A 56,813-nucleotide genomic window follows, 5' to 3' on the forward strand; every position below is an offset into this window, starting at 1 on the left:
TGGTGGAGCTATCGCTCGCCGGACTGGAAGGCCAATGATCGCGGCCGCCGGCTGGATCATATGTGGGCCTCGCCCGAACTGGCGAAGCAGGCCGTGGCCCATTCGGTGCGCGAAGATGCGCGCGACTGGGAAAAGCCGAGCGACCATGTGCCGCTGATCACGGAGTTTGCGCTCTGACGCAGCCCTCGCCTTCGCGCCGGGCCGCGCAGGCAGTAGATGCCTTGCGCCACGGCTGGCCGCTGGCGATGGAGGGTGGCCCCGTGCTGCTGCCCGTGGAAACTGCGATTGCGCCGGGGGCATCGTCCCGCCTGATGCTGATTTCCGCTGCCCGCGCCGCCACGCTGAAGCTGGCGAACCAGCGTGAGGCGGCAGAGCCGCATGCCCCGGTGCTGATGCGCGGGGCCGAGCCTTTCGACCTTGCCGCCGCCCTGCCGATCGCGGACCCGTCGCTGGACCTTTCGGCACCGCTGAAGGGCCCCTTCCTGGCCGAGCATCTCGGCTGGCGGGAGGCCGCCGCAGCCGCGCTCGAACTGGCGCGGATCGCGGGCATTCTTCCCGCCTTTCTGGTGGGCCCGGAAAATGCCGGGGAAGCCCAGCCGGTTGCCCCTGCCGATGTGGCCGCGCTGGCCGATGCGCAGCGCCTTTCTATCGCCACGCGCGCCCGTCTGCCGGTTTCGGCCAGCGAGGATGCGGAAATCGTCGCCTTCCGCAGCGCCGACGATCTGCGCGAGCATGTCGCGCTGGTGATCGGCCAGCAGAATGCGGACCGCCCGCCGCTGGTGCGGCTCCATTCGGAATGCCTGACCGGGGATATTCTCGGCAGCCTCAAATGCGATTGCGGGCCGCAGCTGGATGCCGCGCTTCACGCCATGGCGCATGAGGCGCAGGCAGGCGGCTGGGGCGTGCTGCTCTATCTCAGGCAGGAAGGGCGCGGGATCGGACTGGTCAACAAGCTGCGTGCCTATCGCCTGCAGGATCAGGGCTTCGATACGCTGGAGGCGAACCGGCGGCTGGGCTTCCCGGAAGAAGCGCGCGACTTCGCCACGGCGGCGCGCATGCTCGATCTGCTGGGCGTGCCCAATGTGCGGCTGATGACGAACAATCCGGAAAAGGTGGCCGCGCTTTCAGCAGCCGGGGTCCGCGTAATCGAACGCGTGCCCCACCAGTTGCCCGCCAATCCGCACAATCAGCGTTATCTCGATACCAAGCGCGACGGGGCGGGGCATTTGCTGGTTTAGGCCCCCATTTGGTCATCCCGACTTGTTCCGGGGTCCAGCTTCAAAGCCAGCTGCGATAGTGAAAAGAAAGCGGGATCCCGGAACAAGTCCGGGATGACTGACCGTGATGGCGAATCACTGCCGCTCGAAGCGCGTCAGCCCCTGCCCGAGCTTGTTCTGGCCGATATTGAGGCGATGCCCGGTCCAGTCTGCCACGAACACGGTCGGCTGGGCGCGCGGGGCGAGGCGGGCATCGTTGCCTGAAATCTGCAGCCCGTCTGCCGTATGCCGCAAATCTTCCGCGCCCACGGCGATCAGGGCGGAGCGGTTCTCCTTGTCCGTCCCCTGCACGAACCAATTATTGGTGATCTGCCCGGTGGCGCCGGCCGGCAGGTCGATCATGTAGTTCGTCCCGCGCCCGCCCGTATCGTCGAAGCTGCAGGAGGCGATCTGCACCTGGGCCGCGCGCGATTTCACGTAATGGCCACCGCGCCCTTGCTCGAAGCGGCTGCGGGTGACGCGCAACTGGCCGTAATCGCCGATATAGATCGAATGGGCGCATCCGCCCGCGCCTTCACAGGTGCCGAGGCGCGTGAAGGTGGATTTGTCGATCACGATCCGCCCGTTCTGCGCTTCGCCGGTCAGGATGCCCTGCTGGCTGTCGCGGAACCAGCTCTGCGCGATGGTGAGGTTGCCCTGTTCCAGCCTGATGCCCGCGCCATTGCCATCGGGCACGCGCAGGTTCTGGAAGACGAGGCCGGTGACGGTGGCATTCTTGCCGCGCAGCACCAAGGCGGCCTTGCCTTCGCAGGTCACGCCATCGAGCACGGACTTGCCCGGCTCTGCGGCAAGATAGGAAATGCTCCCCGCCGTCTGCACCGCGCAATCGGCATGGAGGCCGGGAGCGATGGAGATCGATCCCTTGCCCCCGCCGATGGCATCGACCGCCTGTTGCAGGTTGCCATAGCTCTTGCCCGTTTCCACCACCGTATAAGGCGCGCTGCGGGTCTGGGCGAAAAGGGCCGTGCCCGATGCGGCGGCAAGCGCGGCGGCGCCGATGGCGAGCGGGATGCGAATGCGGTTCTCCATGGCGCTGGCCCTAGCAGAACGCGGTTAAAGAGCCGCTAACCGCGTTTCAGCGTTGCCCCTTGGGCCGTTGGCGCGCACCTTGGCCGCCGCCCTTCGGCGCATCGTCGTCCTCCTTGCCGGAACGCCATTTCCACCCGCCCCGCGTTCGCTTGCGTGCGATCATCAGCAGCACCACCGTGGCGCCGAGGACCACGGCAGTGGATGTGATGATGGCCACCGAATCCCCGGTGCTGGTGGCGAGCAAGGCGCCCAATACCACCAGCGTATAGGCGGCCATCAGCACCCAGCCCTGCCAGGCGATGGGCATGCCCGCGCCGTAGCCATATTTCCTCGGCGCAAACCAGTCGCCGGGTTCAAGGAACTTGTGCAGCATCCGATTACTCCCTCTCTTGCGTCACATCCTTGGGCGGACGGCCCCGGCGCGGCTGTTCGCCTGTCGCAACCTTCACCCCGCGCCGGGCCAGCGCCTCGCGCAGCAGCATTTCTACCTCGGCATTGACCGAACGCAGATCCTGCGCGGCCATGCGCTCGATCGCGGCATGAAGCGCCGGATCGAGCCGCAGGGGGAATGCTTTCTTCGCTGGGCCGGCCATGGTTCAGTTACTGATAAAGCGTGCCCGTATTGACGACCGGCTGAGCCTCCCGGTCGCCGCAGAGAACGACCATCAGGTTGGAGACCATGGCGGCCTTGCGCTCGTCATCCAGGTCGACGATGCCGTCCTCGGCCAGCTTCACCAGTGCATCCTCCACCATGCCCACCGCGCCCATCACCAGCTTGGTGCGCGCGGCGATCACAGCCTCGGCCTGCTGGCGGCGCAGCATCGCCCCGGCGATTTCGGGCGCATAGGCCAGATGAGTGAGGCCAGCCTCGTCCACGATGATGCCCGCCACTTTCAGCCGATCATTGAGTTCGGCCTGCAATTCGGAACTGATCACGTCCGCGCTGCCGCGCAGGGTCGTCTTGTCGTCATCGCTCATATCGTCATAGGGGTGGCGTGCACCCACGGTGCGCAGCCCCGCCTCGATCTGGATGTTCACGAATTCGCGATAATCGTCCACGTCGAAACTGGCCTGCGCCGTATCCTGCACGCGCCACACCACGTTGCACGCAACTTCGATGGGATTGCCGCGCAGATCGTTGATCTTCACCCGTTCCGAATGGACGTTATGCGCGCGCACATTGATCTTGCGGCGCCCCTGCCAGAACCATACCCAGCGCAGGCCCTGCGTCCGGTCCGTGCCGCGATAGGCGCCGAACTGCGTGATGACATAGGCCTGGTTGGGCTGCACCATGTAGAAACCGGCCAGGACCAGCACGAAGAACAGGATGCAAAGCGCCAGCGGCAGGACCAGAACCGGGTCCGCACCGCCCTTCAGTGCCGCGATGCACCATCCGCCGATGGCGGTAAGCCCCAGCATGATCAGCAACATGGTGTAGCCGTTGAAGGTGCTGGCCGGCATTTCCCGGCTGACCGTCATGCCCCGATTGGAATCCGACATCTGCGAATCTCCCCTGAATGATATAATTGTGATATCATATTTTCGCGCCGGATTCGCGTCAAACGGATTCGCCGGGGGGAAAATTGCGGTTTGCATCGCAGCGCACCATGGCTAGGCTTGCGGCAGGGGAGCGCGCCTTGCCGCCCCCGGCCATTTCCCGATTGGAAGAGAGTACTCATGAAGAAGCTTGTACAGATCGCCCTGGCATCGGCCGTCGCCCTGACCCTGTCCGCGTGCGGCAGCTCTGACGATGCCTCCACCGATGCCATGGCCGACGATGTCGAAGTGCCCGCAGATGAAGCGATGACCGGGGCTGAAAATGCCGGGGCGCTGCCCACCGCCGATGCACAGGCCACTGAAGATGCCGCTCCGGCCGACGATGCCACCACTGCCGCCGAAGCTGCCGGCAATGCCGCCGCTGACGCTGTGGCCGATGTGGAGGCCGAAGCTGCCGCCGCCGAAAGCACCGGCGCGAAGACCAACTGAAGTACGAATTGAAGCAGGGCCTCCCCGGTGGAGGCCCGGCCAGTTTGAAAGGCGGGCGCGGCCTAAGGGTTTGCGTCCGCTTTTTCTTTACCTGAAATGCACTATGATCCGGCCATGCGCCATTCCGCCCCCTTTGCCACCCTGTTGCGCGCCGCTCTGGCGGTATCCCCGGCCCTGCTGCTGGCAGCCTGCGGCCCGAACGACACCGATCCGGGCCCCGGCGGGGTTACGGTGGCGGAGGCTCGTGCGCTGGATGAGGCGGCCGAGATGATCGAGCAGCGCCGCCTGCCCGATGCCGCGCTGGAAGAAGGGGCGCAGGCGCCTGCCGCCACGCAAACCCCCGCGCATCAGGAAGCTCCCTCGCCGGGCGGGAGCGGGGCAGACTAGATCATGGCTGACACGAATGAATGGATCGGCCGCGAAGAGCGCCAGACCGACCGGCTGAGCGTGCCGCTGGCGCATCGCTGGCTGGCGACGCTGAACCTCACCCCGCGTGAGGACGGACCTATGCCGCAGGGCATTCACTGGTGCCTGTGCGTGCCCGAAACCCCCACGGCGCGGCTGGGCCCAGATGGTCATCCCGCCTCCGATGGGTCGCCCGGCAGCTTCCAGCGCCCCGTTCAGGCCGCGCGGCGCATGTGGGCGGGCAGCGACATCACTTTCCATGCCCCGATCCCGGTCAGCGCCTGGATCGAGCGCATCAGCCGGATCGAGGCGATCGAGGAAAAGCACGGCGGCAGCGGCAAGCTGACCTTCGTTACGGTTAACCACGAAACCCGTGCCGATAGCGTCCTGGCCGTGAGCGAGCAGCAGACGCTGGTCTATCGCGACGCGCCTCCGCCGGGCATGCCGCCGGCCCCCCCGCCGCTGGGCGATACGCGCTTCGATGCAGGCGAATGGGACGCGGTGGAGCGCATGGTGCCCACCATGCCGCTGCTGTTCCGCTATTCCGCGCTGACCTTCAACACGCACCGCATCCATTACGATGCCGATTACGTGCGCAATGTGGAAAATTATCGCGGTCCGGTGGTGCATGGCCCGCTCACCGCCACGCTGCTGCTGCGGCTGGCCGCGCGCAAATGCGGCGAGAACCGTTTGGCGCGCTTCGCCTTTCGCGGCACCAGCCCGGCGATTGTCGATGAGGGGCTGGTACTGGCCCTGCGCGGCCCGCGCGATGCACTGGAACTGGGCGCTTTCGCCGCGGACGGGCGACAGGTGATGAAGGCCGAGGCTGCCTGTCAGGGGTGAAGCTTGTTTATGGAGTATGAGCTTTTCTGACAAAACAAGGGGGCGCTGGCGACCCTTACCCTCGATAGGGCGGCAGCGGCTTGATCACGCTGAAATATTCCTCGGCCGGGGCATATTCCAGCGGTTTCAGCACGAAATCGGGCTGTTCCACCGCAATATCGGGCAGCCGGTCCAGCAGATTGCGGATCAGGGTCAGGCGCCCGCGCTTCTGATCGTTGAAATCCACCAGCGTCCAGGGCGCATAATCGGTGTGACTGGCCGCCAGCATCTCTTCGCGGGCAGCGGTGTAGGCGATGTATTTTTCCCGCGCGACGAGGTCGATCGGTGAGAGTTTCCAGCGCTTGAGCGGATCGTCATAGCGTTCCGCCAGCCGTTCTTCCTGTTCGGCCTGATCCGTGGTCAGCCAATATTTGAACAGCACGATGCCATCATCCACCAGCTGCTTCTCGAAGATGGGAACCTGTCGGAGAAAGGCGTTCACCTGCTGTTGGCTGGCAAAGCCCATGACCCTCTCCACGCCCGCGCGATTATACCAGCTGCGATCGAACAGCACGATTTCCCCCGCGCTGGGCAGATGTTCGACATAGCGCTGGAAGTACCACTGGCCCGCTTCCTGCTCGCTTGGCTTGGGCAGGGCCACGATGCGGTACTGGCGCGGGTTGAGCGGGGCACTGATCGCGTGGATCACGCCGCTCTTGCCCGAAGTGTCGCGCCCTTCGAACAGCACCAGCACCCTTGCGCCGGTGGTCTTGGCCCATTGCGCCATGGTCAGGAGTTCAAGCTGCATCGGCGCGAGCAGCTTTTCGTATTCCTTGCCCTTCAACTTTCCCATGGCCGCAGACTGCCCCGAAACAGGTGCGCTGTCAGCAGCAATTTAGGTGCGGCACCGGAAGGCTGGCGCAGCCTCGCTCAGTGCCCCCCATCAGCCCCCTCAGCGCAGGGCCAGCCAGGCGACCGCCACCGCGCCCAGCACGATGCGATACCAGCCGAAGGGCGAGAAGCCGCGGCGGCTGACATAGGCGATGAAGGCCCGGATCACGATCAGCGCGACCACGAAGCTGACGATGAAGCCAATCGCGATCTCGTCCCACCCGACGGTGGCTACGCCCTGCGCGATCTCTTCATGGCCGCCCAGCAATTCCAGCGTGGAAGCGCCCACCATGGTCGGCACGGCGAGGAAGAAGGAAAGTTCCGCAGCGGTCTTGCGGCCGATGCCCATGGCCAATGCGCCCATGATCGTCGCGCCGGAACGGCTTACGCCCGGCACCATCGCAAGACATTGCGCCAGCCCTACGCCCAGCGCCTGCTTGAGCGGCAGTTCCGCCACGCCCTGTTCGGGGCCGGGATGGGCGTTCTTCTCGATCATCAGAATCGCGATGCCGCCCAGGATCAGGGCCCATGCCACCACCGAAGGGCTGCCCAGCAGCACGTCGATATAGTCCTTCAGCAGCAGGCCGAGGATCGCGGAAGGCAGGAAGGCGGCCAGGATGTTGCGCACGAACAGCAGGCTGCCCCGCTCCAGCCGGAACATGCCGATTCCCGCGCTCCAGAAGGTGCGCCAATACTGGACCACTACCGCCAGGATCGCACCGAGCTGGATCACGACATTGAACATCGCCCATTGGTGCGCGTCATAGCCGAACAGCTCGGTGGCGAGGATGAGGTGCCCGGTGGATGACACGGGCACGAATTCGGTGAGGCCCTCGACAATGCCGAGGAGGATCGCGGTAAGGGTCAGGTCCATATATTCGCGGTGATGGCGGCTGGACCGGGCAAGTCAAGTGCGGTGAGCCCAGCCACCCGATTCTCCGCGTGTTTTCATGGCCATCGCGGGCGGCTGCATTCTTGCGGCAGCCCGCGATGGCGAAAAGGCGCTTACCAGATGTGGACGCGTTCTTCCGGCGGCAGATACAGCTTGTCGCCCGGCTTCACGTCGAACGCCTTGTACCAGGCATCCACATTGCGCAGCGGGCCGTTCACCCGGAACTTCTCGGGCGAATGCGGATCGGTCAGCATCTGCTGGCGCAGCCGTTCGGGCCGGCTGGTGGAACGCCATGCCTGTGCCCAGCCAAGGAAGAAGCGCTGGTCGCCGGTCAACCCGTCGATCACCTTGTCCTCCTTGCCGCCCAGCGACATCTTGTAGGCGCGATAGGCCAGGCTGAGGCCAGAAAGGTCGCCGATATTCTCGCCCAGGGTCAGGCGGCCATTGACGCAGGTCTTGCCCTCGTCGAGCGGACAGAAGGCATCGTACTGCGCCGCCAGCTTGTCGCCCTTCGTGTCGAAGGCCTTGCGGTCGGCTTCGGTCCACCAGTCTTCCAGGCGGCCCTTGGCATCGTATTTCGACCCCTGATCGTCAAAGCCATGGCCCATTTCATGGCCGATCACGCCGCCGATTGCGCCGTAATTGACGGCCATATCCGTACCCGCCCCGAAGAAGGGCTGCTGCAGGATCGCGGCCGGGAAGACGATCTCGTTGAAAGAGGGGTTGTAATAGGCGTTCACCGTTTGCGGCAGCATGAACCATTCGCCGCGATCCGGCGGATTGCCGAGGCGCGAAAGGTCCTTCTTCCACTGCCAGCCGGTGGAGGCGATTTCGTTGCCCAGCGGGTCGCCGGGGCTGATCGCCAGACCTTCGTAGGTCTCGAACTTGTCGGGATAGCCGATCTTGGGGAAGAAACTGTCCAGCTTGGCTTCGGCCTGCACCTTGGTTTCGGCGCTCATCCAGCTGTTTTCTTCCAGGCTCTGGCCCAGCGCCTTGCGCAGGTTGGCCACCAGTTCCTGCATCGCCGTCTTGCTGGCGGCGGGGAAATACCGCTCGGCATAGGCCTTGCCCAGCACTTCGCCCAGTTGCGCCTCGGTGGCCTCGATCGCGCGTTTCCAGCGCGGGCGCTGTTCCTGCGCGCCGTTCAGCACCTTGCCGTAGAAATCGAAATTAGCCTGATCGATCTCGCTGGGCAGCACATCGGCATGGCTGGCGAGGAAGCGCACCGCCATGAAGGCCTTGAGCGTGGGCAGCGGGGTCTGCGTCAGCAGCTTCATCATGGCGGGCAGGCCGCCGCCGATCTCGGCCAGCTGATCCTGCGTCAGGCCCAGCTTCTGCGCCGTTTCCTGCGAGGGCGGGATCTGCGGCGCGAGGAAATATTCAGCCTTGCCCAGCCCCGAGGCATCGAGCAGCGTGGCCAGCGGATATTCCGGCACCAGCGCTTCCAGCTCCGCACGGCTCAGCTTGTGATAGGTGATGTCGCTGTTGCGCAGCGCCGTGCGCGCCCATTCGATCTCCGCCACCTTATGTTCGAAGGCATAGACCGCCTCGGCTGCGGGCTTCGGATCGGCATAGCCGGCCTTGCCCAGCATCCATGCGAGGTAATCCTTGTACTTGGCCTGGATCTCGCGGTTCTTCTCGCTGTCCACCAGATACATGTCGCGATCCGGCAGGCCCATGCCGTTGAACCCCATGGAGGGGATATAGGCATCCGGGTCCTTGTCATCGATCGCGATGCCCGCGCCCACCAGACCCGGATAGCCGGGCAGGGCGAAGAGCTGGTTCAGCTCGGTCAGGTCCTTCGCCTGGAAGATACGCGTGAGATAGGGATAGGCGGGCGCAAGGCCCTTGGCGTCGATCGCGGCGGTATCGAGATAGGCATTATAGGCATCGACGATGCGCTGCTCGCCCGATCCGGGCTTCTGCTTCTTCGCAACCAGCTCGTCGATCAGGGCCTTCACATCGGTCTTCGACTTTTCGTCGAGATAGTTGAACGCGCCATAGCGGGTATATTCTGGCGGGATGGGGTTTTCGTTCACCCACTTGCCGTTGACGTAAGCGAAGAAATCGTCGCCCGGCTTCACTGTCTTGTCGAGCGTGGTGGGATCGAAGCCCCATGTGCCGAAGGTCATTTCCGGCGCGGCGCTGCCTTCTGTAGCGGCGGAGGCTTCAACGCCGTGCTCCAGCGTTTCCAGCATGGGGCCGGAAGCGGCGGAGGCGGCAAGAGCGGGGGCGGAAACTGCAAGCGCCGCGGCAGAGGCGCCTGCAAGGATCAGGGAACGGATCATCTAAAACCCTTTGGCAGATCGGAGCCGGCCAAGGGGGCGGCAGACTCCGCTGGGGAACATGGCAATGCCATAACGGCATCGGGCAGCAAGGTGCCGCCGTTAATCGGTTGCACTTGTTACTTGGTCGAAAAACCCGGCCCGATGCAAGCCCCTGAAAGTGCTATTTCGCCCCTGCTACCGCCACATCGTCAAACTGGAGCGAGGCGAGGCGCGCATAGAGCCCGCCCGCCGAGGTCAATTGGGCATGGGTGCCCTGTTCCACGATGCGGCCGCCATCCATCACCACGATCCGGTCCGCCGCGCGCACTGTGGCAAGGCGATGGGCGATAACCAGCGTGGTGCGGTGCTCCATCAGCCGCTCAAGCGCCTGCTGCACCAGCCGTTCGCTTTCCGCGTCGAGCGCGCTGGTCGCTTCATCCAGCAGCAGGATCGGGGCATCGCGCAGCAGCGCGCGGGCAATCGCCACGCGCTGACGCTGGCCGCCCGAAAGGCGTGCCCCGCCTTCGCCCAGATAGGTATCCAGGCCCTGCGGCAGGGATTTCAGGAATTCTTCCGCATTGGCCGCGCGGGCCGCTTCCCAGATCGCATCCTCGCTCGCATCCCACGCGCCATAGCGCAGATTGTCGCGCGCGCTGGCGGCAAACAGGGTGCCTTCCTGCGGCACCAGCGCCATGCGGCGGCGGATTTCCGCCGGGTCAACGCTGGTCAGCGGCACGCCGTCCAGCCGGATCGTGCCCGCCTGCGGATCGTAGAACCGCTCCGCCAGCTGGAACAGGCTGGATTTGCCCGCGCCGGATGGGCCGACGATGGCCACTGTCTCCCCCGGCTCGATCGTCAGGTCGAAATCCTGCACCGCCGCCACTTCGGGCCTTGTGGGATAACGGAAGGTCACGCTCTGGAAGGCCAGGCTGCCGCGCGGCGGAACCGGCAGTTCCAGCGGGCGGGCGGGCGGGGCGATGGCGGGCTTTTCCTTGAGCAGTTCGTTGAGGCGGCTGGCCGCGCCGGCACCGCGCAGCAGATCGCCATAGACTTCGGTCAGCGAACCGAAAGCGCCCGCCACCAGTGCGCCGGTCAGCACGAAGGCCGCGATGGTACCGCCGCTGAGGATACCTTCGGCCACCTGGATCGCACCGCGCCACATCAGGGTGGTGATCGATCCGAAGATGAACAGGATGACGATGGCGGTCATGATCGAACGCAGCAGGATGCGGCGGCGCGCGGTGTCGAAGGTCCGCTCCACAATCGCGGCGAAGCGCCCGGCCTCGCGCCCTTCCTGATTGAAGCCCTGCACGATCTTCATCGCGCCCAGCACTTCGGTGGTCATCGCGCCGACGTCAGCAACGCGGTCCTGGCTCTCGCGCGAGATCTTGCGCAGCCGCCGCCCGAACCACACGATGGGCAGCACCACCACCGGCACCGCCACCACCAGCATCAGGGTGAGCTGCGGCGCGAGGTAGAACAGGTAGCCCACCCCGCCGAGCACAGTGATGAGGTTGCGCAGGGCGACCGAGACAGTGGTGCCCACCACCTGTTCGATCTGGGCAGTATCCGCCGTCATGCGCGAGGAGATTTCCTTCGGGCTGTTCTCCTCGAAGAAGCCCGGCGAAAGGCGCAGCAAATTGGCCTGAACGGCCTTGCGGATATCCGCGATCACCCGTTCGCCCAGCCAGCTGACGAAATAGAAGCGGCAGCCCGTACCGACGGCCAGCACCAGGACGATCATGAACAGATAGCGGAACCAGCGCGCGATATCTTCCGGATTGCCGCCTTCGGCAAAGCCCCGGTCGATGATCAGGCGGAAGCCCGCCGGGATCGCCAGAGTAGCCGCAGCCGTAACCGTCAGCGCAAGCAGCGACAGCGCGACCTGCGTGGGATAGCGCATGGCTGCCTGCCAGATCATGCCCAGCGGGCCGAGCGATTTTGCGGGTTCTACATCGGGCCGGTTCCGGGGTGCGCGTGCCATGCGGGGCGCCTAGCCGAAAGCGGCGGCGGAATGAAGCGGAATGACGCGGAAAAGGGCAGGAGGCCGCTCGCTTCGGCGCGGTCGGGTCTTGCTGCATTGCACAATGAAACGAAAAGGACCACATAGGCCGAAAGGGCCGCTTCAGGCCCGTCGGAGTCGGCCCAAAGGGGATCGTCGCTTGCTTTATCACACTTACGAAATTCAGCGCGCCATGCTGTCAGGCGCCAGCAGCTGGGCTTCCGTCTGGGCCGAATTTCTCTCCAACCCCGCAAATCCGCTCGGCTATGCCGGTGCCGCGCCGGTGATGGCCAGCGCGCTGGAAGTGTTCGCCCATGCCTATGCCCCGCGCGGCAAGCCGGAATGGCATCTCGCCCCCGTTCAGGCGGATGGGCAGGAATGGCCCGTGAATGAAAGCGTGGTGCTCCACAAACCCTTTGGCAACCTCAAGCATTTCCGCCGTGACGGCCTGCCTGAAGATGCGCCGCGCCTGCTGATAGTCGCCCCGATGAGCGGCCATTACGCCACGCTACTGCGCGGCACGGTGGCGCGGATGGTGGAAAATCAGGACGTCTATGTCACGGACTGGGCCGATGCGAAGATGGTGCCGATGCACAAGGGCCATTTCGACCTCGACGATTATATCGACTATCTGATCGAATTCCTGACCTATCTTGGCCCCGATACCCATGTGATGGCGGTGTGCCAGCCTTCGGTGCCGGCCTATGCCGCAACGGCGATCATGGGCGCACAGGACCATCCCTGCCGTCCGGCCAGCCTGACCATGATGGGCGGCCCGATCGACACGCGCGCATCGCCCACCAGCGTGAATGACGTGGCGACCGAGCGGCCGCTCAGCTGGTTCCGCAACCATGTGATCGCCACCGTGCCCGTTTCCTATCCCGGCGCGGGGCGGCAGGTCTATCCCGGCTTCCTGCAGCTTTCCGGCTTCATCGCAATGAATCTGGGCAGCCACCTGATGAGCCATTACCAATATTTCAATCATCTGATCGAAGGCGATGGCGATGGGGCGGCTTCGCACAAGGCCTTCTATGACGAATATCTCTCCGTCTGCGACCTGACGGCGGAATTCTATCTCCAGACGGTGGAGCATGTGTTCAAGGAACATTCGCTGCCCAGGGGCAAGTTCGTCCATCGCGGCAAGCTGATCGATCTGGGCGCGATCCGCGACACGGCGCTGCTGGCGATCGAGGGTGAGCGTGACGATATTTCCGGCATCGGCCAGACCAAGGCCGCGCTGGATCTGGCGCATAATCTGCCCGAGGCGAAGAAGCTCTATCACCTTGCGCCGGATGTCGGCCATTACGGCATCTTCAACGGCAGCAAGTGGCGTACCCGCATCGCCCCGGTGGTGGAGGAATGGATGCGCGCCAATCCGGGCGCGAGGGGATCGAAGCTGCACGCGGTGGCGTGACCCTCTTCCGCGTCACCCCGGCCTTGTGCCGGGGTGACAGCGCTTATCCGATTTTCCTACATCACCCCTGCTCGCTAGAGTGCCGGTGGCTCCTTCCCATCGTCGGCATTTCCGTTCGCAAAACCGGCGTGACGAAAGCCCCCGCGCGAAAAGTCACATTCTTCGAGCCGGGATTTCAGAATAAATCTTTGAAAATAAATTCAAATATCCGGAATAGGCCACAGGGTTTCGGGGGCCGTTTCGCGTAAACTTCGGCCCCCGTCATAACCTGCGTCAGAATACCTCGAACAGCCCGGCCGCGCCCATGCCGCCGCCGACGCACATCGTCACCACGACATATTTCGCGCCCCGGCGCTTGCCTTCGATCAGGGCGTGGCCGGTGCAGCGCGCGCCCGTCATGCCATAGGGATGGCCGATGGAAATCGCGCCGCCATTGACGTTGAGCAGCTCGTTCGGAATGCCCAGCCGGTCGCGGCAATAGAGGACCTGCACGGCAAAGGCCTCGTTGAGTTCCCACAGCCCGATATCGTCCATCTTTAGGCCGTGGCGTTCCAGCAGCCTGGGCACGGCGAAGACGGGGCCGATGCCCATTTCGTCAGGCTCCGTGCCGGCCACTGCCATACCGACATAGCGGCCCAGCGGCTGGAGCCCGCGCTTTTCGGCAAGCGAGCTTTCCATCACCACCACGGCGCTGGAGCCGTCCGAAAGCTGGCTGGCATTGCCTGCGGTGATCACCCCGCCGGGCACCACCGGATTGAGCGAGGCAAGGCCTTCCAGCGTCGTTTCGGGCCGGTTGCCTTCATCCTTGGCAATAGTCACTTCATGCTTGGTGATCTCGCCCGTTTCCTTGTTCGCCACGGCCATGGTGGCAGTGACGGGCACGATCTCGGCATCGAACTTGCCCGCGGCCTGCGCGGCGGCGGTGCGCTGCTGGGATTGCAGGGCATAGGCATCCTGTGCCTCGCGGCTGATGCCATAGCGCTTGGCCACCACTTCCGCAGTTTGCAGCATCGGCATGTATGTGGCGTTGTGCATGGCGATCAGTTCCATGTCGAAGGCCACGCGCAGTTCCTTGGTCTGCACCGTGCTGATCGATTCCTGCCCGCCGGCAGCCACGATATCCATGCCGTCATACATCACCTGCCTGGCGGCAGTGGCAATGGCCATCATGCCCGAGGCGCATTGCCGGTCCACGCTCATGCCCGCAACGGTGACGGGCAGGCCCGCGCGCAGGGCGACGAGGCGGGCGATATTGGGCGTCTGGCTGCCCTGCGGCAGGGCGCTGCCCCACACCACATCCTCGACCTCCGCGCCGTCCACCCCGGCCCGCTCGACCGCGGCCTTCAGCGAATGGCTGCCAAGGGTGGGCCCCTGCGTAGCGTTGAAGGCGCCCTTATAGGCACGGCCGATGGCGGTGCGGGCGGTGGAAACGATGACTGCATCACGCATTTGGATTTCCTCTCATCATCTCGGGAATGTCACCCTGAACTCGTTTCAGGGCCCATTCCTCCTCCCGCGCAATCGGCTCGTCAGGGCACGATGGATGCTGAAACAAGTTCAGCATGACGGGAGAACTCAGGTTCTGGATTACTCAGAAAAACAGCAGGCTGATCCATTCGGCGACATAGCCGGGCTTGGTTTCGCCTTCGATTTCCAGCGTAATCTCTACCGTCTGCTCCCACTGGCCCGGGCGCTTTTCCGCCATGCCGACCAGCTTGAAATGGGCGCGCACTTTCTTGCCTGAGCGGACTGGCTGGAGAAAGCGCACGCGGTTGCCGCCATAATTGAGCGCCATCTTCAGCCCTTCGGGCTTCTGGATGTCGCTCTTCTCGGTCAGCACGGGGATCAGCGAAAGGGTGAGGAAGCCGTGGGCAATCGTGCCGCCAAAGGGCGTCATCGCCGCCATTTGCGGGTTCACATGGATGAACTGGTGATCGCCGGTGGCATCGGCGAATTTGTCGATCATTTCCTGATCGACCAGCAGCCATTCGGAAGTGCCGATAGTCTCGCCGACCTTGGCTGCGAAATCCTGGGGGGTCATATCCTGCGCCTCTCCGTTAGTGCCGGAATTACGGGATTCATGGCCCATTGCGCGGCTTAGTGCAACGCGCCAGCCTCTGCCGCTACGGCATCCGCGCTCCCCGGCGGCGGGGCAGCGCGCCGGGCCCGCCCGATGCGCTTCTTTGCCGGCGAATCAACCCGGTTGAGGTAGGACCAGAGCGCGCATTGCAGCCCGATCAGCATCAGGATGAAGGGCTGGAAGGCAATCCCGACGAACAGCGAGCCCACCAGATAGACGATCTGCGCCTGTTGCAGTGCCGTTGCCAGCGGCGCCTTCCAGGCATCTTCCTGCCGGGGATCGAGCCTGGCCCGCCGGATATAGCGCCGCCGCAGCAATTCCATCTGCCACAGGCCCAGCGCATGCAGCCAGATCCACAGGATGAAACCGGGCCAGCCCTGTTCGCCAAGCATCTCGAAATAGCTGGAGTGATAGGCACGCGCCTTGTCGGTCACGTCCTGCGTCTCGGTCTGGGTGATACCGCTGCCCATGTCGAGCGTCACCCGCGTCTTGTAGGTAAAGCTGTTGGAACGATAGGCATCGAACCCGCCGCCGAAGGGATGGTCCTTCACGTAATCGAGCGTCCACATCCACACCGCCACGCGGGTGGAGGCGGATTCGTCACCCTCATGCTTCTCGATAGTGCTCATCCGCTCGGTGAAGCTTTGCGGCAGGAAGGGGACCGCCATCAGCAAGGCCACGCCGCCCAGCGCCATGTAGAGGAACCGGCGCTTCACGCTGCGCAGCATCAGCACCGCCAGCACGCCGATACACAGCAAGCCGGTGCGCGCCTCTGTCCCCACGGGGATCAGCAGGGCGGCGAAGATCAGCCCGGCGGCAACCAGCTTCACCCGCAAGTCGGTGGGATAGACCGTGCCATATTTCGCGAGCCACAGGACCAGCGGGATGATCGCGATGGCCACGCAGGAAATGATCGAGCTTTCATATAGCCCGGTATTGTCGTTGACGAAGAAATAGAGCTCGCCATAGCCGCCGCCGCCCAGCAATGTCTTGATCCCGCCCGAGATGATGATCGCCCCGACGGAAAGGACCATCACCAGCGCCGCCGCCTCGATCCTCAGTTTCGTGCGCAGGGTCAGTGGCAGGAAGATCGCGAAGACCATCGCTTTCCACACCCAGCCCCATTTCTCCAGCGCCTCCTTGGGGAAATCCGCCGTCAGCGTGGTGACACCGCAATAGATCAGCAGAACCAGGATCAGCCCCTGGCGGAACGTGAAGCGGCTGCCCTCCTTGCTGTCGGCCAGCAGCCAGCCCGCAAAGGCAGCGACGAAGGCGATCAGCGAGAAGGGCAGCAGCTGCATGAAGGTCCAGCCGATCTTCTGCGGCGCGACGATATCGATATAGAGATAGGCCAGCACCCAGATGAACGGCTTGCGCAGGCCGAGCGCAAGCAGCCCCATCACGAACAGGAACAGGAAAGCGTCAAGCATCGGAAGCGTCAGCCTCCGGCGCTGGGGGCTTGTTCCGGCGCCATGACCTGCGGCGCGGCGCGGCAGGATCGGCGGCATCGTCATCGAGATCGGGGCGCGACAGCAATCGCCACGCGGCGAGCGCAATCAATCCATGCGTCAGGCCAATCGCGAAATAGTCGATCACCGGGCCGGTCCTCAAACAGTACGAAGCCGGGCCCTAGCAGCACCCGGTTGACGCGGTGTTAAGCTTGTGATGGCAGGGAAACGCGCGATGACCCGGATCCTCCATGTCCTTGACCACTCCTTGCCGATGCATAGCGGTTATACTTTCCGCACGCGCGCTATTCTGAAGGCCCAGCAGGCGGCGGGGATGGAAGTGCGCGGGATTACCGGGCTGAGGCATGTCGCCCCCGGCCCCGCAGTGGAGATCATCGACGGACTGACCTTCCATCGCAGCCCGGGCGAGGCGCGGGGCCCCGCCGTGTTTCGCGAATGGCGCGAGATCGCGGCTCTGGCCAAGTCGATAGAGGCACTGTGCGCCGAATGGCGGCCTGACATCCTCCACGCCCATTCGCCCGCCTTGTGCGGCCTTGCGGCACTGCGGGCGAGCAGGAAGCTCGGCATTCCGCTGGTCTATGAGATTCGCGCCTTCTGGGAAGATGCCGCCGTGGGCAATGGCACCGGCCAGGAAGGCTCCTTCAAATATCGCCTGACGCGCAGCCTGGAAAACCGGGTCGTTGCGGGGGCAGGCCGGGTGGTCACGATCTGCGAGGGGCTGCGGGCAGACCTGATCGCGCGCGGCACCGATCCCGACAAGATTTCCATTATGCCCAACGGAGTGGACCTCTCCCTGTTCGGCAAGCCACTGCCCCGTGACGAGGCGCTGGCGGCGGAACTCGGCATTGCCGATGGCCCGGTCATCGGCTTCATCGGCAGCTTTTATGATTATGAAGGGCTGGACGATCTGGTCGCCGCCATGCCTGCCCTCATCGCCCGGCATCCGGGCGCGCGCCTGCTGCTGGTCGGCGGTGGCCCGGTGGAAGCAGCACTGAAGGCGCAGGTCGAAGCGAGCCCGGCGCGCGAGGCGATTCTCTTCGCTGGCCGCGTGCCGCATGGGGAAGTGGAGCGATATTATTCGCTGTGCGATGTGATGGCCTATCCCCGCAAGCACAGCCGGCTGACCGATCTTGTAACTCCGCTCAAGCCGCTTGAGGCCATGGCCCAGGGCAAGATCGTGGCTGCATCGGATGTCGGCGGACATCGGGAACTGATGACGGACGGGCAAACCGGCATCCTGTTTCCGCCTGACGATCCGGCTGGCTGCGCCGATGCCCTGGCGGCATTATTGTCCCGGCGGGAAGACTGGCCGGCGATAAGGGAAGCGGGCCGGGCGCATGTGGAGCGCGATCACGACTGGGCTCGCAACGTGCTTCGTTATCGGCCCGTTTACCAAGCCTTATTAGATCCCCTTGCAATGAACCCCGTTATCGCCGCAGGCTAAGCGCCTCAACGGCGTAGGGGACTAAGGCGACACTGGCCTGAAAACAGGGGTTTTGACACAAGTGGCAGCGAATCACCCGAAGGCATCTATCAGTTCACATCGCCTGTTTCCGGCGATCGTTGCCCTGTGGTTCGCCACTCTCTTTGGGCTGGGCTTTCTGGTTCTGCCTGGTCATGCCCTCGAACGAATCATCGGGGCCAGTGGCATTTCGGCGATCATTCCGGTTGCCGCACCGCCGCTTGGTTTGACTGCGCGCCTGCTGGTTTCACTCGGCGCGGGGATTGCCGGGGGGCTCGCCGGCTATGCCGCGGCACGGGCAATCGCGCCGCGCGGCAAGCGGGACGAGCAGGCACGCGCCCGCCGCGAATCCCGGCGTGAACGCGCCGAACCCCAGACGCAAAGCCTGCCGGAAGCCCGTCGCCGTCGCCCGCTTTCCGCCATGGCGGATCTCGGCCCGCCCATGGACGCGCCTGTTTCGCAAGAGGAGCCTGTCTCGCGGGAGCCTGAAGAGGACTTCGCTGCGCAGTTGGGGCCGGCGGAAGCTGAGATCGAGCCGGCAATAGAGCTGGATGCCATCGAGATTGTCGTGGAGGAGCTTCCGCAAGCCGATGCCGCTTCGCACAAGCTCCCGGCCAGCGAAGCAGAGCCGGAAGCAGTGCAACCGAAAGCGCGGACGACTGACGAATTGAACCTGCCCTCCGATCCCGACGCGGATCTTTCGCGCATGGGCGTGGTCCAGCTGGCCGAACGGCTGGGAATTGCGATGCAGCGCCGCGCTACCCGTCCACAGAGCCCGCCGCCTGCGGCCCTCGCCGAGCTGGCGACTTATCTCACCGGGGCAAGGCCTGCCGCGTCGCCGCCTTCCGCCCGGCCAACTCCTTCTGCGGAGCCCGTGGCTTCCGCATCGCAAGATCCTGTGGCGCAGCAAGTGGTCTCCGCTCCCATAGCCCTCGCTCCGGTGGCTTCCGTGGCTGCCAGCCCGGTCGAACCGCTTGCCGCGGCGGAACGCATCCTCGGTCGTGCATCCACTGCCTCCGAACCTGAACCCGCATCCGTTCCTGCCCGGCCGCGGAGCATGACACTGGAGCTCGAGTCGTTCGGCGAAGAAGAATATGATGACGAGGATGATGTCATCGCCTCGCTCTCGCTGCCTCTCGCAGGCCTGACGCCGCAAACGGCTCCGCTGGAAGACGAGGCGGAGGAAATCGAGGAGGAGGCCGGGGAAGACGATTCCTACAGTTCCCTGCTCGCCATGCGCATCCCGCAGCGCGTTGCCGTTGTCGAAAGCGGCGACATGGCGCAGGAACCGGTCGCTGTCCCTTCGCCGGAAGCGGGAAAGCCGGCGCAAGTCTCTGAAATGCCTGTCCCGACGGGCCCGGCCCCCACGGGTGATGTGCGCCCCTTCAGTCAGCCGATCATGACACCGTCCGGCCGCCCCTGGGCCGACCGTGCGGAAACCGAGCGAGTGCTGCGTAACGCCTTGGCGGCGATCCAGCGCAAGACCGGCGCTGCCTGATCGCTGGATGGTCCTCGGCCTCGTAAGGGGCCCTTAACTACTGATTCCGGGCCGCTTTGCCGGATTGTGCCTGCGCTGCACATCGGCCACGCAAGGTAAAATTCGTCCCCTTGCCCCCCTGCCCTAGTTGCAAAAACAGTTTCCTGTCGCCATGGCGAAAACTCGCGACATTTTTGCTGCCCGGCGCGGCAGGGTGAGTCGTGCTTCATTGCCGGAAGCGCTGCCCTGAAGCGGCGTCCTGACGGCGCTAGACAGGAATGGGAATTTGATGGGTTATCCGCCGCCTCAAGGTTTCTACGATCCAGTGAACGAACATGACGCATGTGGTGTGGGCTTTATTGCCCATATTAAAGGCGCGAAATCGCACACTATCGTGAAACAGGCGCTCGAGATTCTGGAGAATCTCGACCATCGCGGGGCAGTGGGTGCAGACCCGCTGTTGGGCGACGGTGCGGGCCTGCTGATTCAGATTCCCGATCCGATCTTCCGCAAGTGGGCCACCGAAGAAGGCAAGACCTTGCCCGCCGCCGGCGATTATGCCGTGGCCATGTGCTTCCTTCCGCAGAGCGAGAAGGCGCGGGACTTCGTGGTCCAGCAGTTCGAGAAGTTCATCGCCAAGGAAGGCCAGGAACTGGTCGGCTGGCGCGATGTGCCCACCGATACGGCTGGTCTCGGCGTGGCCGTGCTCGAATCCATGCCGATGATCCGCCAGTGCATCATCGCGCGTGGTGCCAACACGGTCGATCAGGATGCGTTCGAGCGCAAGCTGATCACCATCCGCAAGCAGTTGCAGAACCCGCTGGCCGAACTGGCCGAAAAGCACGAGATGCCCGAGATCGCTCAGCTCTATATGCCGAGCTTCTCGAGCCGCACCATCGTCTATAAGGGCCTGCTGCTGGCGAACCAGGTGGGCAGCTTCTACAAGGATTTGCAGGATACCGATTGCGTTTCCGCGCTCGGCCTCGTCCACCAGCGTTTCTCAACCAACACCTTCCCCAGCTGGAAGCTGGCGCAGCCCTTCCGCCTGATCGCCCATAATGGCGAGATCAACACGGTTCGCGGCAATGTGAACTGGATGAACGCGCGCCGCCGCACCATGGAATCGGACCTGCTCGGCCCCGATCTCGACAAGCTGTGGCCGATCATCCCGCACGGCCAGTCCGACACGGCCTGCCTCGACAATGCGCTCGAGCTGTTGCTGGCGGGTGGCTATTCGCTGGCCCATGCCATGATGATGCTGGTGCCGGAAGCCTGGGCGAAGAACCCGGAAATGGATCCGGCCCGCCGCGCCTTCTACGAGTATCACGCCGCCCTGATGGAACCCTGGGACGGTCCCGCAGCCGTGGCCTTCACCGATGGCCGCCAGATCGCCGGCACGCTGGACCGCAACGGCCTGCGCCCCGCACGCTGGTGCGTGACGAAGGACGATCTGGTCTGCATGGCCTCCGAAAGCGGCGTGCTGCCGTTCAAGGAAGAGGACATCGTGCGCAAGTGGCGGCTCCAGCCGGGCCGCATGCTGCTGATCGACCTCGAACAGGGCCGCATCATCGACGACGAGGAAGTGAAGGCCGAACTCGCCCACGCCCAGCCTTATGACAAGTGGCTGGCTCAGGCGCAGTACAAGCTGGAAGACCTTGACGCCGTGGACGCCGAGCTGGGCGGTCTGGTGGAAGAGGAAGGTTCCTTGCTGCAGCGTCAGCAGGCCTTCGGCTACACGCAGGAAGACGTGGCCAAGTTCCTCGAGCCGATGGCCGTGGCTGGCGACGATCCGATCGGCTCGATGGGCACGGACACGCCGATCGCAGTGCTCTCCAGCCGCTCGCGCCTGCTCTACGATTACTTCAAGCAGAACTTCGCGCAGGTGACCAACCCGCCGATCGACCCGATCCGCGAAGAGCTGGTGATGAGCCTGCTCTCGATGATCGGTCCGCGCCCCAATCTGCTCGGCCGTGAGGCAGGCACGCATAAGCGCCTTGAAGTCTCCCAGCCGATCCTCACCAATGAGGACGTGGCCAAGATCCGCTCGGTTGAGCAGGCGCTGGACGGCGCGTTCCGCACCGCGACGATCGACATGACCTGGGATGCCACCGTCGGTGCCGAAGGGATCGCGCAGGCGATCAAGGAAATGTGCTGGGCTGCCACCGAAGCGGTGCTGGCGGACAAGAACATCCTGATCCTGTCCGACCGCGCACAGAGCTCCGACCGTATCCCGATCCCGGCGCTGCTGGCGACTGCGGCCGTGCATCATCACCTCGTCCGCCAGGGCCTGCGTATGCAGACCGGCCTGGTGGTCGAAACCGGCGAAGCGCGCGAAGTGCACCACTTCTGTGTGCTGGCGGGCTATGGCGCGGAAGGGATCAATCCCTATCTCGCCTTCGAAACGCTGGAGCAGATCCGTCGCGAGAAGCATCCGGGGCTGACCCCGGCCGAGGTGAAGAAGAACTACATCAAGGCCGTCGGCAAGGGTATCCTGAAGGTCATGTCCAAGATGGGCATCTCGACCTACCAGTCCTATTGCGGCGCGCAGATCTTCGACGCGGTGGGCCTGAATCAGGCATTCATCGATGCCTATTTCACCGGCACCGCCACCACCATCGAAGGTATCGGCGTGAAGGAAGTGGCCGAGGAAGCGGTGCGCCGTCACGCCACTGCCTATGGCGACAACCCGATCTACAAGCACATGCTGGACGTGGGCGGGATGTATCAGGCCCGCGTGCGCGGTGAAGAACACGCCTGGACGGCGTCGAACATCGCCAATCTGCAGCATGCGGTGCGCGGCAACAGCCCCAAGAACTATGAGGAATTCGCCAAGTCGATCAACGAGCAGTCCGAACGGCTGCTGACGATCCGTGGCCTGATGGAGCTGAAGAAGGCCGACAAGCCGATCGACATCTCCGAGGTGGAACCGGCGAAGGACATCGTGAAGCGTTTCGTCACCGGCGCGATGAGCTATGGCTCGATCAGCTGGGAAGCGCATACCACGCTGGCGCTGGCCATGAACCGGATCGGCGGCAAGTCGAACACCGGCGAGGGCGGCGAAGATCCCAAGCGTTTCCTGCCGCTGGACAATGGCGACACGATGCGCAGCGCGATCAAGCAGGTCGCTTCGGGCCGCTTCGGCGTAACGACGGAATATCTCGTCAATTCGGACGACATCCAGATCAAGATGGCTCAGGGCGCAAAGCCCGGCGAAGGTGGCCAGCTGCCCGGCCACAAGGTGGACAAGACCATCGGCAAGACCCGGCATTCCACGCCGGGTGTGGGCCTGATCTCGCCGCCGCCGCACCACGACATTTATTCGATCGAGGATCTGGCCCAGCTGATCCACGACCTGAAGAACGTGCAGCCTGCTGCGCGTATTTCGGTCAAGCTCGTCTCCGAAGTGGGCGTGGGCACCGTGGCCGCGGGCGTTTCAAAGGCGCGTGCGGATCACGTGACGATCTCCGGCTATGAAGGCGGTACCGGCGCCTCGCCGCTGACCAGCCTCACCCATGCCGGTTCGCCGTGGGAAATCGGCCTGGCCGAGACGCAGCAGACCTTGCTGCTGAACGACCTGCGCAGCCGTATCGTGGTTCAGGTCGATGGCGGGTTGCGCACCGGCCGCGACGTGGCCATCGGCGCGCTGCTGGGCGCGGAAGAGTTCGGCTTCGCCACGGCTCCGCTGATCGCGGCGGGCTGCATCATGATGCGCAAGTGCCACCTCAACACCTGCCCGGTTGGCGTTGCCACCCAGGACCCGGTGCTGCGGGCGCGCTTTGTCGGCCAGCCCGAACATGTGATCAACTACTTCTTCTTCGTGGCTGAAGAGCTGCGCCAGATCATGGCCGAGATGGGCTTCCGCACCGTCGAGGAAATGGTCGGCCGGGTCGACCGTCTCGATATGAAGAAGGCTATCAGCCACTGGAAGGCGCAGGGCGTCGATCTGTCGAAGCTGCTTTATCAGGTGCCGCTGGCTGCCGGTAAGTCGCTCCATCACTCGATGAACCAGGATCACGGGCTCGAAAAGGCGCTCGACAATGATCTTATCGCGGCCTGCAAGCCGGCCATCGAAAAGGGTGAACCGGTTGTGATCGATCGCAAGGTCGTGAACGTGAACCGCACCGTGGGTGCCATGCTTTCCGGCCGGATCGCCGAAAAGTACGGTCATGCGGGCCTCAAGCCCGATACCGTGCGGATCAACTTCACCGGCGTTGCCGGTCAGAGCTTCGCGGCATGGCTGGCCCATGGCGTGACTTTGGACCTCGTCGGCGATGCCAATGACTACGTCGGCAAGGGCCTGTCGGGCGGCCGCGTGATCGTGCGTCAGCCTGCCGATGTGAACCGCGAGCCGACCGAGAACATCATCGTCGGCAACACGGTGCTCTATGGCGCCATCGCGGGCGAAGCCTATTTCAACGGCGTGGCCGGGGAACGCTTCGCGGTGCGCAATTCGGGCGCCATCGCGGTGGTCGAAGGCACGGGCGATCATGGCTGCGAATATATGACCGGCGGCGTGGTGCTGGTGCTGGGCAAGACCGGGCGCAACTTCGCGGCGGGCATGTCGGGCGGTATCGCCTATGTCTATGACGAGGACGGCAGCTTCGCCCAGCGTTGCAACCAGGCCCAGGTGGATCTGGACAGCATCGATCCGGCGATCGAGGAAGACGATTATGCCGGCCGGCCGCAGCAGCGCCCCGTCAGCATCGAGGATTTCGGCATGGGCGACATGCTGCACCACGATGCGGAGCGCCTGAAGATTCTGGTGGAGCGGCACAAGCTGCACACCGGATCGGCCCGCGCTGCCGCTCTGCTCGCCGATTGGGACAATGCGCTTTCGAAGTTCGTGAAGGTGATGCCGCGCGATTATCGCCGCGCGCTTCAGCAGATCGAAGCCGAGCGCGAAGAAGCCGCCTCTGTGGCTGCCGAATAAGGGTTACGGAATATGGGCAAGGAAACCGGCTTTCTCGAAGTCGACCGCCAGGATCGCACCTATGACGATCCGAAGGAGCGGGTGAAGCACTATAAGGAATTCGTAATTCCGCATGCGGAACCGGCCCTGCGCGAGCAGGCCAGCCGCTGCATGAATTGCGGCATTCCCTATTGTCACAATGGCTGTCCGGTGAACAACATCATCCCGGACTGGAACCATCTGGTCTATGAAGGGAACTGGGAAGGCGCGCTGGAGACTTTGCACTCCACCAACAACTTCCCCGAGTTCACCGGCCGCATCTGCCCCGCCCCGTGCGAGGCAAGCTGCACGCTGAACCTCATCGACCAGCCGGTGACGATCAAGTCGATCGAATGCGCCATCGTCGATCGCGGATGGAAGGAAGGCTGGATTCAGCCGCAAGTACCGGAAAAGCGCACCGGCAAGACCGTGGCGGTGATCGGCTCGGGCCCGGCCGGCATGGCTTGCGCCCAGCAGCTTGCCCGCGCAGGCCATTCGGTGACGCTGTTCGAAAAGAACGACCGGATGGGCGGGTTGCTGCGTTACGGCATCCCCGACTTCAAGATGGAAAAGCACCTCATCAACCGGCGTCTGGTGCAGATGCAGGCCGAAGGGGTGACCTTCAAGACCTCCACCGAAGTGGGCGTGGACGTTTCGTTCAAGAGCCTGAAGGAAAATTTCGACGCCATCGTGCTGTCGGGCGGCGCGGAAGATGCGCGTATGCTCAACATTCCGGGCTTCGAAATGTCCGGCGTACGGCTGGCGATGGAATTCCTGACCCAGCAGAACAAGCGCGTTGCGGGCGACGATGAAATCCGCGCCGCGCCGCGCGGCAGCCTGCTCGCCACCGGCAAGCATGTCATCGTGATCGGCGGCGGCGACACCGGCAGCGACTGCGTTGGCACTTCCAACCGTCAGGGTGCGGCTTCGGTCACCCAGATCGAAATCATGCCGGAACCGCCGGTGAAGGAAAACAAGCTGCTGACCTGGCCGGACTGGCCGATGAAGCTGCGCACCTCCACCAGCCATGAAGAAGGCGTGGACCGTGACTGGGCCGTGCTGACCAAGAAAGTGGTGGGCGAAAACGGTGTCGTCACGGGCCTGAAGTGCGTCCGTGCCGACTGGTCGGAAGGGCAGCTGAAGGAAGTGCCGGGCAGCGAGTTCGTCATCAAGGCCGATCTCATCCTGCTCGCCATGGGCTTCCTCGGGCCGAAGAAGGCCGGTCTGCTCGATCAGGCGGGTGTGAAGCTGACCGATCGCGGCAATGTCGAGGCCGATACGGAAAGCTATCGCACCAGCGAGGACATGGTCTTCTCCTGCGGCGACATGCGCCGTGGGCAGAGCCTGGTCGTCTGGGCGATCCGCGAAGGCCGCCAGTGCGCCCGCGCGGTGGACGAAGCCCTGATGGGCGTCACCGAGCTGCCGCGCTGATCCGGCGGCGATAGGGGGCCAACCCATGCCCACCATCGCCACCATTACCATGAACCCGACGCTCGACGTCTCCTATGACGTCGAGCGCCTGGAACCCACGCGCAAGCTGCGCAGCCATAACGAGCATTACGATCCGGGCGGCGGCGGCATCAATGTAGCCCGCGTCTTCGTGCGGCTGGGCGGCAATGCGGTGTGCCATTACCTCTCAGGCGGAGCGACCGGCGTGGCGCTGGACGGCTTGCTGGACCTGCACCAGCTTGTCCGCCGTCCAATCCGCATCGCGGGCGCCACGCGCGTTGCCTGCACCGTGCACGAGATGGCAAGCGGCAAGGAATTCCGCTTCGTGCCCGAAGGCCCCGAAGTGGCCGAGGCCGAATGGCGCGCCTGTCTCGACCAGCTGGCCAGTGTGCCCTGCGACTATCTGGTGGCCAGCGGATCGCTGCCGCGCGGCGTACCGGCCGATTTCTATGCCGTAGTGGCCCGCATCGCACAGGAACAGGGCTTCCGCTTCGTGCTCGACAGTTCGGGCGAAGCGCTCAAGGCTGCGCTGGCCGGGGCGCCCGTCCATCTCGTGAAGCCCAACGAGGATGAGCTGGAACAGCTTGCCGGGCGCGGGCTGGAGACAGAAGAGGAATATGCCGCCGCGGCGATGGCGATCGTGGAGCGCGGCGCGGCAGAGTTTGTTGCCGTTACATTGGGCGACAAGGGCGGGCTCCTGGCATCGAAACAGGGGGCGCACTATCTGCCCGCCATTCCGGTCGAAGCGAAAAGCGCCGTGGGTGCAGGCGACAGCTTCCTTGCGGCCATGGTCTTTGCCCTGGCCAATGGGAGCGATCCCCTTGATGCCTTGCGCTATGGCATGGCGGCAGGCAGTGCTGCCGTACTCACTCCGGGCACGGATCTATGCCGGGTGGACGATATAGAGCGGCTCTATGCCGCCGAGACCCGGTAAAAGAGCCGGGCCGGAAGAGAGGATGAACAATGGAAGTGAAACCGCTGCACCCTTTATTCGCCGCCGAGCTGATTGGCGCGGACCTGACCAATGCGCCCGATGCCGCGCTGGTCGATCTGGTGGAGCAGGCCATGGCGCAATATGGCGTTCTGGCGATCCGCGACGCGGAAATTACGGACGAGCAGCAGAAGACCTTCAGCCGCGCGTTCGGTCCGCTTGAAATTCCCAGTCGCGCCAAGGATGCCGCGCCGCGTCCGCAGGGCCGCCGGGTGATTACGCCGGGCATCTTCTATGCCGGCAATCTGGATCACAATGGCGAGATCATCCCCTATGGTGACGATGCCGCCAAGCTGGCCAAGGGTGCGGAGCGTTTCCACACGGACAGTTCCTTTCACCCCATGCCCACCAAATGGTCGCTGCTGCACGGCGTGGAAACGCCGCCGCCCAGCGCCGGGGGCGATACCTGGTTTACCGATGCCCGTGCCGCCTATGACGATCTGCCGCAGGCGATGAAGGACCGCATCGAGGGGCTGACCGGCATTCACGACTTCTGGGAAGGCCGCCGCCGCGCCGGGTTGCAGGGCGAGATAAGCCCGCAGGAAAAGCGCATCATCCCCTTCCCCGAAGTGGAACATCCGCTGGTCCGCAGCGTGAATGGTTCGGGGCCCCATGGCCGCAAATGCCTGTTCGTGGGCGGCCACTGCATCGGCATCAAGGGCTGGAGCGAGGCAGAAGGCCGAGAATTGGTGGAGGAGCTCTACGCTCACGCCACGCAGGAGAAATATATCTACCGTCACCAGTGGAAACGCTGGGATCTGGTGATCTGGGATAATCGCTGCACCATGCATGCAGCAACGCCACTGCTGACCGATGAATATCGCCGCGACATGCGCCGCACCACGATCAATGAAAGCGGCCCTGAAATCTCCGCGCTCGAATGGATGATCGGGCAGGGGCTGGTTGCCGCCTGAGCGGTTAGAGGACGGATTGGAGCGCGGCGAACACTTCGCCGTCAATTCCCCTGCCCACTTCGCCTTGCATCGCCGCCAGTGCCTCTGCGGGGCTGAGTGCAGGGCGATAGGGGCGGTTCGAGGTCAAGGCGTCATAGAAGTCGCACACGGTGATGATCCGCGTCTCGCGGGCGATCGCTGCATCGTCGAGGCCGGAGGGATAGCCCATGCCGTCCAGCCTCTCATGATGGGCTGCGGCAAAGGCCGCCATCTCCGAGAAGATGCCGATCTTCCCCAATAGCGCTCTGGTCCGCCCAGCATGGCCGCGCACCAGTTCCCATTCGCTTTCCGCAAGGCCGGAAGGCTTGTCGAGTATGGCAGTGGGAATGCCGAGCTTGCCGATGTCATGCAGGGCAGCCGCGCGGCACAGGGCGCGGCGCCGGGCGGGAAGCATGCCGAGCCTGGATGCCACTCGATCGACAAGGCTGACGAGGCGGGCGGAGTGGCCGGCCGTATAGGCGCTCTTGGTGTCCACCACTTGCCCGAAGACGGCCGCGAGCCGATCCAGCCCATCTTCGTCGATGAGCACCTTGCCGGCTTCAGGAACCAGCTTGAAGAGCATGCAAGGAAGCGCGGTGGAGCCGAGGTCGGCCCAACTTCGCTCCCGTTCCGCAACCCTGCCGAATGCCTCCAGCAGAGCCGGATCGAGCTGACGCCCGGCCCTTGCGGCAACTTCGGCAAGCGCTGCCGAAGGCCCGCCGTGGATGTAGAATATATCGGCCAGCTCGGCGATCTGCGCGATGCGGGCATAGAGCGGTATGGCCGCTCCGCTCAGATGGCTGGGCCTGCCCGAGCCGTCCCAATGCTCGTCGAGATGATAGATCCCGCTGCATATCGCCGGCGCCAGGCCCAGCCCGGCGGCAAGGTTGGCCCCGCGCGAGGCGCGCAGCTGAACCAGTTCCTGTGCAATCGCATCCTGATGGAGCAGGAAGCGGGCGATCACTGGGATACGCCCGGCAAGCGGCCTGGCGGGGGCGCATTCAGCAATCAGCCCTCGCAGGCGGGCGGAGCGGTTTGCGGGCAGGGTCTTGAGTACCCGCTTGAAGTGGAGATCGTCGGTCTGAAATAGCTCCCCAATCCGGGCGGCATTGGCCGAACTGCCGAGATCCTTCAGCAGCAGGACGAAGAACAGCTCGCCAAGCTCCCGTGGAGCAAGGCCAATCTCCTGCCCCAGCAGGCAACCGAGATAACAGGCGCGCGTGCTATGGCCGTCAGGCTGACTATCCGCCAGATCGAGCGCATGGCCGAAGGCGCGGATCACTTCCGCAAGCGAGCCGCCCGTTTGTTCCGGGCGACGGCGAAGGACATCCTCGTGCAGCATCGCGCCGGGCAGTCTAGCTGCGCCAGCCTTATCGCCTTCCGGACGAGGATGGTTAAGGCGGCCTTGTCGGCGAGTTAGCTTGTCGGCGAGTTAGCTTTTCGGATCCTGCAGTCCGGCAATCCGGCCATCGGTCTGGCTTGCCTGGCGGAACATCGCCTGCACCGAACCGTCGCCCGAATCCGGCGCCTGCGGATCGCGAATGGTGGTGCGGCGCATGTCCCGCCGATGCAGGGATTCGTCGAAATCGCCTGCCCGATGATAGGTGCACAGATTATCCCAGATCACCATGTCGCCGGGCCGATATTCGACCGGGAAGATATATTCGGGGCGGCCCACCCAATCGTTCAGTTCCTCGATCAGGGCACGGCCTTCTTCCCGTTCCATGCCCACGATGTCGCGCGCATGGGCCCCCAGATACAGCGCCTTGCGGCCCGATCCGGCATGGACATGGACCACCGGGTGGACCGAGTGAGGGAAACGATCGACCTCTTCTTCCGTGTAAGGATAGCCCGCCCGGCGGCGGGACCAGAAATAGCAATGGCGCGCCTCAAGCCCTGCCAGCCGGTCCTTCATCGCCTGCGGCAGGTCATCATAGGCGCTGCGTGTGTCGGCAAACCAGGTGGGGCCGCCATTGGGCGCTTCATGGCACAGCAGCAAGGATTGCGCCGCCCGTTCCTGCACGAAGGAGCTGTCACTGTGCCACAGGCGGTTTCCGCGATTGGTCAGGCGGCGATGCTCGTCATCCACGATATTGCCGTCGGCATCGAGATTGGACGCGTCGAACAGTTCGGGATGGGCGAAGCGCGGCCGTCCCCGCGTCTTGGGCGCCAGGATCACGTCGCCAAAAATCCGGGTGAAGGCGACATGGCTGTCATCATCCAGCCCCGTATCGCGCCATACGGTCACGCCCCAGCGGTTCTGGATATCGATGATTTCCCGCTTGTTCTCTTCGCTCAGCGGGCCGGTGATATCGATGCCCGAAACCTCGGCGCCGAAACGCGGCAGGATGGGGGTGACCGTAATAGACATGACGAATCCTTAGCCTGCTAATTATCTAGGCTCGCCAATAGGCAATTCACAGGACCAAGGCAAGAGCGGTCAAAGGAGACAAGGTGCGCAGGCAAAGGGTGGTGCGGCCCGGCAGATGCTCTGGAATGCCGGACCGCACCGGGGGGAGAAGGGTTGTTATCCCGCCGCCAGGACGCGCTCCTTCATCGCGTCGCCGGGGGAGAAAGGCGTATCGCCTGCGGCGGAGAACATTTTGGTGAAATGGTCGATGGCTGCAGGAGGCGCGAGCGGATCGCGCACCGTGGTCCGGCGCATGTCGCGGCGATAGAGCGTATCGTCATATTCCCCGCCGCGATGGAGCGAACAGAGATTGTCCCAGATGGTCATATCTCCGGGCTTGTAGTGGACCGCGAAGACATAGTGCGGCTGGGTGCACCATTCGACGAGTTCATCGATCAGCTTGCGCCCTTCTTCGCGATCCATGCCCACGATGTCCCGCGTATGCGCCCCAACAAACAGAGCCTTGCGGCCGGATCCGGCATGGATGTGGATGAGAGGATGAATGGCCTGTGGTTTCGCGTCCACTTCCTCCTCTGTGTAGGGATAGCCTGCCCGGCGGCGGGACCAGAAATAGGAATGGACGGCTTCGAGCCCTTCCAGCCGGCCCTTCATCGCCTGGGGCAGATCTTCATAGGCGCTGCGCGTATCGGCAAACCACGTCGGCCCTCCATGCGGAGGTGCCTCGTGACACAGCAGCAATGCCTGTGCCGAACGGACCTGCATGAAAGAGGAATCCGAATGCCACAGGCGATTACCCTTGGCGCCAAGCCGGATGCTCTCATTATCGACGATATTGCCCGCAAGATCGAGGTTGGAGGCGTCGAACAATTCCGGCTCGCTCATGCGGCTCGGCTTTCCCGAATGACGGGGGGCAAGCTCCACATGGCCGAAGATACGGGAGAAGGCGACGTGGCTTGCATCGTCCAGGCCCGTGTCGCGCCATACGGTAACGCCCCACTTGTTCTGGATGTCGATGATTTCACGCTGGGTTTGCCGGTCAAGCGGACGGGTGATGTCCACGCCCGATACTTCAGCCCCGAAACGCTCGCTTAGGGGTTCCACCCTGATCGCCATGACTTTCCAACTCCCCAATTTCTCTCTTCGGGGATTCGGATAGCACGCTAACGATAGGGGAAAATTGACCGGAAACAAATCGGCCGGGAAATATCCGCGCCTACCAGTCGATCGGCTCCCTGCCATGCGCGCTCAGGAAGGCATTGGCCTGGCTGAAGGGGCGAGAGCCGAAAAATCCGGAATGGGCGGAAAGAGGGCTGGGATGCGGCGCGGTAAGGATCAGATGCCGCGTATTGTTTGCCAGTTCGGGCACGCGCATCGCCTTTTTCTTGGCATGGCTGCCCCACAGGATGAACACGCAGGGCTGTTCCCCACGCGCAACGGCAGCAACCGCGGCATCGGTAATAGCCTCCCATCCACGGCCCTGATGCGAACCAGCCTGCCCTGCCTCCACGGTGAGGGCATTGTTGAGCAGCAGCACACCCTGGCGCGCCCAGCTTTCCAGATTGCCATGCGGCGGCGCCTTCACGCCAAGGTCGCTCTCAAGCTCCTTGTAGATGTTCACCAGCGATGGCGGCACGCGGACGCCCTCCGGCACTGAAAAGGCGAGGCCATGGGCCTGGCCGGGCCCGTGATAGGGATCCTGCCCCAGGATCACCACTTTCACCCTGTCCAGCGGAGTGAGTTCCAGTGCGCGCAGCCGCGCCCCTCGTGGTGGGTAGACGGTCTTGCCGGCCCCTTCCTCGGCGCGCAGCCAGCCGCCCAGCTTGCGGGCCTCCGGCGTGGAAAGCACTTCGCCCAGCGCGGGCTGCCATGAAGAGGGGAGCGAGTTTTCAGCCATGCAGCCCTGCTATCCTCTCCCGCCTTTGGCGGCCAGTATGGCATCGGCGCTATCCCCAATGGGCCAAGTTTGCGCCACTCCGCATTTTCCGCGCCTTCAGGTGTTTCCACCGGCGCTGAAAATGCTCTAGGGGAACTCCCATGGCTGTCTATTTCCACGAAGAAGACCTTCCCGAAGGCGTCCTCGCGCCCGGCCCGGTCGCCGTCGATACTGAAACGATGGGGCTCATCACCCCGCGGGACCGGTTGTGCCTTGTCCAGATCAGCGACGGAAAGGGTGACGAACACCTTGTCCGCTTCGCCAAGGGCAGTGCGTATGACGCGCCGAACCTCAAGGCGGTGCTGGCGGATCCTTCCCGCGTGAAGCTCTACCATTTCGCCCGGTTCGATCTTGCAGCGATCGAGCATTATCTGGGGGTTACGGCTGCGCCGGTGTTCTGCACCAAGATCGCCAGCAAGCTCGTTCGCACCTATACGGATCGGCACGGACTGAAATATCTCGTTTCCGAACTGCTTGGCGCCGACATTTCGAAGCAGCAGCAAAGTTCGGACTGGGGCGGCCCGGTGCTGAGCGATGCGCAGCGCGAATATGCCGCGTCGGATGTGCGTTTTCTCCATCGCCTGCGCGATATTCTGGCCGAAAGGCTGGAACGCGAAGGGCGCACTGCCATTGCCCAGGCCTGTTTCGACTTCCTGCCCACCCGTGCCCGGCTTGATCTTGCAGGCTGGGCCGACAAGGATATCTTCAGCCACGAATGAAGCTGCGCGAGGTTCGCCCATGACCGGTGATCATGACTGAACAGGCCGACACGCTGCGCAGCGACCGGCGGCGCTTTGCCTGGCCCGGCGGATCGCATGACCGGCTGGTGTCCGTGCTTGCCCGTTTGCTGCCCGCGCTGATCGGGGTTGTCGTGGCGCTGATGGTCTTCACGCCGCTCGCCCCGCGCGGGGAAGTCAGCTTCATCCTCGACCGGAACAAGGTGGCCATCGCCGAAAATCGTCTGCGCGTGGAAAACGCGATGTATCGGGGGGAGGACAACAAGGGTCGCCCCTTCTCTCTCACGGCGGGGGAAGCTGTGCAGGAAAGCGCCCGGGTGCCCATCGTCCGCATGCGGGATCTTCGGGCGCGTATCCAGCTGACGGAAGGGCCGGCGCTGCTCAGCGCGGGTTCGGGCGAGTATAATTTCGAACAACAGAAGGTCGGCATCAACGGGTTGGTGCAGTTTACCGCGGCTGACGGATATCGGGCGTCGGCGCGCGATGTGTCGATCGACCTTGAGAAAAAGACGCTGGTGGGCGAAGGCAGGGTGGAAGGCGCCGTTCCTGCCGGAACATTCAGCGCCGACCGGATCGTGGCGGACCTTGGCGCGCGCACGATCATGCTGGACGGCCATGCCCGGCTCCGTATGGAGCCCGGCAAGCTCAGGATGCCATAATGGACCGTAAGTTTTCCTTCTCCGCCCTGCTCCGCAAAGGCTCCTTGCGGGCCGGCCTGGCAGGTTTCGCGCTTACCGCTGCGGCCATTGCCGGTTTGCAGCAGCCCGCCGCTCAGGCACTGGGATCGCACAACACCGATGCGCCCGTGAATTTCAGTGCGGACCGGATCGAATTGCAGGACAAGCAGAACCGGGTGGTCCTGTCCGGCAATGTCATCATCACTCAGGGTGATCTGCGACTCAACGCGGGACGGACCACGGTAGCCTATACCGATAGCGGTTCGCTGGAAATCCAGCGGCTGGATGCGACCGGCGGAGTCCTCGTGACCCGGGGCAATGAATCGGCCCGAGGGGCTGCGGCTGTCTATGACTTCAACCGCCGGGTAATCGTGATGTCGGGCGGGATCCAGCTTCGCCGGGGCGGTGATTTCCTGTCCGGGGCAAGGCTTGTGATCGACCTCAGGACGGGGCTTTCCAGCGTGGATGGGCGTGCAAGCGGTGCCACTGGGACGACCACGTCGACCGGTCGTGTAACGGGCAGCTTCACCGTTCCCAAGAACTGATCGCCGGGCCGGGTAAAATTACTCGGCCGGTTCGATCGTCATTTCTTCAAGCGTGACTTCATCCCGGCCGGGGCGAAGCCAAACGCCCAGTATCGCCCTTTCGCAGGCATCGGCTTCCAGCACCTGACCTGCTGCGGCGGCATCGCCATTGATCCGGGACGGACGGCGCGCGTGGCCATCGCAATCGAGCGATATGACGAGTCTTTCGGCAGGCACCGAACCGCGCGCTTTGACGCGCCAGCTACCTGGCGGAATATCGACCGCCTGAGACAGGATGAGGCGCGTGACGGAGGCAGTGCTGCGAGCCCTGACAGCATGGGCGTTCGGCGCAAGTTCCACCATATCGACAGCCAGATCGCCGCTCGCGAATTTACGCCAGCCGAAAGGCGCCTGTTCGGTCGATTTGGAGAGCAGTTCGAAATTCCCGTCCGCCAGCATGCCTCGCGCTGGCGCAGCACCCGCTTTCCCGCAACTCGCGCGCCACAGGTTCTCCGCATCCCGCCGCATTCCATTGAGAAGCAACTCCCGGGCAAATCCGCCCAGTGTGTCGCATTCAAGCGCGTTGCCCTGCCCGACCGCTGCAAGCGCAACCTGCGCCCGATTTTTGAGGCGCGTCACGTCGGGTGTTTGCCCTGCGCGGAAATAGCCGGCGCTCCATGGCGGTGCTTCCGCGAGCCGATGGGCCAGCGCCAGCCTGCCTTCGGGCGTAGCCTCCAGAGGAGCGACGAGTTTGGCTGCGCCTTCCAGATTCGGATTGGCGCGTAGCAGGGCATCGGCACGCAGGGCGGCGCGTTCGTTATCGTTTGCCCGCATTGCCGCATCATACCAGTATATCTGCGTCAATCTGTCCCGCCAGCCGCGCTGGGCGGAAACGCGGAAGGCATCTTCCGCATCTTGCTGATCTTCTGCGAAACTGTGGGCAATGCCCAGCAAGGCCGTCGCCTGAGGTCTCAATGGATCGTTGCGAACCGCGCTTTCACCAAAGGCAAGCGCATTGGCCTTGTCACCGCGTGCCAGCGCCACAGCTCCGGCGGAGAGGTCCGCCTGAGCGCGAAAAACCCCGGGGACCAGACGCTCCAGCGTAGGTGTTTCAGCACTCAGCCGGTCAAATCCGCTGCCCCAGGTTGCAGCAAGATAGGCGAGGGAAAAACCCGAAAGCAGCAGACGTGCAGCGAGGCCGGATTTCGCCATAGGCGTCAGCTCTTGGCCTCGTCACTCGTTTCGTAGCGGTAGTAGGAATAGCCGTAATATTCGGAATAGCGGTTGCCCGATTTATCCGGATCGAACTTGGTGAGCACCGCGCCAAGGAGGGCTGCATTGACAGAGCGCAGCCGCTTGAGAGCCGTCTTGAGCGCGCCGCGCCGGCCACGATCAGCCTCGATCACGAACACCACGCCATCCGCCAGAGCGGCAAGCGTGGGTGCGTCCGCAAGGCCGAGCACGGGCGGACTGTCACACAGCACGACGTCATATTTTGCGGCGAACTCGTCGATCAGGCCCATCATCCGGGGCGAGGTCAGCAGCTCCGTGGGGCTGGGCGGAATGGGGCCGGAAGGCAGCGCGTCAAAATTGGGCATGCCGGTATGCAGCACTGCGCTTTCCGCCGGGTCAGCCGAAACCAGAAGGCTGGAAAGACCCTTGCGGTTGTCATAGCCCAGCCATGTATGGACCGAGGGACGACGCATGTCGGCATCGATCAGCAACACGCTCCGCCCCATGCGGGCAAAGCCAGCGGCAATCGCAAAGGCCGTGGTACTCTTGCCTTCGGTCGGTTGCGCACTGGTAACCGCGAGAACCTTGGGCAGGCCCTGGCGCGTGGAATAGAGCAGGGCGCCCCGTAGCGAGCCATAGGCTTCGGCAACGGCCGACTTGGGATTTGCCAGAGCCTCCGCAGGCGAAACATCCCCCGAATTCGGAATGATGCCCAACAGCGGAAGCTGGACCTTGTCCTCCACATCCTCGGGAATGTGGATCGCATCGTCGAGCTGGTCGCGCATGAATACCACGATGCCGGCCAGCACAATGCTCAGAGCTAGGGCAATGGCGAGATTCTTGGCCAGGCTGGGCGAAGAAGGAATCAGCGGCGGGTCCGCGCGATCGATGATCGCCAGATTGCTGTTGGCAATGCCGGCCGCTGCGTTAAGCTCGCGGAAACGCTGCAGCAGTCCGTCATAGAGCGAGCGGTTGGTGTCGGCTTCGCGTGCGAGCGTATTGTAACGCACGGCGCGATCCTGTTCCGCCAGAGTGGCGCCCTGAAGTTCCTCGACCTGTGCGTTCAGCCGCTGCTCCGCAGCAAGGGCAGCTGCATATTGGGCACGGATGGAATCGCGCACATTGGCCGCCACCTGATTGAGCTGCTGCTTCACGGTAGCCAGTTCGGCTTCTTCCTGCAGCACCGTCGGGTGACCGTCGAGATAACGCTCGCGATCCTTTTTCAGCTGGGCATCGAGTTCTGCCCGGCGGGTCATGAGCTGCTGGACAGTGGGATTGGAAAGCACCGCCAGCGACGAGAAAAGCGGGGTCGACTGTTCCGTGCGCCACCGGCCTTCGGCTGCAATCCGATCTGCCTTGGCGCGGTTTGCCGCCTCGTTGATCTGCATGAGGCTCGACGTCGTCACGCTGCTGGACGAATTGTCGCCGTTCTCCCCGCCAGTTCCGGCCTCCCGCATGCGGATCAGGCCGGCATCGCGGGCATAGGCGTTCACTTCGCGCTCCGAAGCTTCAAGCCGGACTCGGGCTTCTTCCAGCTGTTCGCCGATGAAGTTGCGCGCATAGGCCGAACTGTCGAAACGGCGCTGCAGGTTCGCCTGGATGAATTCGTCGGCGAAAGTATTGGCGATCTTGGCTGACATCGCAGGATCGGTGCTGAGGAAGCTGATCGTGACGATGCGGCTGTTGCGAGGCAGGTTGGCCTGCATATTGTCCCGCAGAAGATCCAGAACCTGCTCGCGCCGCTGTGCGTCAGTGGTGCTCTGCGACGGCAAGGGCAGTTCCATCGCGGCATAGAAGCGCTCGTTGCCAATCAGGTCCAGGCGCCGTGCCACGCGTTCCGCCAGGCCGCGGCTGCGCAGAATCTCGATCTGGGTATTGAGGAAGCGCTCGACGTCGGTCGCCTTGTTTACCTCGGTCTGTGCATCCAGTTCCTCGCCCAGAACCTGTTCGCTCTGGTCATTGATCTGAACGCTGGCAGCCGCTGTGTAACGCGGTGTGTCAAGCATTGTCAGCGCGATCGCGGCAAGCACTGCCAGACCGATAATCGCGGCGATCAGCCACTTGTTCCGGCGTATCAGCGCCAGAACATACCGCACCGCCTCACCGATCGCTCCCGGGCCATAGGCCTCTACAGGCTGCCCATAGGGATATTGCGGATCATGCAACGGCTCATGTGTTTCGGGCGCGGGCACGTTCACTTGCTGCTCCTTGCGTCCATCGGACCGCACGAATCCACGGCCATCAGAACCGGGTAAACACGTTAAACAGAGGCGCCGCGTCGAGAATATCGCGCCACACGCCACGGAGGGAAGAATAGCCGACCACTACGACATCGCCCGGCAGGATTTGCGGATCCGGCGCGGTGCCCGATCGAACGTCCGTAAGATCGAAGCGTGCGCCCATGCGTTGTCCGTTGACGAAACGGAAGATCAGCACTTCATCAAGCTTGGCCGTACGGGTAGGACTGCGCGCCAAGGCCATGGCAGTCAGCAAGGTGGCGCCGGGCTGAATCTGATAAACGCCCGGCTGGTCCACCTGTCCTTCTACCGAAACCGTCGAGGACATTGCGCTCTTTACCGCAACGGCAACTCGAGGGTTGCGCAGATAGCCATTGGCATAAGCGTCCTGGATCTGCGCTGAGAGCTCCGCCTGACTGAGGCCATCCGCCTTGATCTCGCCGATCAGCGGAAGATAGAGATTGCCAGAGCCGTCAATGGCAACTTCCTCGACCGTAAGGTCCGGTTCCTGGAACACATTGACAGTCACCACATCGCCCGGATGCAGCAGATAAGCGCCATTCTGGTCCGCGCTCGCATTGGCGAGCACCTCATAGGCCGCAGGGCCCGTAGGAAGATCTGGATGCAATTGTTGCTGGCAGGCGGCCAGCAGCGCGAGAGGTGTAAGCCGAATCAGGCTGAAAGGCTGGGCTTTGCGCACTGTATTCCCTTCAGGCAGGCACTGGGAGAGGGCTCCCGATCTTTTGCCGCAATTGGCCAAGTGCCATTACCAAAATGACAATCTGGACAAGCAGCAGCAATTGCTTCGGATAATGGCGCGACAGAATTGTCGCCACAAAAATCAGGAAGATAATGCAGAATTGGGCGCGAGCGGGAAGTCCGCGGAGGGAAGGGTAAGAACATACCCGTTCGCGCAGCCTTTATCGGCGCCTAGGTAAGGAGCTCGCAATCAACCCGGGCTATCGGAATTATTGCCACTGCCGGCAATCGCAATGGCTGTGCCGCCAGCGACAAGAATGCCTCCGACAATCGCAAACGGGAACCCGCCCGTCTGAGCCTGATAGAACGTGTTGGTCGGAAGGCGACAGCTGAACGGCGTGCCAGCCTTGCTCAGCACGACGCGACCGACTGTATCGACCTGAACATTCTTCTTCTTGAGCTTCAATGCCTTGTCGGTGATCTTGACACAGCGCCACTGGTTTTCAAGGCCGGGCGCATAAGCCACGGAACCCACGCTGGCTCCCATCGCCGGCAATACCTGGGCGGAACGGGTTGCATTGGCGGCATAAGCAGGGCTGGTGCAAACGGTTGCGCAAAGCGCCATCGCAGCAAGTCCAATGTTGATCTTGTTCGTCATTTCCATTCCCTCGCTGGGTCCAAGACCCATTACCCATTATGGAAGATGCTCGATTTGTACCCCATTATGGGCTCTCAAGCCACCTGTTTTCTCGCATGTGCAGCACGGAAATGCTGACCAGCCGATAAGAGATTAGAGGATGAAAGTGGCTGAAATGCAAGGGAAACGGCCATTTGCAATGGTTAATGTGAGCCTAGTCCACTAGCGTTTTGGCGCGGCGGCCCGTGCAATTTCCGCGAGGCTTTGTGCCAGCAGGAGTTCTGCGGACTGGTTGTTGGCCAAAAGCGCGCGATGGAGCTCCATGAGTCTCGTCACCAGCCGGTCGAGTTTGCGCCCCCGCCAGCGTCGCAGTTGGACCGAAAGATCGCGTTCATCCCGCCAGAATATGCGCCGGGCGCGCTTCTCCGCTTCAAGCAGGGCGTTGACATCTCCACGCGGGCCGAGTCTTGCCGCCAGCGAAGCCAGTTGGGCGGCCCGCCGCTCAAGCGCAAGCAACAGGCCCACGGGATTCATGGAAGTCTCCCGCATCCGCCGCAATTCGTCCCCGAGCTTGCCTGTCTCTCCTGAGAGAACGGCATTCACTAGCGGCATGAAGCCATCTTCCTCGGTCTTTGCCCCCACCGCATCCAGAGCGTCAGCACCGGCATCCTTGGGTTCGATTGCGCTGGCATCGAGATAGAGCGCGAGTTTGGTGACTTCCGACTGCGCCAGCCGGACATCAAGGCCGGAAGCACGGGCGATACGTTCGGCAAGGTCGCCCGAAAGCCTGAGTCCGGCCGTACTTGCCATGGTCCGCACGACTTGGGTCACCTGAGCCAGATCCGGTGGATAGAACATCGCCACCAGGGCGTCGTCGCGCTTTTCCAGAAGCTTCGCCGTGCGTGATTTGTCCGTCGCGGATGTGGCGATCACCAGAACCGGACAAGGCTCGCCTTCCTTCGCGTCGATTGCCTTGAGAAGAAGATCAACGGCATCATGCACTTCGTCGCCGCTGGCGCGAACAACGATATGGCGGGTATCGCCAAACAGCGACGTGGAACGCGCTTCATCGCCCAGAAGAACTGGGTCTTTGCGCAGGTCGCTACCCTGCATGTCCAACCGTTCGCCAGCGTCGGGCAACAGGGAGACGACCCGCTCAACCGCAGCAGAGGCGCCGGCTTCGTCCTGACCGCAGAAGAAAAAGACCTTGCAGGTCCCCGCCGCGCGCTGCGCTACATTGGCGAAATCGCGCTGGGTGGCCTTCACGGCGCTTTGCGCAGGGCCAGCGCCAGACGAGTTACGATCCGGTCAGCCACGTCACGCGACAGGTTTTCGAGCGCGGTCTGCTCGGCCGCGATGGTCGCATATTCGGAACTGACGACGTCGATACCGGCATCGGAACCGTCACTGGCGTCCAGCAATACTTCGCCCGTTGTCGTATCGACCAGCTGATAGCGCGCGCGCAAAGTGCGGCGCTCACGCCCGATCGTATCGTCGGTCAACAGGCCGAGCCCTTCGAGATTATCGTCAAGCCGCACATCGAGCCGGTAACGGGCCGATCCGTCTGCATCGCCGAGCCGGTCCCGCAGGGCATTGCGCACGAGCCAGCCTGCCTGGCCTTCAATGGCCGGCACATCCACGGCGGCCAATGCGCGGGCCACCTCGCCGCTGCCGCCGCCTGCATACATGGGCTGAAGCCCGCAGGAAGCGAGCGCCGGCGAGGCAAGCGCCAAGGCAAGAAGGGCGCCTGTGCCCTTCATGCGACGAGATTGACCAGCCTGTCGGGCACCACGATCACCTTGCGCACTTCCGCTCCATCTAGTGCACGCTGCACTTTCTCGGAAGCAAGGGCAAGCGCCTCCAGCTCTTCCTTCGGCGTGCCTTTGGCCACGGTCAGCGTATCGCGCAGTTTGCCCTTCACCTGAACGGCCACGGTCACTTCGTCTTCCACCAGCAGCGCGGGATCGACCTCGGGCCAGTCCGCCTCGGCCGCCAGCCCGGTTTCGCCGATGGCGGCCCAGCCTTCTTCGGCCAGATGCGGCATCATGGGCGAAGCCAGCAGCAGCACGGCGCGAATCGCATTTGAACGGCTGGCCGAAGGCGCGGCCTTTTCGGCTGCGCTGGTCAGCTCATAAATGCGGGCGACGGCCTTGTTGAAGCTCAGGGCCTCGATGTCGTCGGCCACAGCGGCAACGGTCTGGTGGACCTTGCGGTCCAGCGCCTTGTCCTCGCCAGTGACGGTGGCGTCATACTGGCCAAACAAGCGCCACAAGCGCTGGACGAAGCGCCAGCAACCTTCGATCCCGGCTTCGGACCAGGGCAGGTCGCGTTCGGGCGGGCTGTCGGACAGCATGAACCAGCGCACGGCGTCGGCGCCGTATTTCGCGACGATCTCATCCGGGTCGACGACGTTTTTCTTCGACTTGGACATCTTGATGACGCGGCCGATCTCCACCGGCCTGCCATCGTCCTTCAGCACTGCGCCATCCGCGCTGCGCTCTACTTCGCCGGGGCTAAAATAGACGGGGCGTCCGCCTTCCTCGCGCGAATAGGTCTCGTGCGTCACCATGCCTTGCGTGAACAGCTGGGCGAAGGGTTCGGCCACATCGAGCTTGCCAATGGCCTTGAGTGCGCGGGTCCAGAAGCGGGCATAAAGCAGGTGGAGGATCGCATGTTCGATCCCGCCAATATATTGCTGCACCGGCATCCAGCGCGCGACTTCTTCGGGGTCGAAGGGACGGTCGGCAGGCTGGCTGGCGAAGCGCAGGAAATACCACGAACTGTCGACGAAAGTGTCGAGCGTATCGGTTTCGCGTTCGGCAGCCCCACCGCAGGCCGGGCAATCGACATGTTTCCAGGTCGGGTGGCGCACCAGCGGATTGCCGGGGATCGACATGTCCACGTCTTCCGGCAGGGTAACGGGCAGCTGGTCCTTGGGAACCGGCACCACGCCGCAGCTGGGGCAGTGAATGAAGGGGATCGGCGTGCCCCAGTAACGCTGGCGCGAAACGCCCCAGTCGCGCAGGCGCCACACGGTTTTTCCTTCGCCCCAGCCTTCGCCCTCGGCACGGGCGATGACAGCCGCCTTGGCATCGGCCACGCTCATCCCGTCGAGGAAACCGGAGTTGACGCAAACCCCGTCGCCCGCCTCGGCTTCGCCAGCGAAAGGCTTGTTGGCATCTGCGGCACTGGCGGCGATCACGCGCGTGATCGGCAGGCCGTATTTGGTGGCGAAATCGAAGTCGCGCTGGTCATGGCCGGGCACGGCCATGATCGCGCCGGTGCCGTAATCCATCAGCACGAAATTGGCGATGTAGAGCGGCAGGTCGGCGCCGGTGAAGGGGTGCTTCGCGGTGATGCCGGTATCGAAGCCCAGCTTTTCGGCGGTCTCCAGCTCGGCAGCGGTCGTGCCGCCTTCGCGGCACTTCTCGATGAAGGCCTGCGCTTCGGCATTATCCGCCGCGACTTTCTGCGCCACCGGATGATCTGCCGCCACGGCCACAAAGCTCGCGCCGAAGATCGTGTCGGGCCGGGTAGTGTAGACTTCCAGCTTTTCGCCGTCGGAAAGGGTAAAGGCGAATTGCAGGCCCTGGCTCTTGCCGATCCAGTTTTCCTGCATCAGCTTCACCTTCTCGGGCCAGTGCTCCAGCGAGCCGAGGCCGTCGAGCAGTTCCTGCGCGAAATCGGTGATCTTGAGGAACCACTGGGAGAGCTTGCGCTTCTCCACCAGCGCGCCCGAGCGCCAGCCGCGCCCGTCGATCACCTGTTCGTTGGCCAGCACGGTCTGGTCCACCGGGTCCCAGTTGACCGCGCTTTCCTTGCGGTAGACGAGACCGCCTGCATAGAGATCGAGGAACAGCGCCTGTTCGTGGCCATAATAGGAAGGATTGCAGGTCGCGATTTCCCTGCTCCAGTCGAGCGCAAAGCCCAGACGCTGGAGCTGCGCCTTCATGTTGGCGATATTCTGATAGGTCCACTCGCCGGGATGGACACCCTTTTCGATCGCGGCGTTTTCTGCGGGCATGCCGAACGCGTCCCACCCCATGGGGTGCAGCACTTCATGGCCGGTCATCGCCTTGTAGCGCGCCAGCACATCGCCCATCGTGTAGTTGCGGACATGGCCGATATGGATGCGCCCCGAAGGATAGGGGAACATCTCCAGCACATAGGCGCGTGGCTTGGTGGAAGAATCGTCGGCACGGAAGCACTGCGCGTCATCCCATGCGCGCTGCCAGCGCCCGTCGGCCTGCGACGGATCGAATCGTGTTTCGCTCATGATCTGCCCCTAGAGGCTGTATTGTCGAGTTGGAAGCACCGCGCTGTCAAAGCGCGGCTGCACGCGAGGGCGCGAGGATCAGCCGATGGCCGATCGACGCAGATCGCGGGCCTTGGTGAGGATGATATCCTCCAGCTTCTGCACGGTGGCAGCCTCTACCGGAGCCTCCACCCACACGCCGCCTTGCAGGATCTGGCGGCTGGCCGCGACGCGTACGGCATCGGCGCGCAGATCCTGATCAAGAATCGTGACCGACACTTTCATACGCTCATTTGGATTCGAGGGATTGGCATACCAATCCGTCACCACCACGCCCCCGGCGCTGTCGGCCTGAGTGAGCGGCATGAACGAAAGCGTTTCGAGCGTGGCGCGCCACAGATAGGAATTGACGCCGATCGATGTGATTTGCGCGGACGCGAGATCCGCCTGGGGCCGTTCGTCACCTCCGCCGCCACAGGCGGACAGGGCGGCCAGCGCCGCGCCGACCAGCAGGACCCGGCCTGCGCGCTTCATCGAAGAATTTCCGTTTTCGCTGCTGACCGTCATCACAAATGTCATTCCCGTTGTTCGTCAAAGGCTGGCGCGTGCGCCTGCTTTCGAGCCTCTATAGCCGCCGCACCGTGGGCGGCAAGAGCGCGCAAGGATGCTGTGTCCGCCTCATACAGGCCTGCCAATGCGCAATATGGGGGTGAATGCGTGCTTAACCGCAGGCCTCCAGCAAAATGCCATGCTGTGGGCCTGTTGCAACACTTCTGCAAAACAGTCGTCGTAGAGGGGATTCGGCGCTGGTCATCGGCTTGTGGAAAAACTATCGATGGCATCTAAGAATTTAGTGGACTGATTCCTGCATATTGTCAGGAAAGGTTCAGGATCTGGGTTCTTTGATAGAAGCGCAAGATTGGGCAAGGTAAACGGGGTTATGACACGGCAAGGCAAATCAGCAGGACGGGGCGGGCTTTCCGCAGCGCTGCTGTGCGCTGGCGCCGCATTGCTCATAGGCGCCCCGAGCGCCGTTCTGGCCCTTGGCGGGCTCAATGAAGCAGAGATCGGCCTGCTCTCCAGCCCGAGTCTGGATTCTTTTACGCCCGCTTCCGTGGATCCCCAGCTCGCTGCTCTGATTGCGAAAAAGTCCGGTTCCGGCAGCAAGCTCATGCGTTTCACTCCGGCTGGTGCCGCTGATCGCACAAGCCGATCGGTAACTGTCGCGGTTCGCGTGGATGAGAACGCGGCGCGCGCCATTTCAGTCCGGCAGGCACTGTCCGTAGGTGATGCGCAGGCCAGCCTGGCCGCCAGCCGCATTGCGCCCATGCGCTACAATCTCGGCATTTCACGCGGATATCAGAGCTTTGCGCGTACGCCCGAGCTTGCGTCCGATCTGAATGATGTCGCGATCCCCGATCTCGCGGCGTTCCAGCCGTCGGCCGGTGCCAAGGAAAAGCCCAGCCGCTTTGCCGCTCGCATTGCGCTGGATCAGATGGAAAAAACCGGACGCGCTCCGAGTACCCGCGATTCGCTTGGCGATCAGACGGTGGATCTTGGCGGCAGCTATTCGTTGACGCGTAACCTCAATGTCACCGCCGGTGTTCGTTATTCGCAGGATCGTGACCGTCTGGAACCGCTGACCAACGGCAAGCAGGATAGCCAGGCCGTCTATGTCGGAACGCAGTTCCGTTTCTGATTCGTTGCTCCTGTCGCGATTTTGAAAGAACCCCGCAGCAATGCGGGGTTTTTCTTTGCCTGCCTTCCTGAGTCATCTTAACGATGTGGCTGAGGAGAGAGGCAAGAACATATCGGAAAAGGAGCATACATGGGACGCGTCGCAATCGTCACCGGTGGCACTCGCGGCATCGGCAAGGCAATCTGCCTTGCCCTGAAGGAACAGGGCCGCACCGTGGTGGCAAATTATGCCGGCAATGAAGAAAAGGCCCGCGCCTTTACCGAAGAAACCGAAATTCCCGCCTATAAATGGGATGTGGGCGACCATGAAGCGACGCTGGCAGGCTGCGCAAAGGTGGAAGCCGAAGTGGGCCCCATCGAAATCGTGGTCAACAATGCGGGCATCACGCGCGATGCCACGCTGCACAAGATGAGCTTCGAGGACTGGAACGAAGTCATGCGAATCAACCTTGGCGGTTGCTTCAACATGGCCAAGGCCTGCTTCCCGGGCATGCGGGAACGGGGCTGGGGCCGTATCGTCAATATCGGCTCCATCAACGGTCAGGCCGGGCAATATGGCCAGGTGAACTATGCCGCCGCCAAAAGTGGCATCCATGGCTTCACCAAGGCGCTGGCGCAGGAAGGCGCCCGGTCTGGCGTCACCGTAAATGCCATCGCACCGGGCTATATCGATACAGACATGGTAGCCGCCGTGCCGGAAACCGTGCTGGAAAAGATCGTCGCCAAGATTCCCGTAGGCCGCCTTGGCAATGCGGAAGAAATCGCGCGCGGCGTTGCTTTCCTCACGGCGGAGGAAGCGGGTTTCGTCACCGGCTCCACCATGTCGCTCAATGGCGGCCAGCATATGTATTGAGGGGCTGACCCCCTCCGGATCGGGAAACGGGATGGCGGACACCAGAATAGAGACGGATACTTTCGGCGAGATCGCGGTCCCGGCCGATCGGCTGTGGGGCGCACAAACGCAGCGCAGCCTCGAGAATTTCCGTATCGGCGGTGAACGCATCTCGCTTCCCGTGATTCATGCGCTTGGCGTGATCAAGCAGGCTGCGGCCCGGGTGAACGCCCGGCTTGGCCTGCTTGATCCCGCCCTTGCCGAAGCCATTGCCAAAGCGGCGGGCGAAGTGGCGGCCGGATCGCTCGACGATCACTTTCCGCTGGTGGTCTGGCAGACCGGTTCGGGCACGCAGAGCAACATGAACGCCAACGAGGTGATCGCGAACCGGGCCAATCTGGCGCTGGGCGGGCAACTCGGCGCAAAGAGCCCGGTCCATCCCAACGATCATGTTAATCTGGGCCAGTCTTCGAACGACACTTTCCCCAGCGCGATCCACATCGCCGCCGCGCGCGAGATAACAGGGCGGCTGTTGCCTGCGCTGCGGCTGATGCATGTCTCCCTTTCCGCCATGGCTGAGGCGTGGACTGGCATTGTGAAGATCGGCCGCACTCATACGCAGGATGCCACTCCGCTTACGCTGGGCCAGGAATTCTCCGGTTATGCCCGCCAGGTTGCGGCAGGAATTGAACGGATCGAACTGACACTGCCTGGCGTTTACGCGCTGGCCCAGGGCGGCACGGCAGTGGGCACCGGGCTCAATGCGCCCAAGGGTTTCGGCGAGATGATGGCGCAGGAAATTGCCGCCATTACCGGCCAGCCCTTCACCAGCGCTCCCAACAAATTCGAGGCATTGGCGAGCGAAGATGCGCTGGTCTTCGCGCATGGGGCGCTCAATGCGCTTGCCACCGGGCTTTACAAGATCGCCAGCGATATCCGTCTGCTCGGCTCCGGGCCTCGAGCCGGCCTGGGAGAACTGGCTTTGCCTGCAAATGAGCCGGGTTCTTCTATCATGCCAGGCAAGGTGAACCCCACCCAGTGCGAGGCTATGACTCAGGTCTGCGCGCAGGTGTTTGGCAATAATGCCGCGCTTGCCTTCGCGGGCAGCCAGGGGCAGTTCGAACTGAATGTCTATCGCCCGGTAATTGCGCAGAACCTCCTGCAATCGGTGCGGCTGCTCGGCGATGCGGCGGAGAGCTTCACGGAGCATTTGCTGGACGGGCTGGAGCCACGGGAAGACAATATCGCCGCCGGGGTGGAACGGTCGCTGATGCTGGTTACCGCGCTGGCGCCGACGATCGGCTATGACAAGGCGGCCGCCATCGCCAAGGATGCCCATGCGCGGGGTGTGACCTTGCGTGAGGCGGCGCTTTCCAGCGGTGCCGTCTCGCCGGAGGATTACGATCGGATCGTGCGCCCGGAAAAAATGCTGGGTCCGGACCACGCCTGAGCGGATGGACGAAATCTATCACCCTCCCGTCAAGCGCTCGGTGGAGATCGCCGGACACAAGACCTCGATCAGCCTCGAACCTTTGTTCTGGGATTTGCTGCGTAACGCCGCCGCACGCGAAGGCGTGCCGGTGAACGCGCTGGTAGCCCGAATCGATGCGGAACGTATCGCTGCGGAAACCCCGCCCGGCCTGGCGGGGGCCATCAGGCTATGGCTGGCCGCTCACGCGGGGACTTAATAAGTCGCCGGAGGATCGCTGGCCGGAAAGCTTTCGTCGCTTGCCTCGTCTTCCCTGGTCCAGCCTTCACGCGTGTCGTCCCGCGTGGCGTCGGGCCCAGCATCGCGAACCTGGGTCTGGTTGCCGGGGGCATGCTGCCCATCCGCGAAAGCAGCGGGGGGTGTCTCCCGCTTGTTGGTGCGGAAGACACTGTAAACAAGCGCGCCCAGTGCCGCGAAAACTCCCAGCCTCACGATACCCATATACGTCGCTCCTTTGCTGTTTCAGTCAGTCAACGCGCGGAAGCGGGCAAAAGGTCCGGCCGTGAACCTAGCCGTCGCCCACGCGTTCGATCTGCGCGCCGAGCAGCGCCAGCTTCTCTTCCAGCCGCTCATAACCGCGATCAAGGTGATAGAGGCGATGGACCTGTGTCTCGCCCTCTGCCGCGAGGCCGGCAATCACCAGGCTCATCGAAGCGCGCAGATCGGTGGCCATCACTTCCGCGCCGGTCAGCTTCTTCACGCCGTGAACAATCGCAGTGCGGCCCGAAGTTTCGATATGCGCGCCCATGCGGTTGAGTTCCGGTACGTGCATGTAACGATTCTCGAAGATCGTTTCGGTCAGCACGCTGGTGCCCTCCGCGCGGCACAGCAGTGCCATCAGCTGCGCCTGCATGTCTGTGGCGAAGCCGGGATAGGGCGCGGTGGACAGGGTTACGGCCTTCAGGGGGCCATCGGCCGCAACGTGAATACCGTCCTTCACTGCGTTTACCGATACGCCTGCATCGCGCAGGGCCTGCACGGTGGCTTCCATTTCCTCGAACTTCGCGCCCTGCAACGTCACTTCGCCACCGGTGATCGCAGCGGCGCAAGCATAGGAGCCCGCCTCGATCCGGTCAGCCATGACCTTGTAAGTCGCGCCATAGAGACGCGGCACGCCATGGATGGTCAGCTCCGAAGTGCCGATGCCTTCGATTTCGGCGCCCATCGCAACCAGCAGGTTGCACAGGTCGACGATCTCCGGCTCTCGCGCGGCATTGTGCAGCGTGCTCCTGCCCGTGGCCAATGCGGCCGCCATCAGCGCGTTTTCCGTCGCCCCGACTGATACGACGGGGAAGGAATAGCGCCCGCCCGGAAGACCACCATCCGGCGCGCGGGCGCGGACATAGCCGGCGGCAAGCTCGATCTCCGCACCCAGCGCCTCAAGGGCCCGCAGATGCAGGTCGATAGGCCGATTGCCGATGGCGCAACCGCCGGGCAGGGAAACGGTCGCCTCCCCCGCGCGGGCCAGCATCGGGCCGAGAACCAGAATCGATGCGCGCATCTTGCGCACCAGATCATAGGGCGCAGTCGTAGAGGTTACCCGCGTGGCCTCCAGCGTCATCACCCGGCCGAAATCTTCGGGCCGCGCTCCTGCGATGGAAGTGGAAACGCCGAACTGCGTCATCAAGTGCTGGAAACCATCAATATCCGCCAGCCGTGGCAGATTTCTGAGCGTCACCGGCTCGTCCGTAAGCAAGGCACAGGGGAGCAATGTAAGCGCGGCATTCTTTGCGCCGGAGACCGGAATCGTGCCCGAAAGGCGACGACCGCCCTCTATAATAATCTTGTCCATAATGCCGTTTAACGTGAATGGAGAAAGGGGCAAGCTGGGTATCGCCGATAGGTTAATCGCGATAGGTTGACGCCCCGCAGGAGGTGTTCATACAAGCCCGCTATGACCAGCCGTAAACCTATCAAGAAAGCCGTTTTTCCAGTCGCAGGGCTGGGCACGCGCTTCCTCCCCGCGACCAAGGCCATCCCCAAGGAAATGCTGCCGATCATCGACAGGCCGCTGATCCAATATGCAGTGGATGAAGCGCGCGAAGCGGGGATCGAACAGATGATCTTCGTGACCGGGCGCGGCAAATCGGCAATCGTCGAGCATTTCGACATCGCTTTTGAGCTGGAGGCCACGATGAGGGAGCGGGGGAAGGGGCTTTCCATCCTCGATTCGAGCCGCGCCACTCCCGGTGACATCATCACGGTGCGCCAGCAGGTGCCCATGGGTCTTGGCCACGCAATCTGGTGCGCCCGCGCCATCGTGGGCGACGATCCCTTCGCGATCTTCCTGCCCGACGAACTGATGATCGGCACACCGGGCTGCATGAAGCAGATGGTTGAGGCTTATAATGAAGTAGGCGGTAATCTCATCAGCGTGCTGGAAGTGCCGATGGAAGAGGTTTCTTCCTATGGCGTGATCGATCCGGGCGAGACCAGGGGCGCGCTCACCGAAGTGAAGGGGCTGGTCGAAAAGCCCGCGCGCGACAAGGCTCCGTCCAACAAGATCATCTCTGGCCGCTACATCCTGCAGCCCGAAGTCATGCGGACGCTGGAAGGGCAGGACAAGGGCGCTGGCGGAGAAATCCAGCTGACCGACGCAATGGCCAAGATGATCGGCCACCAGCCTTTCCACGCCGTGACCTTCGCCGGCCGCCGGTTCGACTGCGGCAGCAAGACGGGCTTCGTGGAAGCCACGTTGGCGCTCGCGCTGGAACGCGAGGATATGGGCGAGGAAGTACGCGCCATAGCGCAGCGCCTCCTCGGCTGACATTTCAGCGAGTGATCGCGGGCAGGGCAGCACACCTTGGGTGGTGGAGCTGCCTGGAGCCTTTGCATTCGATCAGGAGCAATAGGCCCTGAACGAGGTTCAGGATGACGATTGTGGAAGCATTATCGACCACCGCTCGTCATCACGTTTGCAAGGGATACAATTGCCAGTAAAAAAAGGCGGTCAGGTCAACCCTGCCGCCTTTATCTTTGGCTCCGCCGAGCGGGGAGCTTATTCTTCGTCGTCCGGGCCGCCCTGGGCGCCTTCGGCAACCTTCACATCAAGATTGGCGAGCGAAACTTCGCCGACGAGATAGGGGCTGGGATCAACCGCAATCCCGCCAACGCGCACTTCATAGTGCAGGTGCGGGCCAGTCGAGCGGCCGGTGCTGCCGACATAACCGATCAGATCGCCCTTATTGACGCTCTGCCCAGCCTGCACGGCGAAGCCCGAAAGATGGCCATAGCGGGTCTGCAATTCGCCGCCATGTTCGATCTGGATGTAGTTGCCGTAGCTGGAGAACCAGTCAGCGCGGGCGACGACGCCGTCAGCGGGAGCATAGACGGGAGTGCCCGAGGGCGCGGCGAGATCCATGCCCTTGTGATTGCGGCGACCACCCAGAACGGGGTGAGTGCGCATACCGAAGCCGCTGGTGAGCGTCATCTTGGCAAGGGGGGAACGCGAGGGGATCGAAACCGTGGGGCGAGCGGCGGGCATCGCAACGCCAGTGCCGCTATCGAGGGATTTCCAGCTGTCGAACAGCTTGCTGAATTCCTCGTCACCCTTGCCCAGCTTGGAATCCGGGCCATCGGTGAGATTGTGAACGGTGGTGGTAATCTGGGCGGCGGTGGCTTCGGTCTGAGCCGAAGCCGGACTTGCTCCGATTAAGGCAGCTGCAGCGAGCAGTGCCGCCGGAAGGGCACGAAGCGATAGAGAAAATACCATGTGCGACCTGTTATCCCGTCCTAAAATCGTCGGTCGGCTGTGCCGTCCTTAGATCCCCAAAGAGCGTGGCCAAACAGGCCGCTGGTTGTTTCAAGCAGAGGGAAATGACCCCGTGCCTCCTGTTGACAGGGACGTAAACAAGGCAGGCGTCAGGAGGCAAGCTCGCCATAGAAGCTCAGCGACAAACCGGCTGCGGAACGCGCTGAGTCGTTGAATGGTGGCTTAACCGTGCCGCGGAAGTGGCATTGGACCAGTTCTTTCCAATGGATTTCCGGGCTTTTTCCTGATCTTGAGCAACGTGCGGTGAAGTGTTTCGTCCCCGCCGCGACATGGCGAATTTCGTCGCTCAGGATTCGCTCGAGAATCCTTGCACCGCCTTCATCGCCCTGGGCTCGCACGCGCTCGAGCGTGCCTGGAGTAACGTCCAGCCCGCGGGCTTCCAGCACCATCGGCACGACCGCCAGCCGCGCGGCGACATCGTGGCGAGTCTGTTCGGCCGCCTCCCACAGGCCGCCATGGGCCGGCAATTCGCCGTAGAAACTGCCGAGAGAGCGCAGTTTCCGCTCCAGCAGGGCGAAGTGCATCGCTTCGTCGGCGGCTACCCCCAGGAAGTCGGAGACGAATTCCTCACCCATTTCGGCGCCGAATCGCCCGGCCATGTCGAGCGCCAGATCGATTGCCACGAATTCGATGTGGCAAAGCGCGTGCCACAGGGCGATGCGGGCCCGCTCAGAGCCGCCCTTCCCGCGCTTTGGCATGCGATTGGGCGGGAGCAGTTCGGGCGCGTCGGGCCAGGCCGGGCGTTCCGGCATTTCGACGTCGAAGGCGAAGGAAAGCCGCCCCAAACGCCAGTTCCGCGCCACTTGACGGGTAGCAAAGACCTTCTCTCGCGGGTCGGCGGTGAGCAAGGCGGCGCGAATGGCGGAGGCTGCTGAAAGGGACATAAGGCGACGTCAGAAAGACCTGATCAGCATCAAAGGGCCCGGGCGGCGGCGAGAACTTCCTCCGCATGGCCCTTCACTTTCACCTTGCGCCAGACGCGCGTGATCCGGCCTTCCGCATCGACCAGAAAGGTGGTGCGCTCCATCCCCATATAGGTCCGGCCATACATGGTCTTTTCGGTCCAGATACCCAGCGCATCGGCAAGGCCGTTTTCTTCCGCGTCGGACGCGAGCGGCGCGGCGAGCGCGTGCTTCTCGATGAACTTGGCGTGCTTCTTCGGCGGGTCCTTGCTGATGCCCAGCAGGGCGACGCCTGCCTCTGTGAATTCCCCGGCCAGAGCGGAGAAATCCTTGTTTTCCGTCGTGCAGCCGGGCGTATCGTCCTTGGGGTAGAAGAACAGCACCAGCTTGCGGCCCTTGAAACCGGAGGGCGACAGCTTGCCGCCTTCCGGCGTTTCGAGGGCGATGTCGGGCAGAATATCGCCAATGTCGGGGCGGGTGCTCATCATTCCATCTCCAATGTTTCGCCGAAAGTCGCGGCCCAGGCCGCGGCGACGCCGTGGCGCGCCTCGGCCAGCATTTCAAGCAGGGCGGGATAGGACGGGGCGCCACAGCTGCGCGCCAGCACACCGCAGGCCGCTGCCGAAGGCTCCTGAGAATCGGGCGCCAGCAGGCGGGCGGAAACCAGCACGCGGATCAGCAGTTTCTGCGCCGCCAGCAGATTTTCGGGCAGCAGCGCAGCCTCCAGCAGCCCGGTGAGCGCGCCGACCATTTCGGGGGTCTGCGCGATGCGTTCGCGCAATTGCAGGTAATGGATCAGGAATTCCAGATCGACCAGCCCGCCGCGATGGAGCTTCACATCCAGCACGCCCTTGGGCGGCTTATGCGCGGCCATTTCGCGGCGCATGGTCAGCACGTCCTGCTTCAGCTTTGCCGGATCGCGCGGGCTGTGCAGCACCTCGGCCAGAATCGCCTCCAGCCGCGCCCGGCCGGCGGGCGGACCTGCCAGCACCCGGGCGCGGTTGAGCGCCATATGCTCCCATGTCCAGGCGTCTTCCTTCTGATAGCGTTCGAAGCTGTCGAGGCTGACCGAAAGCGGCCCCTGATTGCCCTGAGGCCGCAGGCGCGTATCCACTTCGTAAAGCGGCCCTTCCGCCGTCGCTACGCTGAGCGCCGCTGTCACCCGCTGGGCCAGCCGGTTGAAATAGAGCGTGACGCCCAGCGGCCTCTCGCCATCCGATTGCAGGCTGTTTTCATCGCCCTTCTGTTCAGCACTGCCGCCCGTGCTGAACAGATAGATCAGATCGAGATCGGACGCATGGGTCAGTGCCCCGCCGCCCAGCCGCCCGAGGCCCAGCACCAGCAGATCATGCCCGGCGATCCGGCCATGGACGCGGGCGAATTCCGCCTCTGCCCCCTTCAGGCACACGGCCAGCGCCGCCTCCGCCGTACGGCACAGCGCCTCCGCGATTTCCAGCGGATCCTGGGCGGCCTCGATCAGCTGCACGCCAAGGGCAAAGCGGGTTTCGCCCACCACGCGCCGCACCCGGTCCAGCAATTCCTCATAGCCCGCGCCATCGGGCAGGCTCATTCGCGCGGCCAGTTCTTCCACGCTGCCGGGCAAATCCAGCGCCGAAGTATCGATCAGCGCATCCAGCAGATCGGGCCGCCGCGCCAGCTCATCCGCCAGCGGGGGTGCAAGAGTAAGCACCGCGACGAGCTGCTCCATCAGCCCCGGCCGGGCCTCCAGCAGCCTGAACAGATTCACCGCGCTCGGCAAATTAATGAGCAGCGTTTCCCAACGGGCGACGGCCCGGTCCGGGTCCGGCGCCTTGGCCAGCGCCTCCAGCAAAGTGGGGAACACCGCCTCGAAAGCGGCGCGAGCAGCCTCGCTGCGCAGCGTGCGCACGCGCCCGTCGCTCCAGCCCGCAATCCGTTCGGCCAGATGGACAGGATCGGAAAAGCCCAGTTGGCGCAACCGTTCCGCCACCACGCCATCCTGCCCCAGCGGCAGGGGAGAAGCGGCACTGTCCGGCCCGTCGAGCAGCGCGTCATAGCGGCTGGCCACCCGGTCCGTGATCTGGGCCAGTTCGTCCAGCAACGCCGCGCCATTGGCCAGCCCATCGAGCATGGCGACATTGTCCAGCGCATCGGGATCGGTGGGCAGGCTGTGCGTCTGCCGGTCCGCCACCATCTGCAGCCGGTGTTCGATCACGCGCAGCCGGTCATAGCTTTCGCCCAGCACCTGCGCGTCTTCCGCGGCGATGATCCCTTCCGCCGCCAGCGCATCCAGCGCCGCGCGCGTGCCCCGCACCCGGAGCGAGGGGCGCCGCCCGCCATGGATCAGCTGATGCGTCTGGGCGAAGAATTCCACCTCGCGAATGCCGCCGCGCCCGCGCTTTACATCAAAGCCCGGACCCGGCGCCTGCGGCCCGCCATGGTGGGAGCGGATGCGCGCGGTGAGGCGGCGGATTTCCTCGATCGCGCCGAAATCCAGATTGCGCCGCCATACGAAGGACCGGATCTGGCGCAGGAATTCCTCTCCCCCCGCAATGTCCCCCGCACAGGCCCGCGCGCGGATGAAGGCGGCGCGTTCCCACGCCAGCGCCAGCGATTCGTAATGGGTCAGCGCCGCATTGAAGGAAATCGCCAATGGGGAGACTTCGGATGCCGGGCGCAGCCGCAGGTCCACCCGGAAGACATAGCCATCGGCCGTCTGGCGGGAGAGGGTTTCCACCAGAGTACGCGCCACGCGCTGCGCGGCCTCGCCCGGCTCATCCCGCTCGCGCCGGGGCAGGCGTTCCGGATCGTAGAGCAGGATCGGATCGATGTCGGAGCTGTAATTGAGTTCGCGCGCGCCGTGCTTGCCCAGCGCCAGCGCGGTGAAACCGGCGGGCTCCGCATCTTCCACCCGCGCGCGGATCGCGGCGGTGATCGCCTGATCCATCGCCCGGTCCGCAAAGGCGGAAAGCTCTGCCATCACCCGGTCGAGCGGAAAGGCGCCAGCCAGATCGCCAATGCCGAGTGCGACCGCCATGCCCCAGCGTTCCCGCCGCAGCGCGGTGGCGACATCGGGGGCATCCGTGCCCGCCGCCTTGGCCCATTCCAGTGCCTCTTCCCCCCGGCCTGCTTCCAGCAATGCGACGAGATCGGGCTGCCGGTCGAGCCCCAGCGAGAGGAAAGGGGAATGTTTGCGGGCCCGTTCGAGCGCGGATTGCCAGGATCGTTCCATCGCCCCTTCCCTGCACTGCCCGGCCAGAGCGGGCAAGGCAGAGATGCGCCGATGGACCAAAGGGCGGGCGACAGGGCGGGTAACGGGCCAGCTTGTATCGCCCCCTGCGCTCTGCCAATGCAGATGGGTTAACAGCATCCTGACAGGCCCTGCCATGCTCCGCTTATTCCTTCCCGCCACTGCTGCCCTGCTGCTGGCGGGCTGCGCCACGACAGGGACCACGGGCACAGCAACGCCGCATGCCGCAGCGCTGGACATTCCCGATGTCGCACCGGTGCCGATTGACACCGATCTGATGCGGGAAGTGACGAAAACCCTTTCTTCTGACGAATACGAGGGCCGCTTCCCCGGCACGGCGGGCGAGACGAAAACGCTGGATTATCTGGTCAGCCAATTCACGGCGGCAGGGCTGCAGCCCGGCAACAAGGGCAGCTGGTTCCAGGATGTGCCGCTGGTGGAAATCACCGGGCGGGATTTCGGGGCACTGAAGGTTTCGGGAAAGGGGCTGGAGATGGCCCTTGCCCATGGCGGCGAATGGGTAGGCGTGACCTATCGCGAACAGCCCCGCGTGGAACTGAAGGATAGCGAGCTGGTCTTCGTCGGCTACGGCATCGTCGCCCCCGAGAAGGGCTGGAACGATTATGCCGGGGTGGACATGCGCGGAAAGACCGCCGTGATCCTGGTCAACGATCCGGACTGGATGAGCGACGAATTGGTTGGGCTCTTCGGCGGTGCGGCCATGACCTATTACGGGCGCTGGACCTACAAGTTCGAGGAAGCCGCCCGGCAGGGCGCGGCAGCCGCGCTGATCGTGCATGACACATTCCCGGCATCCTATGGCTGGAACGTGGTGCAGGATGGCTGGACAGGCCCGCAGGCCTTTGCAGAGCGCGCCAATGGCGGAGCGGACCAGACCCTGATGAACGGCTGGCTGCAGAACGATGCGGCCATCCGGCTGATGGCTACGGCAGGCAGGGATCTGAAGGTGGTGGAAGGCGCCGCACGGGAGAAGGGCTTCCGCGCCGTGCCGCTGGGCCTTGCGATCTCAACCGCCTTTGCCAACGATATTCGCCGCTACAGCTCCAGGAACGTGATCGGGGTGCTGCCGGGCAGCGAGAGGCCGGACGAATATGTCCTGCATTCGGCCCATTGGGACCATCTGGGCCGTTGCACACCCAATGACGAGGGGGACGATATCTGCAACGGCGCGATCGATAATGCTGCGGGCGTCGGCGCCATCGTGGCGCTTGCCAAGGCGCAGGCTCAGGCCGGCCCCGCGCCGCGCAGCATGGCCTTCGTGGCGCTGACGGCTGAGGAACAGGGCCTGCTGGGCAGCGAATATCTGGCGGCCAATCCGGTCTTCCCGCTCGATCACATCGTCGGCGGGCTCAATATCGATACGCCCCTCCTGGCCGGCCCGGCGCGCGATGTGAGCGTGGTCGGCGGCGGCAAGAGCCAGCTGGACGCTTTCCTGGCCCGCGTGCTGGAAAAACAGGGCCGCAGCGCCACGCCCGATCAGTCGCCGCAGGCGGGCTTCTATTACCGGTCGGACCATTTCAGCTTCGCCAAGCGCGGCGTGCCGATGCTGTATGTGGAAGGCGGGGAGGATTTCGTGGATGGCGGCCGCGCGGCAGGTGCCGCCCGGCAGGAACGCTATACGCTGAACGCCTATCACGGGCCCAATGACGAATTCGATCCCGACTGGGATTTCAGCTCCACCCGGCAGGATATGGAGCTTTACTACATGCTGGGCCGGATGATGGCTGAAAGCACGGCCTGGCCGAACTGGAACCCCGGCGACGAATTCCGCCGC

Annotated in this window: 51 protein-coding genes (2 of these 51 cut by a window edge); 21 read left to right on the forward strand and 30 right to left on the reverse strand. The window is 63.7% G+C overall.

Annotation, left to right across the window (positions count from 1 at the left end; genetic code table 11):
* Both xth and ribA read left to right on the forward strand, forming a co-directional pair.
* Positions 1-177, forward strand: the final stretch of a protein-coding gene (gene xth, locus H0274_RS09745) for an exodeoxyribonuclease III (protein WP_226795105.1). The gene continues 618 nt to the left of window position 1, outside the view; the window shows 177 of its 795 coding nt (coding positions 619-795); the start codon falls outside the window, past its left edge; it ends in the stop codon at positions 175-177.
* A gap of 68 nt (positions 178-245) precedes the next feature.
* Positions 246-1,238, forward strand: coding sequence for a GTP cyclohydrolase II (gene ribA / locus H0274_RS09750; RefSeq protein WP_226795107.1), 993 nt, complete (start codon positions 246-248; stop codon positions 1,236-1,238).
* 114 nt (positions 1,239-1,352) lie between these two features.
* Here ribA and H0274_RS09755 read toward each other — a convergent pair whose 3' ends face one another.
* The 4 genes from H0274_RS09755 to H0274_RS09770 are packed head-to-tail and all read right to left on the reverse strand — an operon-like array spanning position 1,353 to position 3,806.
* Positions 1,353-2,306: a right-handed parallel beta-helix repeat-containing protein gene (locus H0274_RS09755; RefSeq protein WP_226795109.1), complete on the reverse strand. Its 954-nt coding sequence runs from the start codon at positions 2,304-2,306 to the stop codon at positions 1,353-1,355.
* A 46-nt stretch (positions 2,307-2,352) separates the two neighbouring features.
* A complete protein-coding gene (locus tag H0274_RS09760) occupies positions 2,353-2,679 on the reverse strand; it encodes a hypothetical protein (protein ID WP_226795111.1) in 327 nt (108 codons plus the stop codon).
* Between the two features lie 4 nt (positions 2,680-2,683).
* Positions 2,684-2,899: a type II toxin-antitoxin system antitoxin gene (locus H0274_RS09765; RefSeq protein ID WP_226795113.1), complete on the reverse strand. Its 216-nt coding sequence runs from the start codon at positions 2,897-2,899 to the stop codon at positions 2,684-2,686.
* A 7-nt stretch (positions 2,900-2,906) separates the two neighbouring features.
* Positions 2,907-3,806: an SPFH domain-containing protein gene (locus H0274_RS09770; RefSeq protein WP_226795115.1), complete on the reverse strand. Its 900-nt coding sequence runs from the start codon at positions 3,804-3,806 to the stop codon at positions 2,907-2,909.
* A gap of 177 nt (positions 3,807-3,983) precedes the next feature.
* On the opposite strand from H0274_RS09770, the gene H0274_RS09775 reads away from it, so the two are divergent.
* The 3 genes from H0274_RS09775 (at position 3,984) to H0274_RS09785 (ending at position 5,540) form a co-directional block, all read left to right on the forward strand.
* Positions 3,984-4,292 carry a hypothetical protein gene (locus H0274_RS09775; RefSeq protein WP_226795117.1) on the forward strand — a complete coding sequence of 103 codons (309 nt, stop codon included), beginning with the start codon at positions 3,984-3,986 and terminating at the stop codon, positions 4,290-4,292.
* Positions 4,293-4,388: 96 nt separating this feature from the next.
* Positions 4,389-4,679: a hypothetical protein gene (locus H0274_RS09780; protein ID WP_226795119.1), complete on the forward strand. Its 291-nt coding sequence runs from the start codon at positions 4,389-4,391 to the stop codon at positions 4,677-4,679.
* 3 nt (positions 4,680-4,682) lie between these two features.
* Positions 4,683-5,540, forward strand: a complete 858-nt coding sequence (locus H0274_RS09785) for an HTD2 family dehydratase (RefSeq protein ID WP_226795121.1) — start codon at positions 4,683-4,685, stop codon at positions 5,538-5,540.
* A gap of 55 nt (positions 5,541-5,595) precedes the next feature.
* Here H0274_RS09785 and ppk2 read toward each other — a convergent pair whose 3' ends face one another.
* From ppk2 to H0274_RS09805, 4 genes are all read right to left on the reverse strand, one after another.
* Positions 5,596-6,372 carry a polyphosphate kinase 2 gene (gene ppk2 / locus H0274_RS09790; protein ID WP_226795123.1) on the reverse strand — a complete coding sequence of 259 codons (777 nt, stop codon included), beginning with the start codon at positions 6,370-6,372 and terminating at the stop codon, positions 5,596-5,598.
* Positions 6,373-6,471: 99 nt separating this feature from the next.
* On the reverse strand, positions 6,472-7,284 hold the full coding sequence (locus tag H0274_RS09795) for an undecaprenyl-diphosphate phosphatase (protein ID WP_226795124.1): 813 nt from the start codon (positions 7,282-7,284) through the stop codon (positions 6,472-6,474).
* A 131-nt stretch (positions 7,285-7,415) separates the two neighbouring features.
* Entirely contained in the window at positions 7,416-9,590 is a 2,175-nt protein-coding gene (locus tag H0274_RS09800; protein ID WP_226795126.1) for a M13 family metallopeptidase, read from the reverse strand.
* Positions 9,591-9,750: 160 nt separating this feature from the next.
* Positions 9,751-11,553, reverse strand: coding sequence for an ABC transporter transmembrane domain-containing protein (locus H0274_RS09805; protein WP_226795128.1), 1,803 nt, complete (start codon positions 11,551-11,553; stop codon positions 9,751-9,753).
* A 178-nt stretch (positions 11,554-11,731) separates the two neighbouring features.
* Between H0274_RS09805 and H0274_RS09810 the strand changes: the two genes are divergently transcribed.
* Positions 11,732-12,985 (forward strand): polyhydroxyalkanoate depolymerase, encoded by a 1,254-nt coding sequence (locus H0274_RS09810; RefSeq protein WP_226795130.1) that lies wholly within the window; start codon positions 11,732-11,734, stop codon positions 12,983-12,985.
* Between the two features lie 273 nt (positions 12,986-13,258).
* Here H0274_RS09810 and H0274_RS09815 read toward each other — a convergent pair whose 3' ends face one another.
* The 4 genes from H0274_RS09815 to H0274_RS09830 form a co-directional block, all read right to left on the reverse strand.
* Positions 13,259-14,434 (reverse strand): acetyl-CoA C-acyltransferase, encoded by a 1,176-nt coding sequence (locus tag H0274_RS09815; RefSeq protein ID WP_226795132.1) that lies wholly within the window; start codon positions 14,432-14,434, stop codon positions 13,259-13,261.
* Positions 14,435-14,576: 142 nt separating this feature from the next.
* Positions 14,577-15,026, reverse strand: coding sequence for a MaoC family dehydratase (locus H0274_RS09820; RefSeq protein ID WP_226795699.1), 450 nt, complete (start codon positions 15,024-15,026; stop codon positions 14,577-14,579).
* Positions 15,027-15,082: 56 nt separating this feature from the next.
* The gene (locus H0274_RS09825) at positions 15,083-16,495 is read right to left on the reverse strand and encodes a putative O-glycosylation ligase, exosortase A system-associated (RefSeq protein WP_226795134.1); all 1,413 of its coding nucleotides are present in this window, start codon (positions 16,493-16,495) and stop codon (positions 15,083-15,085) included.
* Positions 16,488-16,661, reverse strand: a complete 174-nt coding sequence (locus tag H0274_RS09830; RefSeq protein WP_226795136.1) for a hypothetical protein — start codon at positions 16,659-16,661, stop codon at positions 16,488-16,490. Before H0274_RS09830 ends, H0274_RS09825 begins: the two co-directional genes overlap by 8 nt.
* An 87-nt stretch (positions 16,662-16,748) precedes the next feature.
* On the opposite strand from H0274_RS09830, the gene H0274_RS09835 reads away from it, so the two are divergent.
* From H0274_RS09835 to H0274_RS09860, 6 genes are all read left to right on the forward strand, one after another.
* Positions 16,749-17,978, forward strand: coding sequence for a TIGR04063 family PEP-CTERM/XrtA system glycosyltransferase (locus H0274_RS09835; protein WP_226795138.1), 1,230 nt, complete (start codon positions 16,749-16,751; stop codon positions 17,976-17,978).
* Positions 17,979-18,039: 61 nt separating this feature from the next.
* Positions 18,040-19,494, forward strand: coding sequence for a hypothetical protein (locus tag H0274_RS09840; protein WP_226795140.1), 1,455 nt, complete (start codon positions 18,040-18,042; stop codon positions 19,492-19,494).
* 268 nt (positions 19,495-19,762) lie between these two features.
* Positions 19,763-24,403 carry a glutamate synthase large subunit gene (gene gltB / locus H0274_RS09845; protein ID WP_226795142.1) on the forward strand — a complete coding sequence of 1,547 codons (4,641 nt, stop codon included), beginning with the start codon at positions 19,763-19,765 and terminating at the stop codon, positions 24,401-24,403.
* Positions 24,404-24,415: 12 nt separating this feature from the next.
* Positions 24,416-25,852 carry a glutamate synthase subunit beta gene (locus tag H0274_RS09850; RefSeq protein ID WP_226795144.1) on the forward strand — a complete coding sequence of 479 codons (1,437 nt, stop codon included), beginning with the start codon at positions 24,416-24,418 and terminating at the stop codon, positions 25,850-25,852.
* A 25-nt stretch (positions 25,853-25,877) separates the two neighbouring features.
* Positions 25,878-26,804, forward strand: a complete 927-nt coding sequence (locus tag H0274_RS09855) for a 1-phosphofructokinase family hexose kinase (protein WP_226795146.1) — start codon at positions 25,878-25,880, stop codon at positions 26,802-26,804.
* 29 nt (positions 26,805-26,833) lie between these two features.
* The gene (locus H0274_RS09860) at positions 26,834-27,775 is read left to right on the forward strand and encodes a TauD/TfdA dioxygenase family protein (protein WP_226795148.1); all 942 of its coding nucleotides are present in this window, start codon (positions 26,834-26,836) and stop codon (positions 27,773-27,775) included.
* Between the two features lie 4 nt (positions 27,776-27,779).
* On the opposite strand, the gene H0274_RS09865 is transcribed toward H0274_RS09860, so the two are convergent.
* The 4 genes from H0274_RS09865 to ung form a co-directional block, all read right to left on the reverse strand.
* Positions 27,780-29,135 (reverse strand): HD-GYP domain-containing protein, encoded by a 1,356-nt coding sequence (locus H0274_RS09865; RefSeq protein WP_226795150.1) that lies wholly within the window; start codon positions 29,133-29,135, stop codon positions 27,780-27,782.
* 90 nt (positions 29,136-29,225) lie between these two features.
* Positions 29,226-30,164: a TauD/TfdA dioxygenase family protein gene (locus tag H0274_RS09870; protein ID WP_226795152.1), complete on the reverse strand. Its 939-nt coding sequence runs from the start codon at positions 30,162-30,164 to the stop codon at positions 29,226-29,228.
* A gap of 156 nt (positions 30,165-30,320) precedes the next feature.
* Positions 30,321-31,277: a TauD/TfdA dioxygenase family protein gene (locus tag H0274_RS09875; RefSeq protein WP_226795154.1), complete on the reverse strand. Its 957-nt coding sequence runs from the start codon at positions 31,275-31,277 to the stop codon at positions 30,321-30,323.
* Positions 31,278-31,377: 100 nt separating this feature from the next.
* On the reverse strand, positions 31,378-32,058 hold the full coding sequence (gene ung, locus H0274_RS09880; RefSeq protein WP_226795156.1) for a uracil-DNA glycosylase: 681 nt from the start codon (positions 32,056-32,058) through the stop codon (positions 31,378-31,380).
* Between the two features lie 140 nt (positions 32,059-32,198).
* On the opposite strand from ung, the gene H0274_RS09885 reads away from it, so the two are divergent.
* From H0274_RS09885 to H0274_RS09895, 3 genes are read left to right on the forward strand one after another with little or no spacing between them, the layout of a single operon-like run.
* Positions 32,199-32,816, forward strand: coding sequence for a ribonuclease D (locus H0274_RS09885; RefSeq protein ID WP_226795158.1), 618 nt, complete (start codon positions 32,199-32,201; stop codon positions 32,814-32,816).
* 32 nt (positions 32,817-32,848) lie between these two features.
* Positions 32,849-33,493: an LPS export ABC transporter periplasmic protein LptC gene (locus H0274_RS09890; protein WP_226795160.1), complete on the forward strand. Its 645-nt coding sequence runs from the start codon at positions 32,849-32,851 to the stop codon at positions 33,491-33,493.
* A complete protein-coding gene (locus H0274_RS09895; RefSeq protein WP_226795161.1) occupies positions 33,493-34,056 on the forward strand; it encodes an LptA/OstA family protein in 564 nt (187 codons plus the stop codon). The genes H0274_RS09890 and H0274_RS09895 overlap by 1 nt, the downstream gene beginning before the upstream one ends.
* Positions 34,057-34,074: 18 nt before the next feature.
* Here H0274_RS09895 and H0274_RS09900 read toward each other — a convergent pair whose 3' ends face one another.
* The 8 genes from H0274_RS09900 to H0274_RS09935 form a co-directional block, all read right to left on the reverse strand.
* Positions 34,075-35,247 carry a hypothetical protein gene (locus H0274_RS09900; protein ID WP_226795163.1) on the reverse strand — a complete coding sequence of 391 codons (1,173 nt, stop codon included), beginning with the start codon at positions 35,245-35,247 and terminating at the stop codon, positions 34,075-34,077.
* Between the two features lie 5 nt (positions 35,248-35,252).
* Complete coding sequence (locus H0274_RS09905; RefSeq protein ID WP_226795165.1) at positions 35,253-37,466, reverse strand: GumC family protein; 2,214 nt, start codon at positions 37,464-37,466, stop codon at positions 35,253-35,255.
* A gap of 43 nt (positions 37,467-37,509) precedes the next feature.
* Positions 37,510-38,205 carry a polysaccharide biosynthesis/export family protein gene (locus tag H0274_RS09910; protein ID WP_226795167.1) on the reverse strand — a complete coding sequence of 232 codons (696 nt, stop codon included), beginning with the start codon at positions 38,203-38,205 and terminating at the stop codon, positions 37,510-37,512.
* A gap of 249 nt (positions 38,206-38,454) precedes the next feature.
* Positions 38,455-38,862, reverse strand: a complete 408-nt coding sequence (locus H0274_RS09915; protein WP_226795169.1) for a hypothetical protein — start codon at positions 38,860-38,862, stop codon at positions 38,455-38,457.
* A 201-nt stretch (positions 38,863-39,063) separates the two neighbouring features.
* Positions 39,064-40,107, reverse strand: a complete 1,044-nt coding sequence (gene holA / locus H0274_RS09920; protein ID WP_226795171.1) for a DNA polymerase III subunit delta — start codon at positions 40,105-40,107, stop codon at positions 39,064-39,066.
* Positions 40,104-40,601: an LPS assembly lipoprotein LptE gene (gene lptE / locus H0274_RS09925; RefSeq protein ID WP_226795173.1), complete on the reverse strand. Its 498-nt coding sequence runs from the start codon at positions 40,599-40,601 to the stop codon at positions 40,104-40,106. The genes holA and lptE overlap by 4 nt, the downstream gene beginning before the upstream one ends.
* On the reverse strand, positions 40,598-43,117 hold the full coding sequence (leuS, locus tag H0274_RS09930) for a leucine--tRNA ligase (RefSeq protein ID WP_226795175.1): 2,520 nt from the start codon (positions 43,115-43,117) through the stop codon (positions 40,598-40,600). Before leuS ends, lptE begins: the two co-directional genes overlap by 4 nt.
* Before the next feature lie 78 nt (positions 43,118-43,195).
* Positions 43,196-43,630, reverse strand: a complete 435-nt coding sequence (locus tag H0274_RS09935; protein WP_226795177.1) for a DUF3576 domain-containing protein — start codon at positions 43,628-43,630, stop codon at positions 43,196-43,198.
* A 406-nt stretch (positions 43,631-44,036) separates the two neighbouring features.
* Between H0274_RS09935 and H0274_RS09940 the strand changes: the two genes are divergently transcribed.
* The 4 genes from H0274_RS09940 (at position 44,037) to H0274_RS09955 (ending at position 47,314) form a co-directional block, all read left to right on the forward strand.
* Complete coding sequence (locus H0274_RS09940; RefSeq protein ID WP_226795179.1) at positions 44,037-44,795, forward strand: hypothetical protein; 759 nt, start codon at positions 44,037-44,039, stop codon at positions 44,793-44,795.
* 129 nt (positions 44,796-44,924) lie between these two features.
* A complete protein-coding gene (phbB, locus tag H0274_RS09945; protein WP_226795181.1) occupies positions 44,925-45,647 on the forward strand; it encodes an acetoacetyl-CoA reductase in 723 nt (240 codons plus the stop codon).
* A 31-nt stretch (positions 45,648-45,678) separates the two neighbouring features.
* Positions 45,679-47,076, forward strand: a complete 1,398-nt coding sequence (gene fumC / locus H0274_RS09950) for a class II fumarate hydratase (RefSeq protein WP_226795183.1) — start codon at positions 45,679-45,681, stop codon at positions 47,074-47,076.
* A 4-nt stretch (positions 47,077-47,080) separates the two neighbouring features.
* Positions 47,081-47,314: a ribbon-helix-helix domain-containing protein gene (locus tag H0274_RS09955; protein ID WP_226795184.1), complete on the forward strand. Its 234-nt coding sequence runs from the start codon at positions 47,081-47,083 to the stop codon at positions 47,312-47,314.
* Here H0274_RS09955 and H0274_RS09960 read toward each other — a convergent pair.
* Both H0274_RS09960 and murA read right to left on the reverse strand, forming a co-directional pair.
* Entirely contained in the window at positions 47,311-47,556 is a 246-nt protein-coding gene (locus H0274_RS09960; protein ID WP_226795185.1) for a hypothetical protein, read from the reverse strand. The two genes, H0274_RS09955 and H0274_RS09960, sit on opposite strands and share 4 nt — an antisense overlap.
* Before the next feature lie 67 nt (positions 47,557-47,623).
* Complete coding sequence (murA, locus tag H0274_RS09965; protein ID WP_226795186.1) at positions 47,624-48,907, reverse strand: UDP-N-acetylglucosamine 1-carboxyvinyltransferase; 1,284 nt, start codon at positions 48,905-48,907, stop codon at positions 47,624-47,626.
* A gap of 102 nt (positions 48,908-49,009) precedes the next feature.
* On the opposite strand from murA, the gene galU reads away from it, so the two are divergent.
* Complete coding sequence (gene galU / locus H0274_RS09970; RefSeq protein ID WP_226795187.1) at positions 49,010-49,882, forward strand: UTP--glucose-1-phosphate uridylyltransferase GalU; 873 nt, start codon at positions 49,010-49,012, stop codon at positions 49,880-49,882.
* A gap of 231 nt (positions 49,883-50,113) precedes the next feature.
* On the opposite strand, the gene H0274_RS09975 is transcribed toward galU, so the two are convergent.
* From H0274_RS09975 to H0274_RS09990, 4 genes are all read right to left on the reverse strand, one after another.
* Positions 50,114-50,827, reverse strand: coding sequence for a M23 family metallopeptidase (locus H0274_RS09975; protein ID WP_226795188.1), 714 nt, complete (start codon positions 50,825-50,827; stop codon positions 50,114-50,116).
* 149 nt (positions 50,828-50,976) lie between these two features.
* Positions 50,977-51,771: a ferritin-like domain-containing protein gene (locus tag H0274_RS09980; RefSeq protein WP_226795189.1), complete on the reverse strand. Its 795-nt coding sequence runs from the start codon at positions 51,769-51,771 to the stop codon at positions 50,977-50,979.
* 29 nt (positions 51,772-51,800) lie between these two features.
* The gene (locus tag H0274_RS09985; RefSeq protein WP_226795190.1) at positions 51,801-52,274 is read right to left on the reverse strand and encodes a peroxiredoxin; all 474 of its coding nucleotides are present in this window, start codon (positions 52,272-52,274) and stop codon (positions 51,801-51,803) included.
* Positions 52,274-55,000 carry a bifunctional [glutamine synthetase] adenylyltransferase/[glutamine synthetase]-adenylyl-L-tyrosine phosphorylase gene (locus H0274_RS09990; RefSeq protein WP_226795191.1) on the reverse strand — a complete coding sequence of 909 codons (2,727 nt, stop codon included), beginning with the start codon at positions 54,998-55,000 and terminating at the stop codon, positions 52,274-52,276. Before H0274_RS09990 ends, H0274_RS09985 begins: the two co-directional genes overlap by 1 nt.
* Before the next feature lie 154 nt (positions 55,001-55,154).
* Here H0274_RS09990 and H0274_RS09995 point away from each other — a divergent pair, with 154 nt between their 5' ends.
* Positions 55,155-56,813: the 5' portion of a M28 family metallopeptidase gene (locus H0274_RS09995; RefSeq protein WP_226795192.1), read on the forward strand. It continues 42 nt past the right edge of the window; the window shows 1,659 of its 1,701 coding nt (coding positions 1-1,659); the start codon lies at positions 55,155-55,157; its stop codon lies off the right edge, out of view.

Origin of the sequence: Fulverythrobacter ferritrahens (assembly GCF_020539485.1) — a bacterium.
Lineage (GTDB): Bacteria > Pseudomonadota > Alphaproteobacteria > Sphingomonadales > Sphingomonadaceae > Andeanibacterium > Andeanibacterium ferritrahens.

What these genes read in the sequence shown, in the direction of transcription:
- ribA (WP_226795107.1), top strand. Translation starts at nt 246, where the DNA reads ATGGAGGGTGGCCCCGTGCTGCTGCCCGTGGAAACTGCGATTGCGCCG.
- H0274_RS09755 (WP_226795109.1), bottom strand. Translation starts at nt 2,306, where the DNA reads ATGGAGAACCGCATTCGCATCCCGCTCGCCATCGGCGCCGCCGCGCTT.
- H0274_RS09760 (WP_226795111.1), bottom strand. Translation starts at nt 2,679, where the DNA reads ATGCTGCACAAGTTCCTTGAACCCGGCGACTGGTTTGCGCCGAGGAAA.
- H0274_RS09765 (WP_226795113.1), bottom strand. Translation starts at nt 2,899, where the DNA reads ATGGCCGGCCCAGCGAAGAAAGCATTCCCCCTGCGGCTCGATCCGGCG.
- H0274_RS09770 (WP_226795115.1), bottom strand. Translation starts at nt 3,806, where the DNA reads ATGTCGGATTCCAATCGGGGCATGACGGTCAGCCGGGAAATGCCGGCC.
- H0274_RS09775 (WP_226795117.1), top strand. Translation starts at nt 3,984, where the DNA reads ATGAAGAAGCTTGTACAGATCGCCCTGGCATCGGCCGTCGCCCTGACC.
- H0274_RS09780 (WP_226795119.1), top strand. Translation starts at nt 4,389, where the DNA reads ATGCACTATGATCCGGCCATGCGCCATTCCGCCCCCTTTGCCACCCTG.
- H0274_RS09785 (WP_226795121.1), top strand. Translation starts at nt 4,683, where the DNA reads ATGGCTGACACGAATGAATGGATCGGCCGCGAAGAGCGCCAGACCGAC.
- ppk2 (WP_226795123.1), bottom strand. Translation starts at nt 6,372, where the DNA reads ATGGGAAAGTTGAAGGGCAAGGAATACGAAAAGCTGCTCGCGCCGATG.
- H0274_RS09795 (WP_226795124.1), bottom strand. Translation starts at nt 7,284, where the DNA reads ATGGACCTGACCCTTACCGCGATCCTCCTCGGCATTGTCGAGGGCCTC.
- H0274_RS09800 (WP_226795126.1), bottom strand. Translation starts at nt 9,590, where the DNA reads ATGATCCGTTCCCTGATCCTTGCAGGCGCCTCTGCCGCGGCGCTTGCA.
- H0274_RS09805 (WP_226795128.1), bottom strand. Translation starts at nt 11,553, where the DNA reads ATGGCACGCGCACCCCGGAACCGGCCCGATGTAGAACCCGCAAAATCG.
- H0274_RS09815 (WP_226795132.1), bottom strand. Translation starts at nt 14,434, where the DNA reads ATGCGTGATGCAGTCATCGTTTCCACCGCCCGCACCGCCATCGGCCGT.
- H0274_RS09820 (WP_226795699.1), bottom strand. Translation starts at nt 15,026, where the DNA reads ATGACCCCCCAGGATTTCGCAGCCAAGGTCGGCGAGACTATCGGCACT.
- H0274_RS09825 (WP_226795134.1), bottom strand. Translation starts at nt 16,495, where the DNA reads ATGCTTGACGCTTTCCTGTTCCTGTTCGTGATGGGGCTGCTTGCGCTC.
- H0274_RS09835 (WP_226795138.1), top strand. Translation starts at nt 16,749, where the DNA reads ATGACCCGGATCCTCCATGTCCTTGACCACTCCTTGCCGATGCATAGC.
- gltB (WP_226795142.1), top strand. Translation starts at nt 19,763, where the DNA reads ATGGGTTATCCGCCGCCTCAAGGTTTCTACGATCCAGTGAACGAACAT.
- H0274_RS09850 (WP_226795144.1), top strand. Translation starts at nt 24,416, where the DNA reads ATGGGCAAGGAAACCGGCTTTCTCGAAGTCGACCGCCAGGATCGCACC.
- H0274_RS09855 (WP_226795146.1), top strand. Translation starts at nt 25,878, where the DNA reads ATGCCCACCATCGCCACCATTACCATGAACCCGACGCTCGACGTCTCC.
- H0274_RS09860 (WP_226795148.1), top strand. Translation starts at nt 26,834, where the DNA reads ATGGAAGTGAAACCGCTGCACCCTTTATTCGCCGCCGAGCTGATTGGC.
- H0274_RS09865 (WP_226795150.1), bottom strand. Translation starts at nt 29,135, where the DNA reads ATGCTGCACGAGGATGTCCTTCGCCGTCGCCCGGAACAAACGGGCGGC.
- H0274_RS09870 (WP_226795152.1), bottom strand. Translation starts at nt 30,164, where the DNA reads ATGTCTATTACGGTCACCCCCATCCTGCCGCGTTTCGGCGCCGAGGTT.
- H0274_RS09875 (WP_226795154.1), bottom strand. Translation starts at nt 31,277, where the DNA reads ATGGCGATCAGGGTGGAACCCCTAAGCGAGCGTTTCGGGGCTGAAGTA.
- ung (WP_226795156.1), bottom strand. Translation starts at nt 32,058, where the DNA reads ATGGCTGAAAACTCGCTCCCCTCTTCATGGCAGCCCGCGCTGGGCGAA.
- H0274_RS09885 (WP_226795158.1), top strand. Translation starts at nt 32,199, where the DNA reads ATGGCTGTCTATTTCCACGAAGAAGACCTTCCCGAAGGCGTCCTCGCG.
- H0274_RS09890 (WP_226795160.1), top strand. Translation starts at nt 32,849, where the DNA reads ATGACTGAACAGGCCGACACGCTGCGCAGCGACCGGCGGCGCTTTGCC.
- H0274_RS09895 (WP_226795161.1), top strand. Translation starts at nt 33,493, where the DNA reads ATGGACCGTAAGTTTTCCTTCTCCGCCCTGCTCCGCAAAGGCTCCTTG.
- H0274_RS09900 (WP_226795163.1), bottom strand. Translation starts at nt 35,247, where the DNA reads ATGGCGAAATCCGGCCTCGCTGCACGTCTGCTGCTTTCGGGTTTTTCC.
- H0274_RS09915 (WP_226795169.1), bottom strand. Translation starts at nt 38,862, where the DNA reads ATGACGAACAAGATCAACATTGGACTTGCTGCGATGGCGCTTTGCGCA.
- lptE (WP_226795173.1), bottom strand. Translation starts at nt 40,601, where the DNA reads ATGAAGGGCACAGGCGCCCTTCTTGCCTTGGCGCTTGCCTCGCCGGCG.
- leuS (WP_226795175.1), bottom strand. Translation starts at nt 43,117, where the DNA reads ATGAGCGAAACACGATTCGATCCGTCGCAGGCCGACGGGCGCTGGCAG.
- H0274_RS09935 (WP_226795177.1), bottom strand. Translation starts at nt 43,630, where the DNA reads ATGAAGCGCGCAGGCCGGGTCCTGCTGGTCGGCGCGGCGCTGGCCGCC.
- H0274_RS09940 (WP_226795179.1), top strand. Translation starts at nt 44,037, where the DNA reads ATGACACGGCAAGGCAAATCAGCAGGACGGGGCGGGCTTTCCGCAGCG.
- phbB (WP_226795181.1), top strand. Translation starts at nt 44,925, where the DNA reads ATGGGACGCGTCGCAATCGTCACCGGTGGCACTCGCGGCATCGGCAAG.
- fumC (WP_226795183.1), top strand. Translation starts at nt 45,679, where the DNA reads ATGGCGGACACCAGAATAGAGACGGATACTTTCGGCGAGATCGCGGTC.
- H0274_RS09955 (WP_226795184.1), top strand. Translation starts at nt 47,081, where the DNA reads ATGGACGAAATCTATCACCCTCCCGTCAAGCGCTCGGTGGAGATCGCC.
- H0274_RS09960 (WP_226795185.1), bottom strand. Translation starts at nt 47,556, where the DNA reads ATGGGTATCGTGAGGCTGGGAGTTTTCGCGGCACTGGGCGCGCTTGTT.
- murA (WP_226795186.1), bottom strand. Translation starts at nt 48,907, where the DNA reads ATGGACAAGATTATTATAGAGGGCGGTCGTCGCCTTTCGGGCACGATT.
- galU (WP_226795187.1), top strand. Translation starts at nt 49,010, where the DNA reads ATGACCAGCCGTAAACCTATCAAGAAAGCCGTTTTTCCAGTCGCAGGG.
- H0274_RS09975 (WP_226795188.1), bottom strand. Translation starts at nt 50,827, where the DNA reads ATGGTATTTTCTCTATCGCTTCGTGCCCTTCCGGCGGCACTGCTCGCT.
- H0274_RS09980 (WP_226795189.1), bottom strand. Translation starts at nt 51,771, where the DNA reads ATGTCCCTTTCAGCAGCCTCCGCCATTCGCGCCGCCTTGCTCACCGCC.
- H0274_RS09985 (WP_226795190.1), bottom strand. Translation starts at nt 52,274, where the DNA reads ATGAGCACCCGCCCCGACATTGGCGATATTCTGCCCGACATCGCCCTC.
- H0274_RS09990 (WP_226795191.1), bottom strand. Translation starts at nt 55,000, where the DNA reads ATGGAACGATCCTGGCAATCCGCGCTCGAACGGGCCCGCAAACATTCC.